Source organism: Streptomyces sp. NPDC046900 (assembly GCF_040644975.1).
Classification (GTDB): domain Bacteria; phylum Actinomycetota; class Actinomycetes; order Streptomycetales; family Streptomycetaceae; genus Streptomyces.
In genome coordinates this window covers 1-56,823 of record NZ_JBEYXD010000026.1, presented here as the reverse complement: position 1 = coordinate 56,823, position 56,823 = coordinate 1, and the positions used below count along the sequence as shown (strand labels likewise).

50 protein-coding genes and 1 pseudogene (1 of these 51 only partly in view) are annotated in these 56,823 nt (G+C 70.6%); 23 read left to right on the top strand and 28 right to left on the bottom strand.

Translation table 11 applies throughout. The features are described 5' to 3' along the window. The 4 genes from ABZ904_RS24565 to ABZ904_RS24550 all read right to left on the bottom strand — a co-directional run. A protein-coding gene (locus tag ABZ904_RS24565) for a multifunctional oxoglutarate decarboxylase/oxoglutarate dehydrogenase thiamine pyrophosphate-binding subunit/dihydrolipoyllysine-residue succinyltransferase subunit (protein WP_359400957.1) crosses the window boundary here: on the bottom strand, positions 1-812 show its 5' portion. The gene continues 2,998 nt to the left of window position 1, outside the view; the window shows 812 of its 3,810 coding nt (coding positions 1-812); its start codon is at positions 810-812; the stop codon falls past the left edge of the window. Positions 813-1,094: 282 nt separating this feature from the next. Beyond that, positions 1,095-2,201, bottom strand: coding sequence for a HAMP domain-containing sensor histidine kinase (locus tag ABZ904_RS24560; protein WP_359400960.1), 1,107 nt, complete (start codon positions 2,199-2,201; stop codon positions 1,095-1,097). Beyond that, positions 2,198-2,935 (bottom strand): response regulator transcription factor, encoded by a 738-nt coding sequence (locus ABZ904_RS24555; RefSeq protein WP_359400963.1) that lies wholly within the window; start codon positions 2,933-2,935, stop codon positions 2,198-2,200. The genes ABZ904_RS24560 and ABZ904_RS24555 overlap by 4 nt, the downstream gene beginning before the upstream one ends. A gap of 112 nt (positions 2,936-3,047) precedes the next feature. Next, entirely contained in the window at positions 3,048-3,734 is a 687-nt protein-coding gene (locus ABZ904_RS24550) for a spermidine synthase (protein WP_359400966.1), read from the bottom strand. A 270-nt stretch (positions 3,735-4,004) separates the two neighbouring features. Here ABZ904_RS24550 and ABZ904_RS24545 point away from each other — a divergent pair, with 270 nt between their 5' ends. Then, positions 4,005-4,778, top strand: a complete 774-nt coding sequence (locus ABZ904_RS24545; protein ID WP_359400969.1) for a rhomboid-like protein — start codon at positions 4,005-4,007, stop codon at positions 4,776-4,778. A gap of 26 nt (positions 4,779-4,804) precedes the next feature. Here ABZ904_RS24545 and ABZ904_RS24540 read toward each other — a convergent pair whose 3' ends face one another. Then, positions 4,805-5,599: a GNAT family N-acetyltransferase gene (locus ABZ904_RS24540; RefSeq protein WP_360995549.1), complete on the bottom strand. Its 795-nt coding sequence runs from the start codon at positions 5,597-5,599 to the stop codon at positions 4,805-4,807. A 263-nt stretch (positions 5,600-5,862) separates the two neighbouring features. On the opposite strand from ABZ904_RS24540, the gene lon reads away from it, so the two are divergent. Next, entirely contained in the window at positions 5,863-8,289 is a 2,427-nt protein-coding gene (gene lon / locus ABZ904_RS24535) for an endopeptidase La (protein ID WP_361825490.1), read from the top strand. Positions 8,290-8,460: 171 nt separating this feature from the next. On the opposite strand, the gene ABZ904_RS24530 is transcribed toward lon, so the two are convergent. Then, positions 8,461-9,288 carry a lysozyme gene (locus ABZ904_RS24530; RefSeq protein WP_361825488.1) on the bottom strand — a complete coding sequence of 276 codons (828 nt, stop codon included), beginning with the start codon at positions 9,286-9,288 and terminating at the stop codon, positions 8,461-8,463. Positions 9,289-9,583: 295 nt separating this feature from the next. On the opposite strand from ABZ904_RS24530, the gene ABZ904_RS24525 reads away from it, so the two are divergent. Further along, a complete protein-coding gene (locus ABZ904_RS24525; protein ID WP_359401102.1) occupies positions 9,584-10,045 on the top strand; it encodes a MarR family transcriptional regulator in 462 nt (153 codons plus the stop codon). A gap of 46 nt (positions 10,046-10,091) precedes the next feature. Here the strand turns inward: ABZ904_RS24525 and ABZ904_RS24520 are convergent, their stop codons facing one another. Beyond that, positions 10,092-10,880 (bottom strand): hypothetical protein, encoded by a 789-nt coding sequence (locus tag ABZ904_RS24520; RefSeq protein WP_359400984.1) that lies wholly within the window; start codon positions 10,878-10,880, stop codon positions 10,092-10,094. A gap of 359 nt (positions 10,881-11,239) precedes the next feature. Here ABZ904_RS24520 and ABZ904_RS24515 point away from each other — a divergent pair, with 359 nt between their 5' ends. The 6 genes from ABZ904_RS24515 to ABZ904_RS24490 all read left to right on the top strand — a co-directional run bounded on the left by ABZ904_RS24515 (position 11,240) and on the right by ABZ904_RS24490 (position 17,451). Continuing rightward, on the top strand, positions 11,240-14,125 hold the full coding sequence (locus ABZ904_RS24515; RefSeq protein ID WP_361825486.1) for a nitrate- and nitrite sensing domain-containing protein: 2,886 nt from the start codon (positions 11,240-11,242) through the stop codon (positions 14,123-14,125). After that, positions 14,122-14,625 (top strand): roadblock/LC7 domain-containing protein, encoded by a 504-nt coding sequence (locus tag ABZ904_RS24510; protein ID WP_359400990.1) that lies wholly within the window; start codon positions 14,122-14,124, stop codon positions 14,623-14,625. Before ABZ904_RS24515 ends, ABZ904_RS24510 begins: the two co-directional genes overlap by 4 nt. Further along, entirely contained in the window at positions 14,622-15,026 is a 405-nt protein-coding gene (locus tag ABZ904_RS24505; RefSeq protein ID WP_359400993.1) for a DUF742 domain-containing protein, read from the top strand. Before ABZ904_RS24510 ends, ABZ904_RS24505 begins: the two co-directional genes overlap by 4 nt. Next, positions 15,007-15,645: an ATP/GTP-binding protein gene (locus tag ABZ904_RS24500; RefSeq protein ID WP_359400996.1), complete on the top strand. Its 639-nt coding sequence runs from the start codon at positions 15,007-15,009 to the stop codon at positions 15,643-15,645. The genes ABZ904_RS24505 and ABZ904_RS24500 overlap by 20 nt, the downstream gene beginning before the upstream one ends. A gap of 22 nt (positions 15,646-15,667) precedes the next feature. Beyond that, positions 15,668-16,903 (top strand): styrene monooxygenase/indole monooxygenase family protein, encoded by a 1,236-nt coding sequence (locus ABZ904_RS24495; RefSeq protein WP_361825483.1) that lies wholly within the window; start codon positions 15,668-15,670, stop codon positions 16,901-16,903. 209 nt (positions 16,904-17,112) lie between these two features. Then, positions 17,113-17,451, top strand: coding sequence for a hypothetical protein (locus tag ABZ904_RS24490; protein WP_360995532.1), 339 nt, complete (start codon positions 17,113-17,115; stop codon positions 17,449-17,451). Between the two features lie 165 nt (positions 17,452-17,616). Here the strand turns inward: ABZ904_RS24490 and ABZ904_RS24485 are convergent, their stop codons facing one another. Continuing rightward, on the bottom strand, positions 17,617-18,690 hold the full coding sequence (locus ABZ904_RS24485) for an alkene reductase (RefSeq protein ID WP_361825481.1): 1,074 nt from the start codon (positions 18,688-18,690) through the stop codon (positions 17,617-17,619). Between the two features lie 115 nt (positions 18,691-18,805). Here ABZ904_RS24485 and ABZ904_RS24480 point away from each other — a divergent pair, with 115 nt between their 5' ends. Beyond that, complete coding sequence (locus ABZ904_RS24480) at positions 18,806-19,195, top strand: MerR family transcriptional regulator (RefSeq protein ID WP_359401005.1); 390 nt, start codon at positions 18,806-18,808, stop codon at positions 19,193-19,195. Between the two features lie 141 nt (positions 19,196-19,336). On the opposite strand, the gene ABZ904_RS24475 is transcribed toward ABZ904_RS24480, so the two are convergent. From ABZ904_RS24475 to ABZ904_RS24460, 4 genes are all read right to left on the bottom strand, one after another. Further along, positions 19,337-20,065 carry a hypothetical protein gene (locus ABZ904_RS24475; protein WP_360995527.1) on the bottom strand — a complete coding sequence of 243 codons (729 nt, stop codon included), beginning with the start codon at positions 20,063-20,065 and terminating at the stop codon, positions 19,337-19,339. A gap of 102 nt (positions 20,066-20,167) precedes the next feature. After that, the gene (locus tag ABZ904_RS24470) at positions 20,168-20,482 is read right to left on the bottom strand and encodes a hypothetical protein (protein WP_359401010.1); all 315 of its coding nucleotides are present in this window, start codon (positions 20,480-20,482) and stop codon (positions 20,168-20,170) included. 61 nt (positions 20,483-20,543) lie between these two features. Next, entirely contained in the window at positions 20,544-21,269 is a 726-nt protein-coding gene (locus ABZ904_RS24465; protein WP_359401013.1) for a TetR/AcrR family transcriptional regulator, read from the bottom strand. Between the two features lie 59 nt (positions 21,270-21,328). Beyond that, positions 21,329-22,258 (bottom strand): diiron oxygenase, encoded by a 930-nt coding sequence (locus ABZ904_RS24460; protein WP_360995523.1) that lies wholly within the window; start codon positions 22,256-22,258, stop codon positions 21,329-21,331. 135 nt (positions 22,259-22,393) lie between these two features. Here ABZ904_RS24460 and ABZ904_RS24455 point away from each other — a divergent pair, with 135 nt between their 5' ends. Continuing rightward, positions 22,394-23,500 (top strand): ferritin-like domain-containing protein, encoded by a 1,107-nt coding sequence (locus tag ABZ904_RS24455; RefSeq protein ID WP_359401019.1) that lies wholly within the window; start codon positions 22,394-22,396, stop codon positions 23,498-23,500. Between the two features lie 105 nt (positions 23,501-23,605). Next, positions 23,606-24,190: pseudogene (locus tag ABZ904_RS24450) on the top strand (Uma2 family endonuclease); the annotation flags it as partial. Here the strand turns inward: ABZ904_RS24450 and ABZ904_RS24445 are convergent. The 6 genes from ABZ904_RS24445 to ABZ904_RS24420 are packed head-to-tail and all read right to left on the bottom strand — an operon-like array spanning position 24,124 to position 30,273. Further along, positions 24,124-24,711, bottom strand: a complete 588-nt coding sequence (locus tag ABZ904_RS24445) for a DUF3291 domain-containing protein (RefSeq protein ID WP_361825477.1) — start codon at positions 24,709-24,711, stop codon at positions 24,124-24,126. The pseudogene ABZ904_RS24450 and the gene ABZ904_RS24445 sit on opposite strands and share 67 nt — an antisense overlap. Before the next feature lie 60 nt (positions 24,712-24,771). Continuing rightward, a complete protein-coding gene (locus ABZ904_RS24440; RefSeq protein WP_359401025.1) occupies positions 24,772-26,286 on the bottom strand; it encodes a penicillin-binding transpeptidase domain-containing protein in 1,515 nt (504 codons plus the stop codon). Next, entirely contained in the window at positions 26,283-27,659 is a 1,377-nt protein-coding gene (locus ABZ904_RS24435) for an FtsW/RodA/SpoVE family cell cycle protein (RefSeq protein WP_359401028.1), read from the bottom strand. The genes ABZ904_RS24440 and ABZ904_RS24435 overlap by 4 nt, the downstream gene beginning before the upstream one ends. A 50-nt stretch (positions 27,660-27,709) precedes the next feature. After that, positions 27,710-28,996 (bottom strand): ATP-binding protein, encoded by a 1,287-nt coding sequence (locus tag ABZ904_RS24430; RefSeq protein WP_361825475.1) that lies wholly within the window; start codon positions 28,994-28,996, stop codon positions 27,710-27,712. Continuing rightward, the gene (locus ABZ904_RS24425) at positions 28,993-29,706 is read right to left on the bottom strand and encodes a hypothetical protein (protein WP_360995512.1); all 714 of its coding nucleotides are present in this window, start codon (positions 29,704-29,706) and stop codon (positions 28,993-28,995) included. The genes ABZ904_RS24430 and ABZ904_RS24425 overlap by 4 nt, the downstream gene beginning before the upstream one ends. A 60-nt stretch (positions 29,707-29,766) precedes the next feature. Continuing rightward, complete coding sequence (locus ABZ904_RS24420; protein ID WP_360995508.1) at positions 29,767-30,273, bottom strand: dual specificity protein phosphatase family protein; 507 nt, start codon at positions 30,271-30,273, stop codon at positions 29,767-29,769. Between the two features lie 97 nt (positions 30,274-30,370). Between ABZ904_RS24420 and ABZ904_RS24415 the strand changes: the two genes are divergently transcribed. Beyond that, positions 30,371-31,174 carry a nuclease-related domain-containing protein gene (locus ABZ904_RS24415; RefSeq protein ID WP_361825472.1) on the top strand — a complete coding sequence of 268 codons (804 nt, stop codon included), beginning with the start codon at positions 30,371-30,373 and terminating at the stop codon, positions 31,172-31,174. A gap of 4 nt (positions 31,175-31,178) precedes the next feature. Here ABZ904_RS24415 and ligD read toward each other — a convergent pair whose 3' ends face one another. After that, positions 31,179-32,060 carry a non-homologous end-joining DNA ligase gene (ligD, locus tag ABZ904_RS24410; RefSeq protein ID WP_361825471.1) on the bottom strand — a complete coding sequence of 294 codons (882 nt, stop codon included), beginning with the start codon at positions 32,058-32,060 and terminating at the stop codon, positions 31,179-31,181. A 44-nt stretch (positions 32,061-32,104) separates the two neighbouring features. Here ligD and ABZ904_RS24405 point away from each other — a divergent pair, with 44 nt between their 5' ends. Beyond that, a complete protein-coding gene (locus ABZ904_RS24405; protein ID WP_361825469.1) occupies positions 32,105-33,274 on the top strand; it encodes a Ku protein in 1,170 nt (389 codons plus the stop codon). 163 nt (positions 33,275-33,437) lie between these two features. On the opposite strand, the gene ABZ904_RS24400 is transcribed toward ABZ904_RS24405, so the two are convergent. Next, positions 33,438-35,066: an esterase-like activity of phytase family protein gene (locus ABZ904_RS24400; RefSeq protein ID WP_361825467.1), complete on the bottom strand. Its 1,629-nt coding sequence runs from the start codon at positions 35,064-35,066 to the stop codon at positions 33,438-33,440. Positions 35,067-35,485: 419 nt separating this feature from the next. On the opposite strand from ABZ904_RS24400, the gene ABZ904_RS24395 reads away from it, so the two are divergent. Then, the gene (locus ABZ904_RS24395; RefSeq protein WP_361825465.1) at positions 35,486-36,925 is read left to right on the top strand and encodes a protein kinase; all 1,440 of its coding nucleotides are present in this window, start codon (positions 35,486-35,488) and stop codon (positions 36,923-36,925) included. Positions 36,926-37,034: 109 nt separating this feature from the next. On the opposite strand, the gene ABZ904_RS24390 is transcribed toward ABZ904_RS24395, so the two are convergent. The 3 genes from ABZ904_RS24390 to ABZ904_RS24380 form a co-directional block, all read right to left on the bottom strand. Beyond that, on the bottom strand, positions 37,035-37,814 hold the full coding sequence (locus tag ABZ904_RS24390) for a hypothetical protein (protein WP_359401055.1): 780 nt from the start codon (positions 37,812-37,814) through the stop codon (positions 37,035-37,037). A gap of 92 nt (positions 37,815-37,906) precedes the next feature. Beyond that, positions 37,907-38,539 (bottom strand): RNA polymerase sigma factor, encoded by a 633-nt coding sequence (locus tag ABZ904_RS24385; protein ID WP_361825463.1) that lies wholly within the window; start codon positions 38,537-38,539, stop codon positions 37,907-37,909. 601 nt (positions 38,540-39,140) lie between these two features. Then, entirely contained in the window at positions 39,141-39,551 is a 411-nt protein-coding gene (locus tag ABZ904_RS24380; RefSeq protein WP_359401061.1) for a hypothetical protein, read from the bottom strand. Positions 39,552-39,718: 167 nt separating this feature from the next. Between ABZ904_RS24380 and ABZ904_RS24375 the strand changes: the two genes are divergently transcribed. Next, positions 39,719-40,216: a DUF1877 family protein gene (locus ABZ904_RS24375; RefSeq protein WP_359401064.1), complete on the top strand. Its 498-nt coding sequence runs from the start codon at positions 39,719-39,721 to the stop codon at positions 40,214-40,216. 670 nt (positions 40,217-40,886) lie between these two features. After that, positions 40,887-42,989, top strand: coding sequence for a transglycosylase domain-containing protein (locus ABZ904_RS24370; protein WP_359401067.1), 2,103 nt, complete (start codon positions 40,887-40,889; stop codon positions 42,987-42,989). 442 nt (positions 42,990-43,431) lie between these two features. Here ABZ904_RS24370 and ABZ904_RS24365 read toward each other — a convergent pair whose 3' ends face one another. Beyond that, entirely contained in the window at positions 43,432-44,325 is an 894-nt protein-coding gene (locus ABZ904_RS24365; protein ID WP_360995486.1) for a DUF1963 domain-containing protein, read from the bottom strand. A gap of 264 nt (positions 44,326-44,589) precedes the next feature. Between ABZ904_RS24365 and ABZ904_RS24360 the strand changes: the two genes are divergently transcribed. Continuing rightward, complete coding sequence (locus tag ABZ904_RS24360) at positions 44,590-44,988, top strand: hypothetical protein (RefSeq protein ID WP_360995483.1); 399 nt, start codon at positions 44,590-44,592, stop codon at positions 44,986-44,988. Between the two features lie 208 nt (positions 44,989-45,196). Here the strand turns inward: ABZ904_RS24360 and ABZ904_RS24355 are convergent, their stop codons facing one another. Continuing rightward, positions 45,197-46,015, bottom strand: coding sequence for a DUF1028 domain-containing protein (locus ABZ904_RS24355; RefSeq protein ID WP_360995480.1), 819 nt, complete (start codon positions 46,013-46,015; stop codon positions 45,197-45,199). Between the two features lie 133 nt (positions 46,016-46,148). Here ABZ904_RS24355 and ABZ904_RS24350 point away from each other — a divergent pair, with 133 nt between their 5' ends. Beyond that, positions 46,149-48,692, top strand: coding sequence for a SpoIIE family protein phosphatase (locus tag ABZ904_RS24350; protein WP_361825459.1), 2,544 nt, complete (start codon positions 46,149-46,151; stop codon positions 48,690-48,692). A gap of 233 nt (positions 48,693-48,925) precedes the next feature. Here ABZ904_RS24350 and ABZ904_RS24345 read toward each other — a convergent pair whose 3' ends face one another. Continuing rightward, positions 48,926-49,612, bottom strand: coding sequence for a hypothetical protein (locus ABZ904_RS24345; RefSeq protein WP_361825457.1), 687 nt, complete (start codon positions 49,610-49,612; stop codon positions 48,926-48,928). 172 nt (positions 49,613-49,784) lie between these two features. On the opposite strand from ABZ904_RS24345, the gene ABZ904_RS24340 reads away from it, so the two are divergent. The 3 genes from ABZ904_RS24340 to ABZ904_RS24330 all read left to right on the top strand — a co-directional run bounded on the left by ABZ904_RS24340 (position 49,785) and on the right by ABZ904_RS24330 (position 54,243). Continuing rightward, on the top strand, positions 49,785-50,990 hold the full coding sequence (locus ABZ904_RS24340) for a HupE/UreJ family protein (RefSeq protein WP_359401084.1): 1,206 nt from the start codon (positions 49,785-49,787) through the stop codon (positions 50,988-50,990). Between the two features lie 126 nt (positions 50,991-51,116). Continuing rightward, positions 51,117-53,090, top strand: coding sequence for a metallophosphoesterase family protein (locus ABZ904_RS24335; protein ID WP_361825455.1), 1,974 nt, complete (start codon positions 51,117-51,119; stop codon positions 53,088-53,090). Positions 53,091-53,163: 73 nt separating this feature from the next. Next, positions 53,164-54,243, top strand: coding sequence for a DUF916 domain-containing protein (locus ABZ904_RS24330; protein ID WP_359401090.1), 1,080 nt, complete (start codon positions 53,164-53,166; stop codon positions 54,241-54,243). A gap of 139 nt (positions 54,244-54,382) precedes the next feature. Here the strand turns inward: ABZ904_RS24330 and ABZ904_RS24325 are convergent, their stop codons facing one another. After that, positions 54,383-54,853, bottom strand: a complete 471-nt coding sequence (locus ABZ904_RS24325; protein ID WP_359401093.1) for a GNAT family N-acetyltransferase — start codon at positions 54,851-54,853, stop codon at positions 54,383-54,385. Positions 54,854-55,235: 382 nt separating this feature from the next. Between ABZ904_RS24325 and ABZ904_RS24320 the strand changes: the two genes are divergently transcribed. Next, positions 55,236-55,901, top strand: a complete 666-nt coding sequence (locus tag ABZ904_RS24320; RefSeq protein ID WP_360995467.1) for a GntR family transcriptional regulator — start codon at positions 55,236-55,238, stop codon at positions 55,899-55,901. A 78-nt stretch (positions 55,902-55,979) separates the two neighbouring features. Here the strand turns inward: ABZ904_RS24320 and ABZ904_RS24315 are convergent. After that, a partial coding sequence (locus ABZ904_RS24315) for an ATP-binding SpoIIE family protein phosphatase (RefSeq protein WP_361825452.1) occupies positions 55,980-56,823 on the bottom strand: 844 nt, incomplete at its 5' end.

Sequence of the window (56,823 nt, the reverse complement as noted above, 5' to 3'; positions counted from 1 at the left end):
GTCTCGGCCTTCTTGATCGCCGCGACGACGAGCTGGCGGTCACCGTTCGGCTTCACCAGGTCGATGGCGAGGCCGAGGTTGACGTGCTCAGGCTTGACCAGGGTCGGCTTGCCGTCCTTCTCCGCGAAGGACCAGTTCATCGATGGCATGGCCTTGATGGCCTGGACCATCGCGTAGCCGATCAGGTGCGTGAAGGAGATCTTCCCGCCCCGGGCGCGCTTGAGGTGGTTGTTGATGACGATGCGGTTGTCGAAGAGCAGCTTCACCGGCACCGCGCGCACGGACGTGGCCGTGGGCAGCTCCAGCGAGGCGTTCATGTTCTTCACGACGGCGGCTGACGGGCCGCGCAGGGTCACCAGCTCAGGACCCTGGGGCGCCTCGGCCACAGCCTCGTCCTTCTTGGGCTGTGCGGGCGCCGCGGCGGGCTTGGCAGCCGCGGGTGCGGCGACGGGCTTCGCGGCGGGCGCGGCCTTCGCCGGGGCAGGGGCGGCGGCCGGCTGCGCAGGAGCGGCCGGGGCCGGCGGCGCGGCCGGAGCCGTGGGAACGGCAGCCTGGGCGGCGGGCGCGGCCTGGGCCGACACGGTGGTCTCCGCGGCCCCCGCGGCCGCGGTACCGGCCGCGGAGGCAGGGGCTCCCGGCTTGTAGTCGGCGAAGAAGTCCCACCAGGCACGGTCTACCGAATTCGGGTCCTGGAGGTACTGCTGATAGATCTCGTCGACGAGCCACTCGTTCGGACCGAACGCGGCCGCGGGGTTCTTCCCGGCTTGGTCGTCGGTGGAGATGCTCGAGTTACTGGGGGACTGTGGCGACACGGCGGCAACCGCCCTCTTCCGCTTCACAAGGTGATTGGACAGCGGGAATAAAGGCTACGCCTCCCCGACCGCGAAGGTCAGGTCAGGCCGGTTCATCGTCGTGTAAGTCACACCGGAAAGCGTGTTTCGGGGCTGGAAATGGCGGGAAACAAGGTGGGTTCCGGTTCTCGGCGGATACGGCGGACCCGGCCCGGCGCGGGGGATGCGCGGGCCTCTGCCTGATCACACGTGTCCGTCAGCGGGGACGTGTATGGATCTTGTGGCTCCGCTTTGAACTTTACGTCAACCGGACGCGGATGGCTCTCCCGGAAGGGTGACCTGGATCCGGCAGCCGCGGGGGGATTCGGCCACCCCGATCCGGCCGCCGTGCAGCTCGACCGCCCAGCGGGCGATCGCCAGGCCGAGGCCCGTGCCGCCGTCGCTGCCCGGCCCGTGCGGCCGGTTCACCGCTCCGCGGTTGAAGCGCTCGAAGACCCGGTGCCACTCCGACTTGGGGATGCCGGGACCCTCGTCCAGGACCTCGAGCTCCAGCGACTCCGGGTGCGTCCCGCGCCGCGCCTTCACGGTCACGCGCCCGTGCGGCGGGCTGTGCTTGACCGCGTTGTCGATCAGGTTGGCCACGACCTGGTGGATGCGCTCGGGGTCCGCGTGCGCGGTCAGCTCCGGCGGGGTCACGTCCAGATGCAGATGGACATCGGTACGGGTGTGGGTTCCGGAGCCCGAGGCGATGCCCGCGCGAGCGGAGGACACCATCTGGGCCTCCTTGAGGACGCCCGAGAGGTACGGCCACACCTCGAAGCGGCGCTTCTTCAGCGGAACCACGCCGTTGTCCAGGCGGGAGAGGTCCAGCAGGGTCTCCACCAGGCGCCCGAGCCGTTCCGTCTGCTTCAGCGCCGTGCGCATCGTCTCCGGGTCGGCGGCCGATATCCCGTCGACGATGTTCTCCAGCACCGCGCGCAGTCCCGCGATGGGCGTGCGCAGCTCGTGCGAGACATTCGCCACGAGTTCCTTGCGTTGTCGGTCCTGGGCCTCGAGCTCGTCGGCCATCAGGTTGATCGTGTGGGCCAGGTCGCCCAGCTCGTCCCGGCGTGTGTCACGCACCCGGCGGGTGTAGTCGCCGTGCGAGATGGACCGGGCCACCGTGTTCATCTCGTCGAGCGGAGCGGTGAGCGAGTGGGCCACGAACTGCGTGATCAGCAGGGTGGCGATCATCGAGAACACCGTGATGAAGCGGAGCTCGGTCTCGGTGCGCACCGCGATCAGCAGCAGACCTGTGGTGATCAGCACCGAGATGACGACCAGTGCGCCCAGCTTGGTCTTGACCGAGAACGGGCGAACGCCGCCCCAGGGCTCCCCGGGGCCTCTCCGTGGCGACGGCTCGCCGCTCATGGCGTCGGGGTCTCCAGCGCGTAGCCGACGCCGTGCACGGTACGGATGCGTTCCGCGCCGATCTTCCGCCGCAGGGCCTTGATGTGGCTGTCCACGGTGCGGGTGCCGGAGGCGTCGGCCCAGTCCCAGACCTCCGCGAGCAGCTGCTCGCGGGACAGGACCGCGCGCGGGGTGTTCGCCAGGCACACGAGCAGGTCGAACTCGGTGGGCGTGAGGTGGACGTCCTCACTGCGCACCCGGACCCGGCGCTGTGCGTGGTCGATCTCCAGTTCACCGAGGCGCAGGATGCCGGTGCGCGGGGTGGCGGCGGCCAGTGCGGCCCGCTCGACCCGGCGCAGCAGCACATGCACGCGCGCCGCCAGTTCCCGCATCGAGAACGGCTTGGTCATGTAGTCGTCGGCGCCGACGCCGAGCCCGACCAGCATGTCCGTCTCGTCGTCGCGCGCGGTGAGCATCAGCACCGGTACCGGGCGCTGTGCCTGCACGCGGCGGCAGACCTCCAGGCCGTCGAAGCCCGGCAGCATGATGTCGAGAATCAGCAGGTCGGGCTGCCAGGCCTCGGCCGTGTCGACCGCTGCCGGGCCGTCGCCGGCCGTTTGCACGAGGAATCCCTCGGCGCGCAGGCGGGCGGCGATGGCGTCGACGATCGTCTGGTCGTCCTCGACCACCAGAACCCGCCGCTGCGCGCCCGGGGTCGCCGTCGTGCCGTTGTGTGCGGTGTGTGTCTGCTCCATCGCCCGCCCCTGGGGTTGCTTTCCGGAATCCGTGGGGTGATCCCATGACTGCGTTTGACGCTTGAATGATCCGCGTCAGGGATGCAGCGTACGGGGAGTTACCGCCGGTCGGCTATCCAGGTCTGACAGCAAGATGCACGACGTCCGGAACGCCCCGGGCAACCGGGACCTCTTCGGTACGGACCTGCTGGAACCCGGCATTCCAGAGGGTTCCTTCAAATTCCGGAGAGGGTTGTGCCGACCATACAGCGAGTACTCCTCCGGGCCTCAACAGGCGTGCGCAGCTTGCCAGTCCTGCCGTCGAGTACAGGGTTTCGTTGTCGTCGGTGACGGTCCAGCCGGGCCCGTTGTCGATGTCGAGGCACAGTGCGTCGTACGTGTCCGATGTCTCATTGACGTATGCGACGAGATCCGTTGCGAGGAGGCGGGTGCGCGGGTCGGCCAGCGCGTCCGCGGTCAGGGCGGACAGCGGGCCGTCGCGGTGCCAGTCGATGACGGCCTGGTCCCGTTCGACGACCGTGATCCCTCCCCAGCGGGTGTCCGCCGCGGCGTGCGCGAGCGAGAAGCCGACGCCGAGTCCGCCGATCAGCACGTGGGGCCGGGGGCGGTGGTCCAGGGCGTCGCGGGCGGCGTCGACGAGCAGCCGCTCCGAGCGCCCGTCGGAGGTGTCCATCAGGAAGCAGCCGTTGGCGATGATCTGCAGCAGTCCGCCCTGGCGCCGCAGCACCACCTCGCCGTAGGGGCCCGAGCGGCGGTCGAGCACTTCTGGGGCGTCGTAGGTGTCGTACGGATGAGCCATGGGTCACATTCTGGTGACGCGATCTGCTGCTGACGACCGATTTTGGTCGGGAGGGTACGCCGTTCCCCGGCTCGGTGCGCCGAACCCGGCGCGCTCAGCGTCGTGACCTGGCCCGACCGCCGTTAGGGCGCGAACATCCGTTCGCGCGGTTGCGCCGGACGCGCGAGGCGTCTGAGAAGTTGCTTTGAAATCGGGACGGTGGTGGCGTCGGTCATAGACAGCGACCCCTGCGACGCCAAGGGTGGTGCGTGACGGAAGGAGCGCCGCGCCTTGGAACGCACGGTCTCGGCGGCTGACGCCACGTTCACGGCCCCGGGGACGGGCGCGCCATTCCTTGACGGCATGCCGCGCCAGCGCACGGCATCCCAGCCGGCCCTTCCGGCCCTCTGCCCGCCCGCGCCGAAGGCGGGGCCGCGTCCCTGGCTGCTCCTGCCCAACCCCGTGGCCACCCCCTTCACCTTCGGGTACGCCGCCGTCCTCGCCGTCACCTCGCTCTTCGCCGCGTACGCCGACCCGGCCCTGGTGCACACCCTGTACCAGCAGTCCAGCACCGACGTCGCCCATCTGGTGCGGACCCCGGTGCCGGTGCTCATCGCCAGCGCGCTGTGGATCGCGGGCGGGGTCACCTCGTCGTACACGCTGGTCTTCCTGCTCGTGCTGACCGCGCTCGAGCGGCGGATAGGAGGACGGCGCACGGTCGTCGTCTTCCTGCTCGGGCACGTGCTCGCGACCCTGGCCACCGAGCTCCCGGTCGGTCTGTGGGTACTGGTCGGCGAACTGCCCGACAGCTCCCTGCACCGCCTCGACTACGGCATCAGCTTCGGCGTGGCGGCGAGCCTCGGCGCACTGACCGGCCTGCTGCGGCCATGGCTGCGCTGGGCGGTGCTCATCGTGTTCGGCGGCATACTGCTCCAGGACCTCGTCGCGTTCACGGACCCCCTGAGCAACTGGGGCCATCTGATGTCCCTGGCCATCGGGATCGCCATGTGGCCGCTGGTGCGGCGGTGGCGGAAGAGGCCCCAGGAGGCCGCCCCCGCCCGGTAGCCGCTCCCGCCGGTCCGCCGGTTCGGTCAGCGCTCCGGCGGTGTCCACACGTAGGGCGTCGTCGTGGTCACCGCCCGGAAGCCCAGACGGCGCAGGATCGGGGCGCTGTCGTCGGAGGCGTCCACCTGGAGGTAGCGGCCGCCGCGTTCCGCCGCGAGGGCCGCACGCACCGCGACCAGCGCTCGATAGATCCCCTTGCCCCGCCACCGGACCAGCGTCGAGCCGCCCCACAGGCTCGCGAACTCGGTCCCCTCGCGGAACACCAGCCAGGCCGCCGAGACGACCTCCCCGTCCGCCTCGGCCACATGGACCGCGATCTCGTCCGGCGCGGCGGCCACCCGGCCGGTCAGGTCGTCCGCGAGCCAGCCGCAGTCCTCTCCCCAGACGGCCGATTCCATGGCGGCGATGCGGCGCATGTCCGCCTCAGCCGTGACGCGGCGCAGCGTGACGCCCTCCGGGAGGACCGGGTGCCGTACCGCCAGGTCCGCGGTTCGCCCGATGACCACCGTCTCCTGGTCCTCGGGCACGAAGCCGGCAGCGCGCAGCCGGTCCACGAGGTCGGCCGGGGTGTCGTGCCCGCGCGTCTTCCACTCCACCGCCTCGCCGCGGGCGGCGAAGTAGTCGCGCTGCCGGACGATCAGCCGGTCGAGCTCGGCCCCGTACACCCCGAGGTCGCGCGGCCCGCTGACGAGCCCACGGAACTGGCCGACGATCCGCAGCAGCGGACCGTCGTACTCGTGGGCGACTCCTGCGGGAGGGCTCGGCGGGGCACCGCGCATCTGGTCGTCGTAGGCGGCGAGAAGGATCTCCGATTCCGTCATGAGCAGACCGTACGGCGGGCGGCGGGGCGACTGCCGGACGGTTGAGCTGCCCGGCGGTGCGCGGGCACGAGGGCCGTTCGGCCGGGAAGCGTTGCGCTCCCGAGGGCGTTGGGACGACATCGGCATCGCTTCCCACCCGGCCTGACGTGCCGTCAACGGAGGTGGCAGGCCTGATCGCTCAGAGCGAACGTCTCCTGGGGAACAATCGAATCCTCCTGGACATTGAGTCCGTGTAGCTCAACTTGACTGCCGAAGGGGAGATCATGGCTGCTGAGTCCACGGCGTTCACACCGCTCGCTTTGCCCGTGCTGCCGCTCGACGGCGAGGTCGTGCTGCCCGGCATGGTGGTTCCGCTGGACCTGAGTGATTCCGAGGTGCGCGCTGCGGTCGAGGCCGCCCAGGCCGCCGCCCGGTCGGAGCCCGGAAAGCCCAGGGTTCTGCTGGTTCCTCGTGTTGACGGGACGTACGCGGGCACGGGTGTGCTCGGCACGGTCGAGCAGGTCGGCCGGCTGGCCGACGGCGACCCGGGCGCCCTGATCCGCGGCCGCGGCCGTGTGCAGATCGGCGCCGGGACCACCGGGCCGGGTGCGGCGCTGTGGGTCGAGGGCACGAGGATCGACGAGACCGTTCCCGACCCCCTGCCCGGCCAGGTCGCCGAACTGGTCAAGGAGTACAAGGCGCTCGCCACCAGCTGGCTGAAGAAGCGCGGTGCCTGGCAGGTCGTGGACCGTGTCCAGGCGATCGACGACGTCTCCGCGCTCGCCGACAACTCCGGCTACTCGCCGTTCCTGACCACCGAACAGAAGGTGGCCCTGCTGGAGACCGCCGACCCGGTGGCCCGGCTCAAGCTCGCCACTGAGCAACTGCGCGAGCACCTCGCCGAGCAGGACGTCGCCGAGTCCATCGCCAAGGACGTCCAGGAGGGCGTCGACAAGCAGCAGCGCGAGTTCCTGCTGCGCCGTCAGCTGGAGGCCGTCCGCAAGGAGCTGCGCGAGCTGAACGGCGACGCGAAGGAGGGCGAGGAGTCCGACGACTACCGGGCCCGGGTCGAGGCCGCCGACCTGCCGGAGAAGGTCCGCGAGGCCGCGCTCAAGGAGGTCGACAAGCTGGAGCGGTCCAGCGACCAGTCGCCCGAGGGGTCGTGGATCCGCACCTGGCTGGACACGGTGCTGGAGCTGCCGTGGAACGAGCGCACCGAGGACGCATACGACATCCTCGGCGCCAAGGCCGTCCTGGACGCCGAGCACTCGGGCCTCGAGGACGTGAAGGAGCGGATCACCGAGTACCTGGCGGTGCGCAAGCGGCGCGCCGACCGCGGCCTGGGGGTCGTGGGCGGGCGGCGCGGAGGTGCCGTTCTCGCCCTGGTCGGGCCGCCCGGTGTGGGCAAGACGAGCCTCGGCGAGTCGGTGGCGCACGCCATGGGCCGCAAGTTCGTGCGGGTCGCGCTCGGCGGCGTACGCGACGAGGCCGAGATCCGCGGTCACCGGCGTACCTATGTCGGCGCCCTGCCCGGCCGTATCGTCCGCGCCATCAAGGAGGCCGGCTCGATGAACCCGGTCGTCCTGCTCGACGAGATCGACAAGGTGGGCTCCGACTTCCGGGGCGACCCGGCGGCCGCCCTGCTGGAGGTTCTCGACCCGGCCCAGAACCACACCTTCCGCGACCACTACCTCGAGGTCGAACTCGACCTGTCCGACGTCGTGTTCCTCGCGACGGCGAACGTCCTCGAAGCCATCCCGGAGGCCCTGCTCGACCGTATGGAGCTGGTCCGCCTCGACGGCTACACCGAGGACGAGAAGGTCGTCATCGCCCGCGACCACCTGCTCCCGCGCCAGCTGGAGCGGGCAGGGCTGAACAAGGGCGAGGTCACGCTCGACGAGGGCGCGCTGCGCAAGCTCGCCGGCGAGTACACCCGGGAGGCGGGCGTACGGAACCTGGAGCGGTCGATCGCACGGCTGCTGCGCAAGGTCGCGGCCCAGCACGAACTGGGCGAGAAGGAGCTGCCCTTCACCGTCCGCGACGAGGATCTGCGCGGCCTGATCGGGCGTCCGCACCACGTGCCCGAGTCCGCCCAGGACCCGGCCGAGCGGCGCACGGCGGTCCCCGGCGTGGCGACCGGTCTCGCGGTCACCGGCGCCGGCGGTGACGTCCTCTACGTGGAGGCGTCGCTGGCCGATCCGGAGACGGGCGCGGCAGGCCTGACGCTGACCGGCCAGCTCGGCGACGTGATGAAGGAGTCGGCGCAGATCGCGCTGAGCTTCCTGCGCTCACACGGCGCCGAACTGGAGCTGCCCGTCGGCGACCTGAAGGACCGGGGTGTGCACATCCACTTCCCGGCGGGCGCGGTCCCCAAGGACGGACCGAGCGCGGGCGTCACGATGACGACCGCACTCGCCTCGCTGCTGTCCGGCCGCCTGGTGCGTACGGACGTGGCGATGACGGGCGAGGTCTCGCTCACCGGCCGTGTCCTGCCCATCGGAGGGGTGAAGCAGAAGCTGCTCGCCGCTCACCGGGCGGGTGTGAAGACCGTCGTCATCCCGAAGCGCAACGAGCCCGACCTGGACGACGTGCCGGCGGAGGTGCTGGACAAGCTCGACGTCCACGCCGTCAACGACGTCCGCCAGGTCCTCGAACTGGCGCTCGCGTCGGCCACGAACGACGCGGCGCCCGAGGTTCCCGCGGCGGCGTGACGGACGTCGCGGGATGAAAGAAGGCCCGGGCTCCGTGAGGGAGGCCCGGGCCTTCCCGTGCGACCGCTCAGGGGACGTCGGCCGTCGGCGGGGGCCTGCACTCTGTCGGGTGCGCTGGTGCGTTGTGGGTCCGGGGATCGCTCCCCGGGCCCCGGCCGGGGGTCTGTGGCGCTAGCCGTTGGCGAGTGCCTGGACCCTGTCGAGGGCGCCGTTGAACTTGTCGTGGTCCCCGACCGTCGGTCCGGACGACGTGTACTGCCACATCGTGTAGTACGCCCAGCCGGCCGGCAGCGTGCCCGGGTCGGCGGCGTAGCGGGCGATCCACAGCGGGTCGGACGAGGCGAAGCCGCCGTAGTTGCCGGTGCACTGGGTCCACCAGCTGGTGGCCGTGTAGATCACGGCGTTCCGGCCGGTACGGGCCCGGTAGGTGTTCAGGAAGTCGGTGATCCAGCTGACCATCGCGCTCGCCGACTTGCCGTAGCAGGCCGCCCCGTACGGGTTCCACTCGATGTCGAGCGTGCCCGGCAGCGTCTTTCCGTCCCTGGACCAGCCGCCGCCGTGGTCGACGAAGTAGTTGGCCTGGGCGGCGCCGCTCGTGGTGTCCGGGGTGGCGAAGTGGTACGCGCCGCGGATCATGCCGATGGTGTACGAGCCGTTGTACTGCTGGGCGAAGTAGGGGTTCGTGTAGTAAGTCCCCTCCGTCGCCTTTGAGTACGCCCAACGCACGCCGCTGTTCCACAGCGTGGACCAGGCGACGTTGCCCTGGTAGCCGGAGACGTCGACGCCTTCCGTCTGGGCGACGAGACCGGGTGCGGGCGCGCCGCCTCGGCCGTCGTGGCCCAGGACGCCCATGCCCATGTACGCGGTGCCACGGGCGGGTGTGCCCGCGGCGTGGGCCGGGAGGGCGGTCAGCAGGGACAGCAGGGCGAGCAGGGCGAGCAGGATTCCGGCCGCGAGCAGGCCGGGCTGCCGGAACGATCCGGGTCTGTGCACGGGCATACGAGCCTCCGGGTGGCTCGGTGGGGGGAGACGCCCGGGCGGGCCGGGCGCGTGGGGAGTGCCGGTCCCGGGCTACACAATGGCGTGAGCATGCCAGAGACGTCAACGAAGCTAGGCACGTGGACCCGGGCTGGGAAGAGGGGTCGGAGAACGCCGTTGGTCTAAGCCTGCGAAATACTGGCAGAGCTGCGGCAATGGCGATGCTCGGCGGAAACTTTCAGGAACGGGAAACCGGGGCAGGGGTACTGACGTGCACGAGCATGGAAACGGCGAGGAGCGCGGGAGCGAGTCCGGCGTGCCGGAAAGCGGTCTGGAATGCGGCGGCGCGGACCGGGAATTCCTCTCCCTGGAGCGTGAGCTGACGGTGTTCCTGCGACGGGCGAGGGCCAATCAGGGCGAGATGGCCCGAGAGGTCCACCCGGACCTGGAGCCCGCGGCGTACGGTCTGCTCGTGCGCCTGGACGAGTACGGCCGGCAGCGTGCGACGGAGCTCGCGGCCTACATCGGCGTCGGCAAGGCCACCATGTCCCGCCAGTTGCGCGCCCTGGAGGACCTGGGCCTGGTGGCCCGGGAGCCGGACCCGGCGGACGGCCGGGCGTGGCTGGTCCACCTCACCGAGGAGGGCCGTACCCGGGTGGGAAACGTGCGTGAGGCGCGCCGTGCGCTGTACGTGCGGGAACTGTCCCACTGGGACCGGCGCGAGGTGGCCGAACTGGCCCGCCTGCTGAACCAGTTGAACCAGAGCATGGAGAAATAGCCTGCTCGGGGGCTGCGCGGACCCCGCACGGCTCCCCGCGAGCCGCTCACAGCTCCACGTACACCACCGTCGCGTCGTCGTGCGTCTTGCTGCGGCCCAAGTACGCCCGCTCCTCGCGGTCGGCGGTCTCCAGGGTCCGTACGCGCTCCACCAGTGCCGCCGCCCCCTCCTTGCGCACGAGCGAGAACAGATCCGTCCAGTCGCCCTCGTGGAACTTCTCCGTCCAGCGGGTCGCGCCGTCCGTCAGGGCCGTGAGCGTGCGTACCGCCGCACGCGGCAGCTCTCCCGTCACCGCGCGGGCGGCGACCGACGGGTCCGCGGCCGCCGTGAAGAAACCGCCCTCCTTGTTGCGGACCGTCGCGTCCGCGATCGCGTCCGTCGCCAGACTGGCGCGCGGTATGCGGGCGAGGCGGTCGTCCAGGAGAGCGGTGACCGTGCCGTCGGGGGCCTCGATCAGCAGGGCCGAGTCCGACAGGACCAGATACTCCACCGCGGCGTGCGACCAGCGGGCGAGGACCACGGTCGCCTGGGGTGTGCGCGGGTGAGAAAGGTCACAGGTGGAGGTGTGGGTGTCGGCGGTGCGTCGGACGGCGGCCGAGAGGATCTCCGCCAGGGTCAGATCCCGGCGGGAAACGGACAGTTCGGTCAGTGCCCCGCCGAGTCGTGTGCTGAACCAGTGGACGGAATGAAGACAGCCGTAGTCGGCCGGTGGTGGAGTCACGCCGTCCAGGACGACCAGCGCCCCACCCTGTCCTGAAGCCGGAAGCGCGAGTGCGGCGAAGTCCTCGTCGGGGCGGGCCGGGTCGCCGGGCTCGGAAATCAGTTCAGTACGCATTCGGCCAGTCTGCACGAGCCCTTCACAAGGTCCACCAGAGGTTGGCGACGGTCGCCGAAAGGGTGCGACCGGCCTGGTCAGGCGCCTGGTTTGGTACGGAATGATCGGCTCCGGTGGAGCGTGGTGGCGAATACTGCCAAAGTGCGTCGCCGACGTCCAACCGGCCCGCCGTACGGGGCCCCCGGGCGGGCTCGGGGAACTTGCCCGCCAACTCCCCGCCGATGTTCACTCCTTCGGGTGGCGGGTCAGGCGAAGCGAGACCTCTGCCCACCGGCACTGGGAGGGTCGAAAACCGTCGTACCGGGTCGACGCCCCAGTAGACGGACCGTCACCCGGGCCCATGGGTTAACGAGTCAGGAATGCGAGCACCGGTGCAGATGAAGCGGCCTCGGCGCACAGGCAAGCAGACGACCCCCGAACGGAACGCCTCGTCCGGGTCCGCGGGCAGTGGCCGTCCCGCCCATGTGCGCAACCGGCTGATTGTCGCCGTCGCCGTGGTCGCCGCGGCGATCGCCGGCGCCGGGGCGCCGAGCGTCATCGCCGCCTCGGGACAGCTGAGCGACTCCCAGAGCCTCGTGACGCTCACCGAGCAGACACAGGACGCGCTCGTCCTCGCCCACTCGCTGGCCGACGAGCGCGACGCGGTCACCTCGTGGATGGCCGCCGGGCGCCCCAAGTCCGCGACGCCCGCCGAGCAGCGCAGCGCCGGCGTCGACCGCGAGATCGAGGACCTGCGCGCCGATCCGGACCTCCCGGCGGCGCTGCGCAAGGACCTCGACGACGTGGGCTCCGTACGCAGGGCGGCGCTCGTCGGCAAGAGCAGCGCCCTCGAGGCGCACCAGGCGTACTCCGCCGCCATCACCGAGCTGCACGCCCTCGCCGACCAGCTGGCCGGGAAGATCCCGCCGCGTGCGGGCTCCGGCGCCTATGCGCTCGCCGAGCTCGACAGCGCGGTGCAGCAGGCGGCCGCCGCCCGAGGACTGCTCCTCGCGGCCCTGAACATCCCGCGCACCACCCAGACCACGATCGACCCGATCACCGGCCTGCCGACGACCACCACCAGTTCCTCGCACGCCGACACCAAACAGCGCGACGCGCTCACCGCCGCCGCACAGCAGGCCGCCGTGCGCTCCGACGCGGCCGTCGCCGACTTCCACGACACGGCGCCCGCCGCGGCCCGGAACTCGTACGACTCCACGGTCAACGGCCCCGAGGTCACCTCCGCCGAGCAGTACCTCAAGGCCCTCACCGACCAGCCCACCCTCTCCGACAGCGACCTCGGTCTCAGCTCCAAGAAGGTCGAGGCGGCGCTCTCCGCCCGCGTCGACCTCATGCGGGGCGTCGAGTCCTCGCTCTACGAGAGCCGCAGCAAGGACCTCGCCCATCTGCGCGACGACGATGTCACCGCGCTGGAGATCCGCATCGCCGCCCTCGGCGCGCTCATGCTCGTCGCCGTCGGCATCGCCACGGGCATGGCGCGCAGCCTCACCCGCCCGCTCGCCGTCCTCCGTATCGGCTCGGCCCGCGTCGCCGCCGACCCGGCCGTCGAGGAACCGGTGAAGTTCACGGGGCGCAACGACGAGTTCGCCCAGGTCGTCCGCTCCGTCAACGCCCTGCACGCGCACGCCGTCGCCCTGCAGGAGCGCCTGAACACGCTGGAGGCCGACCGCAAGCACCTGGTCGGCCAGCGCCAGACCATGGCCGACGAACGCTCCCGGCTGCGCAACGAACTCACCGAGGCCTCCGCCCACCTGGAGCAGGTCCGGCACAGCATCCACTCCACCTTCGTCAACCTCGCCCTGCGCACCCTCGGCCTGGTCGAGCGGCAGCTCGGCGTCATCGAGAGCATGGAGGAGCGCGAGCAGGACCCGGATCGGCTCTCCACGCTCTTCAAGCTCGACCACTTCGCGACGGTCATGCGCCGGCACAGCGAGAACCTCTTGGTCCTGGCCGGCACCGAGCACGTCCAGCAGCACGCCGGACCCGTGCCGCTCGTGGACGTGGTCCGCGCGGCGGTCAGCGAGATCGAGCGGTACGAGCGCGTCCGGATCGCCGCGCTGCCGCCGCACGCGAACCTCGCGGGCTTCGCCGCCGACGACCTCTCGCACCTGGTGGCCGAGCTCCTGGAGAACGCCACCTCGTTCTCGCCGCCGGACGTCGCCGTCGAAATCTCCGGCTGGCTGCTGGAGAGCGGCGAGGTGATGCTCTCCGTGCAGGACGAGGGCATCGGCATGAGCGGCGAGCGGATGAGCCGGCTCAACACCCGCCTCGCCGAATTCGACCCGGACGACCCCTACGACCAGGAGAGCGGCGAGGGGCTCGGACTCGGACTCTATGTGGTGGCCCGCCTCGCCCACCGGCACGGCGTCCGCGTCCAGCTCCGCGAGCAGAAGCAGGGCGGTGTCGCGGCGGTCGTCGTCCTGCCCAAGCCGCTGCTCGCCGCCGCCCCGGCCGCCGCCGTGCCCGCCTCGGGACCCGCGGCGGGCGGCCCGCACACCATGTCCCTGCCGGGCGCGGACGCGGAGGTCAACTCCAACGTCCTCAGCAGCCGTTCGCGGATGACCGTCCTGGAGCCCGAGGGCGACGAGGACCCGCTGATCGCGGCGGCGGCGCAGGCCGTACGGGAGCGCACGGAGACCGAGGGGCCGCAGGAGCCCGTACGGGACGAGGACGCCCTGCTCGGGGAACGGACGGCGTGGAACGGCGGGCCGGCACGGGAGCCGGTGGCCTTCGTGCCCGAGTCCGGTCCCGAGACCACGATGGAGCTGCTGCTTCCCTCGCCGCGGACGGACGCACCGGCCCCCACTCCCGTCGCCGACATCCCCGCCCAGGCGCCCGCCGACCCGTACGCCATAGGGCCCGACACCCACGAACGCATCGCCGACGGGGGCGAGTCGCGGCCCGCCCCCGCGCCGCAGGAGTCCCGGGAAGAGCCGGACGAGTCCGAGGTCCCCCGCCTCACGGCCAAGGGCCTTCCCAAGCGCACCCCGAAGATCTCCGCGCCCGCCCCGGCCCCCCGGCAGCGCTCCGGTGGTGTGGACGCCGAGGCGCTGCGCCGCAGGCTCGGCGGCTTCCACCGCGGCGCCGCGGAGGGCTACCGCCACGTCGAGGCGGAGAACGCCGAGAAGACGGCGGAGACCCAGGCCCCCGCACACCGGTCCACGGCACCACAGCACACGGCTACACCCGGCACGGCACAGGACGTAGAAGCATCGGGGGGCACAGTCGAGGAGGCAAGCAGTTGACCGCGCCCAGTACCTTCGGTCTGAGCAGTGAGGCCCGCAACCTGCACTGGCTGCTGACGAACCTCGTCGAGGAGGTGCCGGGACTGCTGTCGGTCGCGGTGGTCTCCTCCGACGGCCTGCTGCTCCTGTCCTCCGACCCCGGCCGCAACCTGGGGGCCCGCGCCGGGCAGGAGGGCAAGACCAGCGGCCCCAAGGGGTCCTCCGCGGACCTCGCCACCATCATCTCGGGCATCGGCAGCCTCACCATCGGTGCCGCCAAGCTGATGGACTCCGGCAAGGTCAAACACACCATGGTCGCGATGGACGAGGGCAGCCTCTTCGTGATGTCCATCAGCGACGGCTCGCTGCTCGGCGTGCACGGTTCGGCGGACTGCGACATGAGCGTGGTGGCCTACCACATGGCGCTCTTCGTCGGCCGCGCAGGACATGTGCTGACGCCCGAACTCCGCAGCGAGCTACGCAAGTCCCTCGAGGCCCAGTCGGCGGGGAGCGTCCGATGAGCAGCACACCGAAGAAACTTCCCGTGCGGGGCGGCGACCGCAAGCCCGCCCGGGTGCGCCCCTACTCGCTCACCGGCGGACGGACCCGCTTCGGCCACGTCCTGCTGGTCGAGACCTTTGTGGCCGCGCTGGACGCCCCGGAGGAAAGGCGTGAACTGACCAATGGTTCACTGTCCACCCGGGTGATGCCCGAGATGCGGGCCATCGTCGAACTCTGCCGCCGTATGCGCACGGTGGCCGAGATCGCCGCGCTGCTGAGGATGCCGCTCGGAGTGGTCCGTGTGCTCCTGAGCGACCTCGCGGACCAGGGAAAGATCCGTGTGTACGGAACCGGTCACGGCCCTGGACAGCCGGACCGCGCTCTGCTGGAAAGGGTGCTGAGTGGACTCCGTCGTCTCTGACGCCTCCCCGGGCGTCTCCCCCCTCCTCGACGGCGAGGAGCAGCTGAAGTCCTGGCAGACGGACCGTACGCGGGCACCGATCGCCACGAAGATCGTGGTCGCGGGCGGCTTCGGCGCCGGCAAGACCACCCTCGTGACCGCCGTATCGGAGATCACGCCTCTCCAGACGGAGGCGCTGATGACCGAGGCCAGCGAGGAGACCGACGACCTCACCGGGACGCCCCAGAAGCTGACCACCACGGTGGCCATGGACTTCGGCCGCATCACGCTCGACGACGACCTGGTGCTCTACCTGTTCGGTACGCCGGGCCAGCAGCGGTTCTGGTTCATGTGGGACGACCTGGTGCGCGGCGCGATCGGCGCGGTGGTGCTCGCCGACACCCGGCGGCTCGCGGACTGCTTCCCGGCACTCGACTACTTCGAGAGCAGCGGCCTGCCGTACATGGTCGCGGTCAACCACTTCGACGGCAGCGACCGGTTCGAGCCCGACGATGTGCGCGAGGCCCTCACGATCCCCGCACACATACCTGTCATGATCATGGACGCGCGGCGCCGGATCTCGGTGATCGAGACCCTCCTGGCCCTCGTCGGCCACGCGCTCGACGTCACCCCCGAGTAGCCCCGATAGGAGCACCACCCGCATGCGGAAGATACTCGTCGTCGGAGCCGGCCAGTCCGGACTCCAGCTCGCCCTCGGCCTCCAGTCGCACGGGTACGAGGTCACCCTGATGTCCAACCGGACCGCGGACGAGATCCGCACCGGCCGGGTCATGTCGACGCAGTGCATGTTCCACACGGCGCTGCAGCACGAGCGTGATCTGAAGCTGAACTTCTGGGAGTCCCAGGCCCCGAAGATCGAGGGACTCGGTGTGTCCGTGGCCGGTCCGGAGTCGCAGCGCGCGATCGACTGGGTGGGCAAGCTCGACGGATACGCGCAGTCGGTCGACCAGCGCGTGAAGATGGCCGGTTGGATGGAGACGTTCGCGCAGCGCGGCGGCCAGCTGGTCATCCACGGTGCGGCGGTCTCGGACCTCGACTACTTCTCCCGTACCTACGACCTCGTGCTGGTCTCGGCGGGCAAGGGCGAGCTGGTGTCGATGTTCGGCCGTGACGCCTCGCGCTCGCCCTACAGCGAGCCGCAGCGCGCCCTGGCGGTCGCCTACGTCCACGGGCTCGGCCCGCGCCCGGAGCATCCGGAGTACGACGCGGTCCGCTGCAACCTCGTGCCGGGCGTCGGCGAACTCTTCGTCATGCCGACCTTCACGAACACCGGTCGCGCGGACATCCTCTTCTGGGAAGGCATCCCGGGCGGCCCGCTCGACGTCTTCAACGGTGTCAAGGACCCGGCGGAGCACCTCTCCCTGACCCTGGAGCTCATGGAGCGGTTCACGCCCTGGGAGTACGCCCGGGCCACCAAGGTGGAGCTGACCGACGCGAACGGCACGCTCTCGGGACGCTACGCGCCCACGGTCCGCAACCCGATCGGCCGACTGCCCGGCGGCGGGCTGGTCCTGGGTGTGGCCGACGTGGTCGTGGCGAACGACCCGATCACCGGACAGGGTTCCAACTCGGCGTCCAAGTGCGCCGCCTCCTACCTCGCTTCCATCCTGGAGCACGGGGAGAAGGAGTTCGACGAGGCCTGGATGGAGCAGACCTTCGACCGCTACTGGGACGTGGCCCAGTACGTCACCAAGTGGACGAACGCCATGCTCGGTGTGCCGCCGGAGCACGTCCTGAACCTGATCGGCGCGGCAGGCGCGATGCAGCCGGTCGCGGACCGCTTCGCCAACGGCTTCAACGACCCGGCCGACTTCGAGAACTTCTTCTACGACCCGGCGAAGACGGAGGCGTACCTGGCCTCGGTCGCAGGAGCCTGACGGGCTTCTGGCCAGCGATTCGACCGTCGTCACCGGTCGTCATTGGTCGCCTTGGACGACCCAGAGACGGCCCCGGTTGTGTTGCCGGGGCCGTCGGCGATTCACCGGATGTGAGCCCTCGATGGGACCTGTGGGCGGGGGTGGTCGCTCAACCGCAAGACGTCCGGATAAATCGCCAAGGTCAAGCAGCACCACTAGGACACCCGGACATGAGACAAGCAAGCAGTGCCATGCCGAACCGGCCCGGCGTCAGGACGGCCCTGCTGTGGGAAGCCGGCTTCGTTCTCGCAGCCATGTGCTGCTGGACTGTGCTGGCCGCGATCTACGACAACGCCGCCTGGGCCGCCCTGCTGGACGGTCCCAAGCTGCCGCTCGCGGCAAGCTTCCTGGTCGCCGTGTCACTGGTGGCCAGCCGGCTCCTGTGGATGAGCGGCCGCACGGCACTGAGGGCTCTCGGTTACGCCATCACCGCGCTGCGTCTGACCGGTGTGCTGATGGTCTGCCTGCCGGTCGCGCTGGAACTGTACGACTACGCCACCACCTGGTGACGAGCGCAGAGAGCCTGCGCCCGAGGCGGCGGGGCCGGCCGACGGCTCGTCCCCGGTCCGCCGCCACCCGGTTCGTCCCTGAACCGCCGGACGGGCCCTGGTGGCTGCGTCAGGCGACGTCACTCTGCCGGCCACCTCGCGGAGGCGTCAGCCGCCATGCGGACGTCAGACCGTGTGCTGATAGGCCGGATAGGTGAGGTAGCCGGCGTCGCCGCCTTGGTAGTACGTGGTCTCGTCGACGGGAGCGATCGGCAGGCCGACGCGGAGGCGTTCGACGAGGTCGGGATTGGCCAGGAAGCCGCGGCCGAAGCTGATCAGGTCGGCGCCCAGGCCCAGCCAGTGGTCGGCTTCCCCGCGGCCGGTCTGCTTGGGGCCCATCGGGAGGACCGGATTGACGATCAAGGTCCCGGGCCAGGCGCGGCGCAGACCCATGAGCACCTCCTCGTCCGTGGTCGCCTCCAGGTGGACGTAGGCGAGTCCGAGACGGGACAGCTCGGTCAGCAACGCGGTGTTGAGGGCGAGCGCATCGGTCTCCTCGACGCCCCAGAAGCCACCCCCGGGGGAGAGACGGATGCCCGTCCGGGCCGCCCCGATCGCGTCGACCGTCGCGGCCACGGCCTCCACGGCGAACCGGATCCGGCCCGCGATCGTGCCGCCGTAGCGGTCCGTGCGCCGGTTGGCGTTGGAGGAGAGGAACTGGGAGATCAAGTAGCCGTTGGCGCCGTGGAGCTCGGCACCGTCGAAGCCCGCCTCGATCGCGCGGCGGCCCGCCTCGGCGTACGCGTGGGCGTGCTCGGGTACCTCGGCGGTGTCCAGTGGACGCGGGACCGGTGCGGGCTGCGGGCCGGTCGGGGTGAAGACGTCGCCCACCGCGGCGATCGCCGAGGGGCCCACGGGCTGATGGCCGGTCGTGTCGGGGTGCGAGACCCGGCCGCCGTGCATGAGCTGGGCGAAGATCCGTCCGCCGCTGGTGTGCACGGCGTCGGTCACGGCACGCCATGAGACGACCTGCTCCTCGGTGTGCAGTCCGGGCGTGCCCGGGTTGGACTGCCCGACGAGGCTGGGCTGCACGCCCTCGGACACGATCAGTCCGGCCGTCGCGCGCTGCGCGTAGTACGTCGCCATGGACGGTGTGGCAAGGCCGGCGGTCGCGGCCCTGACACGGGTCATCGGGGCCATCACCATCCGGTTGGGCAGGGTCAGGTCGCCGAGTCGGTAGCTGCTGAACAACGTCGTCACGTCGGGCTCTCCGTCCGTACATCGTGTGCCCGGACGTCGGGCACGGCGCTACGCTAAAACCTGACATGGATGTCAGAGGCAAGTGGTGTGGCGTGGTTCACCACAGGAGGCAGTCGTGCGGATCGGCGAGCTCGCGGCGCGTACCGACGTCAGCGTCAGGTCGCTGCGGTACTACGAGGAGCAGGGGCTGCTGACCAGCAGCCGGAGCACCAGTGGGCAGCGGCACTACACGGAGGCCGAGGTGGAGCGGGTGCGATTCATCCAGCGCCTGTACGCGGCGGGCCTGTCCAGCCGGACGATCTCCGAGCTGCTGCCGTGCGTCGACACGCCCAGCGAGCGCAACTCCGATGCCGCTCTCGAGCGGATGGCGCAGGAGCGCAACCGGCTCTCCGAGTACATCGACGAACTCGTGCGGACCCGGGACGCCTTGGACGGCCTGATGGTCACGGCCCGGGCCCACCGCGAGAGCCTGCTCACTGCGGCCGGTACGGGACCGAGGCGCTGAACGCGCACAGTGGTTCCCCCGAGGCCCGGCTGTGCGTCATCGCCGGGCCTTCGGACGACCCGGCGTCGGGGGACGGGGCGTGCGCCGCCGGTTCCTCCGCGCCCTGCTGATACGGCCCACCGATCTGATCGGCGGCGTATTTCAGGGCCCGCCGCCCGCCACGGAGGGCGGTCGGTCGTCGCCCGCGGTGCCCGAGGCTGTCGCACTCGGCTGTTCGGTGACGGTCCCGGCCTCCTCGAACGCGGCCAGTGCCGCCAGTTCTTCGGGGCTGAGCGAGGCGAGCAGTTCCTCGGTGTCCTTCAGCTGCCGCTCGACGGCGTCCCGCGCCGTCTTCTGCCGGTCGGCGAGGGTGAGCTGTTCGTCGAGGGCCTTGCGCGCCTGGCGGGCCTGCTCGTCGGCCTGCCGTTCGAGCCTGGCCAGCCGCTGCACGCTCTCGGCCCGCTCGCGCGCCAGCCGGACGATCACACGGCCCACGTCGATCGCGTACTGAGGATCGCGGGCGAGCAACAGGCGTACGTACAGGGAGAATTCCGTGCTGCTCTGGTACTGCTGGCGGGCGAGCCGGCCGACCGCGGCCCGGCTGCTCTGCAGGGCGAGCCGGGTCCTGGCGAGGGACACGTCCAGCCGGGCGACCTCGGCCTGCTGCTTCTTCAGTCGCTCCGTAGTGGCGTTGTAGGTCTTGTCGGCCTGCTCGGACTGCAGGTAGCGGAGCTGAAGATCCATCAGGAGGCGCGAGATGGACCGGGTCCCCGGCTGCCCCGCCGGGTTGGTGCCGGGGTCCGGGATGAGGGCCTGCGCAGGGGTGGTGACGAGCAGGGGCGAGGCGGCCAGCGCCACCGTACACACCAGGTGGAGCAGCCTTACCGGCATGTCATCACCTCCGAGTCGCGGGTGGCCCCTCCACCCCGCACCGGCAGGATGAGACGCGTGCCACCGGGGCGCCTGCCCGGTGGTCGGTTCGGCGCAGGAAGGTCACCCGTCGGCGGTGCCCGCGTTGCCGCCCGGCGTGGCGTCTGGCGTGCGGCGCGGCTTGGACCACGGCCACCGGAGCCGGCCGCCGCGGTCGCCCTCGGGGTCGTACTCGTACTTCCAGCCCGGGTGGAGGCCGAGCTTCCGCGGCGGGCCCGCCTGGACACGCCGGTAGACGAGGACGGTCGGCGGGCCGCCGGCCGCGTCCGGTACCGGGACGCGGTAGGTCTTCGGCGGGTGGCCGGTCGGGCCGAGCAGGATCGGAAGGACGCGGCCGTCCAGGGGGCCGCCCACGAACGGGGTGTCTTGGCTCTTCACGGCACCAGTGTCCTCCGCGCCGGGACGGCGCCTTCGGCACGGTCCTTCGCGCGGCCCCGTGTCACAGCAGATGAGACGCGTCGCCGACCACCGACAGAACGCTCCGGACCAGTCTGCCGACCAGTCCCTCGGTGCTCTCCAGTGCCAGCGCGGCGCGCACCACGGCGGCGGTCTGCGGGTCGCGTCCCGCGCCGGCCACCAGACACGCCACGAACTGCTCCACGAGCCAGTCCCGCAGTTCCTCGACCGGCGGCTGCTTGTCCTCGTCGAGCCAGATGAGGGAGGCGGCCTCCACAGCGGTGATCCACGTCCGTACGGTCATCCGCAGCCGGGTCCCGGGTTCCTCGACGCCGAGGTGGCTGAGGATGTGCTCCGCGGCGGCCCTGCGTACCCCGTCCACGATGGCCGTGGTGCGGGACGTCTCGACCACGCTGCCGCCCTGGAGCAGCGCGCTGAACCCGGCGTCGTGCTGGTCGACGAAGGCCAGATAGCGGTCGAGGGCACGGTTCAGGCGCCGCGTGAGCGGCCCCTCCGGGGGCTCGGCGAAGCACTGCTCGAGCTCCTCGGCGGCCGAGCGCAGGGCGGCCTCGTACAGCTGCTGCTTGCCGCCGGGGAAGTACCGGTAGACGAGGGGCCGCGAGACCCCGGCGGCCTCCGCCACGTCGTCCAGCGAGACATCCTCCGGTGCGCGGTGCGCGAACAGGGACAGCGCGGCGTCGAGCAGCTGGCTGCGCCGCTCCTCGACGCTGAGCCGACGGTACGCGCGGAGTGGGGCCTCGGAGGTCATATTCCGCAGCGTAACCGTGTAGCCGTACGAGACGGTGGCGCAAGCGCGCCGAAGGGCTCTCAGGCCAGCAGCCCCGACGACTTCCACATCCGCCGCCCGGTGCCCTGGAGCACCCCGATGTCGTCGAGGAACGTCGTCAGCTTCTTCGCGCCCGTCTGCATGACCTCGCGGCGGTGGCCGCTCGCCCTCACCTGGGCCACGGCCTCCCGTTTGTCGAGGCCGACGTTCGTGTAGACCTCGGGGTTGACGAAGGCGACCGAGAAGACCCTCGCGAACTCACCGGAGGTGATCCGGGTGAACTCCTTCGACCACCGCGGAGCCGTCAGCATCTGGCGGCGCAGTTCCTCGCGCGCGTACCGGACGTGCCGGGCCTCCTCGACCACGTGGATACGGGTGACACCGCGGATCAGCGGCTGCACGCGCTCGTCGGGAAACGTCAGCCGCTGCATCCAGTCGAGGACCTCCTCGCCGAGCAGCGTGGCCGTGAAGGAACCGGGCGTCGTCGAGATCGTCTTGAAGACGCGGCCCAGATTGCGGTGCGCCCGGCTCACGGGGTACCAGGGGGTCCCGCCGTGCGCGATCAGCCGGGCGAACATCTTGGAGTGCCGGCACTCGTCCTCGATCTCGGTGAGTGCGTAGCGGACGTGCGCGCTCGTCGCCGGCTTGTCGTAGATGTGCCGTACCAGCAGCTGCATCAGAATGATCTCGAACCAGATGCCGAGCGAGGCGAGTGCCGCCGCCTCGTGCTGGGAGAGCAGGATCCGCTGCTCCTCGCTCATCTTCTTCCACAGCGGCGTGTCGTACAGGGACACCAGCTCCGGAGGCCAGAACCACTTCCCGTCCTCGAAGGGCGCGTCCCAGTCCAGTTCACGGTCCGGGTCGAAGGAGTGCTTGGCGGAGGAGTCGAGCAGCCGCTCGGCCACCTGCTCCCGGTCCTTGAGCAGGCCGAGCGCGTCGCGCAGCACTTCGGCTTCGGTCACGGTCGTCATCGCTGTCCCCACCACTCGTCGCACGGGCCGCCGTTACCGGCGGTCACGTCTTATGAGACTGCCTGTCAGCAAGCGCGTCAATCCCTTGTGCGCCACTTGTTGACGCCGCGTCTACCGCGTGTGAGCGTGGGCTGTATGCCGACGCATGAGCTGTACGCCATGGATCCTGGAGACTCCCTCTGGCAGGTGCCCGCCGGCGGTGCCGCGCGGTTCAGCTGGGAGTACGACGACGGACGTGACCGCTTGCTCGCCCTGTACCAGAAGGGCAAGGACAAGCAGTGGGACGGGCAGAAGCGGATCGACTGGGACCTCGAGGTCGATCCGTACGATCCACTCGGCGCGCCGGACGAGGCGCTGAATCTGTACGGGACGCCCTACTGGGCGAAGATGACGGCCAAGGACAAGGGTGAGCTGCGCAAGCACTACGCCTCCTGGCAGTTCAGCCAGTTCCTGCACGGCGAGCAGGGCGCGATGGTGTGCGCGGCGCGGATCGTGGAGTCCGTGCCCGACCTGGACGCCAAGTTCTACTCGGCGACCCAGACGATGGACGAGGCGCGCCACGCGGAGATCTACGCCCGCTTCCTGCACGAGAAGGTCGGGATGGTCTACCCGATCAACGACAACCTCCAGTCGCTGCTCGGCGACACGCTCCGGGACAGCCGCTGGGACATGCCGTACCTGGGCATGCAGGTGCTCATCGAGGGCCTGGCGCTGGCGGCCTTCGGCATGATCCGCGACACCACCGACAAGCCGCTGCCCAAGCAGATCCTGGCGTACATCATGCAGGACGAGGCCCGGCACGTGGCGTTCGGCCGCATGGCCTTGCGCGACTACTACAAGCAGCTCACGGACGCGGAACTGCGCGAACGCGAGGAGTTCGTCATCGAGGGCTGCTATCTGATGCGCGACCGGCTGCGCGGGGTGGAGGTGCTGGAGAACTTCGGAATCCCGAAGGCGGAGGCGGAGGAATACAGCGAGAACTCCGAATTCCTGCGTCTGTTCCGCCAGTTGCTCTTCAGCCGTATCGTCCCCTGCGTCAAGGACATCGGCCTGTGGGGCAAGCGCCTCCAGCAGGCCTACGTCGACATGGGCGTCTTCGAGATGGGCGATTCCAATCTGGACCTGCTGATGGCCCAGGACGAGGAGATCGCCGAGCAACTGGACGCGGAACGCTTCGCGGCGGAGGAGCAGGAGCGGGTCGCGGAGGTGGGGGAGGCCATCGAGGCGGGGGCGGAGGGCTGAGCCGGGTCAACGCCACGTGGACCGATCACTCGGTCGACGGGCGAATCGGCATATTCCTCTGGGTGCGCTGATCGTGCCAGGCAGACTCCGCTGCATGGAGCAATCATGACCGCCGCACGTCAGTACGGGCTGGACGACGGCTATCAGTGGCCGCGTCCGCCCGTAGGCGGCTGGACGGCGGACGACCTCGACGAGCTTCCCAACCTTCCTCCGCACACGGAACTGCTCGACGGGAGTCTCGTCCTCGCGAGTCCGCAGACGCGTTTCCACTCACTGGCCATGCGCTTGCTGGAGAACGTCTTGCTGGATCAGGTGCCCGACCGACTGGACGTCATCCCGGAAATAACCGTCAAGCGCAACCGGCCGGAACCCGATGTCCTGGTGGTCCGTGCGGATGCCGATACAGGTCCGAAGCGGACCTGGTTCCGGCCGGAGGACGTCGTCGTCGCCGTGGAGGTCGTCTCGGAGGACTCGGAGGACCGGGACCGGGAGGTGAAGCTCCGGAAGTACGCGCAGGCGGGCATCCCGCACTACTGGCGCGTCGAGGAGAACCAGGGGCTTCCGGTGGTTTACGCCTACGAAATCGACCCCGCCACCCAGGCTTACGGCCTGACCGGAATCTTTCACGACAAGCTCGAGTTGACCGTCCCGTTCCCGGTCGACATCGACCTCACCGCCCTCGGCCGCCGTCGTTGGACCGAGCAGCCCAGCCCGGCCGGTATCTCGCCGGGCACCGGCTGCGACGATCCCGGTGGGAACGACGTCCGCAGGTTGAACGCATACGGCGTGGGGCCGTGGGCCCGCAGGTGGAGCAGGCGGTCTTCCGCCTCCACGACCGTGGGGCGGTGTCTCGCAGGGACCCACCACAGGACCGTGACCGCCTCCTGTACGCGCTCGAAGAACTCGCGGCGCCGTGCGAGCAGTTCGCGGTGCTGTCCCTGGTACATGAACGCCGTCAGCGCGTTCGCGTCCCGCCATGTCGTCATGTTGACGATCAGCTGGTCGTCGCCGAGGACCGGGACGTCCGTCGCGTTCCCGGAAGGGCTCTGCAGCCGCCAGACGAAACCGTCCGATGCGTCGGCCACCGCGTTCACGGGGTCCAGCGCGTCCACGAAGTCCTTCAACTGCGGTGAGTCCAGCGGAGCCTTGAGGCGTGCGATGTTGACCTGGGCGAGTTCGTAGCAGGCTTCGGGGCGCTCGGTGTCCGTCATGGACCGAACGTAGGTCGGTACGCGGCGGCGCACCAGCCCGCGTCTCGGCAGGCGGACCGGTCAATGCCCCTTGTTCTGCTCGGAGTTCAGCACCGCCAACATCACCGCCCGGGCGATCGGCGCGGCGTCCGAGCCCCCGCTGATCTCCCCCCGCGCACCCGCCGAGTCCTCCACCACCACGGCGACCGCCACCGCCGGCTCCATCGCGTCGTACGCCTGCGCCCAGGAGATGAACCAGGCGTACGGCCGCCCCGCGTTGCCGACGCCGTGCTGCGCCGTGCCCGTCTTGCCGCCCACGGTGGCGCCGGGGATCGCCGCGTTGCGGCCCGTGCCCTCCTCCACGGCGTCCGTCATCATCTCCCGCAACTGCGCCGCCGTCGCCGGGCTCATCGCCTGGTGCAGGGCGCGCGGTTTCGTGCTCGAGACCTGCTCTCCCGCCCTCGTCGTCGTCCTCTCCACCACGTACGGGGCGTTCACCGAGCCCCCGCCCGCCACCGCCGCCGCGACCATCGCCATCTGCAGGGGCGTCGCCCGTGTGTCGAACTGCCCGATCGAGGACAGCGCCAGCTGCGGTCCGTCCAGCTTCCGGTCGAAGGTGCTCGGTGCCACCGCGAACGGGATCCTCAGCTTCTGGTCGTTGAAACCGAACCGCTCCGCCGTGTCCGCCATGTTCCGCAGCCCGGCCTCCACACCCAGCTTCGCGAACACCGTGTTGCACGACCACTCGAGGGCATAGCGCAAGGACGCGTCCACGCAGCCCTCGGCCTCGTTCGTGAGCGTCGTCGTCGTACCGGGCAGCACATAGGGGTCCGGGGAGTCGGTCGGCGCGTCGAGGTCCCGCACCACCCCGGCGTCCAGCGCCGCCGCCGCCGTGACCACCTTGAACGTCGAACCGGGCGGATACGTCTGCCGGATCGCCCGGTTGAGCATCGGTGTGGCCGCGTCCCCGTTCAGCCGCTTCCAGGCCCGGACCGCGGACGTCCCCGACCCGGAGAGCTCTCCCGGGTCGTACGACGGGACCGAGACCAGCGCCAGGATCCGCCCGGTGGACGGCTCGATCGCGGCCACCGCACCGGTGCGCCCGGCCAGACTCTGGTACGCCGCACGCTGTGCCGTCCCGTTGAGGGTGGTGACGACGTTGCCGCCCGGGCTGCGGGTCCGGGTGACGTCGTTCCACAGGGGAATCGGGGCCAGCAGCGGATCGGTGCCCGAGAGCACCGCGTCCTGGGTGTTCTCCAGCAGCGTCGTCCCGTACACCTGCGAGGCGAAGCCGGTGACGGGCGCGTACAGCGGTCCGTCCGTGTAGGTGCGCTCGTAACGGAACATCCCGCCGCTGTCCCGCGAGCCGGTCACCGGGCGCCCGTCGACCACGATGTCGCCGCGCGGCTCGCCGTACCGGGCGATCGACTGCCGGCGGTTGGCGGGGTTGTCCGTGTAGCGGGAGGCCTCGAAGATCTGCACCCGGGTGGCGTTCACCAGCAGGGCGACCAGGAGCAGCACGCACAGTGCCGCGGCCCGGCGGATGGTGGGGCTGCTCCCTGGGCGGGCCAGGTCGACGTCCTGGGGGAGGCTCATCGCGTCCCCGTCCCGTCGTACTGACCGCGTGCCGAGTGGCTGATCCGGATGAGCAGCGCCACGATGATCCAGTTGGTGACGACCGACGAGCCGCCCTGGGCGAGGAACGGCATCGCCATACCGGTCAGCGGGATCAGGCCGGTCACCCCGCCCGCGATCACGAACACCTGGAGCGCGACGATCGACGCGAGGCCGATGGCGAGCAGACGCCCGAACGGATCCCGCAGCGCCAGGCCCGCCCGGTAGCCGCGCTCCACCAGCAGGGCGTAGAGCAGGAACAGCGCGGACAGGCCCGCGAGGCCCAGCTCCTCGCCCGCCGTGGCCAGGATGAAGTCCGACTTGGCGGCGAAGCCGATGAGGATCGAGTGGCCGCGCCCGAGGCCGGTGCCGAGCGCCCCCCCGGCGGCGAACGCGAAGAGGGACTGCGCGAGTTGGTTGGGACCGATCCCGGCCTCGATGGAGCCGAAGGGATGCAGCCAGTCCGTGACCCTGGCGTGGACGTGCGGTTCCAGCCGGCCGACAGCGAGCGCGCCGAGGGCGGCGAGCAGCACACCGACGGCGATCCAGCCGGTGCGGCCCGTGGCCACGTACAGCAGCACCACGAACAGCCCGAAGAACAGCAGCGAGGTGCCGAGGTCCCGCTCCAGGACCAGCACTCCGACACTCAGCAGCCAGATGGCCACCACCGGGCCGAGGACCCTTCCGGTGGGCAGCTGCAACCCCCACACCCGGCGGCCCGCGAAGGCCAGCGCATGGCGGTTGGCGGCCAGGTATCCGGCGAAGAAGATCGCGAGCAGGACCTTCGCGAACTCGCCCGGCTGGATGGAGAAGCCCGCGACCCTGAGCCAGAGCCGGGCGCCGTTCACCGCCGGGAAGAAGATCGGCAGGGTGAGCAGGACCAGGGCGGCGACCACGCAGACATAGCTGTAGCGTTGGAGCACCCGGTGGTGCGGCAGCAGCAGCACCACGACGATGAAGAGGGCCACGCCGAGCGTCGACCAGTACAGCTGGGTCGGGGCGGCCCGGTCGCCCGGGGTCTCCAGGTCGAGGCGGTAGATCAGCACCAGACCCACGCCGTTGAGCAGGACGGCGATGGGCAGCAGCAGCGGGTCGGCGTACGGGGCGCGCAGCCGCACCGCGCAGTGGGCGAGCAGCGCGAGCACGCCGAGACCGGCGCCGTAGTGGGTGGCGCCGGGCGGGACAGTGCCGTTCTTCGCGAGACCGACGGCGCAGTAGCCGTACATGGAGATCAGGACCGCGAGCAGGATCAGGCCGAACTCGGTGCCACGGCGCCGGGGCGGGCGCAGGGCGGGAGCGGGGGTGTCCGCCACCGTCCCCGTGCCGGGCAGTCCTGGCGTTCCGGGCTCGATCATGTGCGGAACGTAGCAAGCGGCGACCGTGATGTCCTGTTATATCGGCCCAATCAGCTCGTTCCGGTACATCTTTGTGTTTCCGGTCCGGGCAGCGTCAGCGTGGCCACCGCCCCGCCGTCCGGCGCGTCGGCGAACTCGAGTGTGGCGCCCAGCACCTCCGCCTGTCCCAGCGCGATCGTGAGCCCGAGGCCGTGCCCCTTGCTGCCGCGCTCGGTGCGGAAGCGCTGCGGTCCGTGCGCCAGGAGATAGTCGGGGTATCCGCTTCCGTGGTCCCGTACGGTGACCCGCGGGCCGTCGACGGTCAGCACCACCGGTGCCCGCCCGTGCCGGTGCGCGTTCGCCACCAGATTGCCGAGTACGCGTTCCAGCCGGCGCCGGTCGGTCTCCACACGGGCGTCGCGCACCACCCGTACCTCGGTCCTCGTGCCGGAGGCCCGCACCACCCGTTCGGCCAGCGGCGCGAGCCGCTCGGTGTCCAGTTCCAGACGCTCGCTCCCCGCCTCCAGGCGGGAGATCTCCAGCAGGTCCTCGGTGAGCGTGCGCAGCGCGGCCACCCGGTCGCGCACCAGCTCGGTCGGCCGTCCGGGCGGCAGCAGCTCCGCGGCCGCGTGCAGCCCGGTCAGCGGGGTGCGCAGCTCGTGCGCCACGTCCGCGGTGAACCGCTGCTCGCTCAGCAGCTTGCCCTGCAGCGTGGCCGCCATCGTGTCGAGGGCCCCGGCGACCGCGGCCACCTCGTCCTTGGGGCGCGTCGGGTCCTTCGCACGGGGGTCGTCCACGCGCGCGTCCAGATCGCCGGCGCTGATCCGCCGGGCCACCTGCGCCGTCGTCTGCAGCCGCCGGGTCACCCGGGTCACCGCGAACATCCCGACGAGCAGCGTGGCGCCGATCGCCAGGCCCGAGGACCACAGGATCGCCCGGTCGAGGGCGGCGATGATGCGGGCTCCCTGCGCGTAGTCGCGCCGCACCGCGATCACCCGGCCGCCGTCGGCCGGGCCCGCCGCCCACATCGTGGGCCGGGCGCCGCCGGTGCCGACCATCGTGCCGCGCCGCCCGCCCGCCGCCAGCTTCCGCAGCTGCTCAGGCAGTCCCGGCAGATCGAGGCCCGCACTCTGCGGCAGCCGGTCGCCCGCCTCGTACGCCCGTGCCGCATCGGTGAGCCGGGCCAGCGCCCGGCCCCGGGCCTCGCCGACGGTCCGGTCGGTGACCTGGGCGTGGACCAGGACACCGAGCAGCGCGGCGAGCCCACAGCACATCACGGCGATGAAGGCAGCCGCCCTCCAGGTGAGGGTGGCCGTCCAGCGGGTCAGCCGCCCCACGGGCCGTCTCACGGAGATCATCGGGCGCTCTTCGGTGGGCCGGCCGCAATGGGCCGCCGCGGTGGTGCGGTGCCCACTCGCAGGATCTCGTCCCTGGTCGCCAGCATGGCGCGCTGCGCCGGGTCCCAGGCCCACACCGTGCGGAACGCGTATCCCGGCAAGGTCGACGGCGAACGGATGATCACGTCTCGGCCCGCCAGCTCCACACTGATCACACTGTCCGAGGTGCCCATGACCTGCACCAGCCGGTGGTTCTCCACGGTGTCCACACGCACCGCCAGCTGCTCACCCGGAAAGCGGATGCCGAGCACCAAGTCGTCCCTTCCGTCCCCGGTGAGATCGCGGTAGTAGGCCCGGAGCAGCGGACACCGTCCCTGTCCGTCCTTGGTGCCGCACTCCTGGAGCCGCTCGCGCGTCGTGGCGTACACCGCGTGCGGTCCCGCGTACGCCTCCGGGTGCGCGGCCACCTCGGCGCGGACGACGGCCAGCGGGTCGACCCGGTGGACGTCGTCACCCGGAACGGTGACGCCTTTGACGGGCTGGGTGTGTGCGACGCCGTAGTCGAGGGCCGGCGCGGAGGCGGGCGGCAGCCGGGGCCACAGCCGCTCCGGGCCCACGGCGGTGGCGGTGGGGCCCGCCCCGCGCAGGGCACCGGAGTCGCCGCACCCCGCCAGGAGCAGAGCACCGGCGGCGAGACACAGGACTGCGCACACACGACGGCTGGAGAACACGGAGTACGTCCTTTTGGTCGCCTGATGGCCGATTGCTCACTCTATGGCCGGGTGGCGACTTCACTCCGCGAGTTCCTCCAGGAGACGGGCCGTGTCCAGACCGGCCCGCAGGTACTCCACGAACAGCTCGTTGTGCAGCGCCCAGGGTCCTCGGCGGGCGCGGATCATCCCGATCGCCTCGTCGGCGCTGTGACCAGCGCGGACCAGCGCCTGCGCGACGACCAGGCCCGAGCGGTTGTACCCGTGGTAGCAGCGGACGAGGACCCGCCGGCCGTCCTCCAGCGCATCGTCGGCCGTCTGTGCGAGTCGTATCACTCCCGCGATCTGGGTCCCGTCGAGCGGACCGTCCGGAATCGGCCACACATGGTGCTCGACCCCCTCGTCCGGCCCGTGCCCGGGCAGCCGCAACAAGGTCAGCACCAGATCGAATTCATCGCGTACGACCGCGAATTCCAGCTGCCCGGACCGTCCCGCGTACTCGTGGCCGCCCATCCACAGGCCGGGCACGATCTCGCTCCACGGGCTGTCCGGAGCGGGAACATCGGGTTGCTTCCTGCGGGTCCGCAACAGTGCCTCCCACCGACTCCCCAACTGCTCACAAAGGTAGCCGGGTTCTTGCCCCTGGAGCACCCCGCCTGTTCCCATGGTCGAGGGGTGATGGTGCATGAGTGGACTGCGCGTCGTACCGACCTGGCGCCACGGACAGGAACGTATGTACGTGTGCGGCGCCGACGGGCGGAACGTCGCCTGGTACGACCGGGACGCGGGCCGTGTGAACCTGCTCAGCGAGGATCTGCGACAGGACGTGCTCGACGCGCTGGGCCCGTTCCTGACCGGACCTGTGACGGTGGGACCACCCCCTGTCCCCACCCCCGCGGAGCTGGCAAGGCTCACCCTCCACCCGGACGACGACCTCGCACCCAACCGTCCGGGCGAGGCCCTGCTGGTCGCCCTGGACCGCGACCCGGGGCCCGCGCACCGGCTGCGCCCCGACCCGAGGCGCCGGGCCCTCGCCGCGGAGCAGACGGTCGGCGAGACCCTCGACGCGCTGGAGGGCGCGGGCTGGCACACCCTGCACTCGGTGCCGCTGCCGGGCGGGGACCGCATCCACCACCTGGCGATCGGGCCCGGCGGCCTCTTCGCGGTGCGCGCGCTGCACGCCCGCAGACAGCGCGTCCACGTCGCCGATCCGCTGGTGACGGTCGGCCGCCACGAGCCGCTGCCGCTGCTGCGGCGGGTGCGTGCCGACGCGGATCGTGCGTCCTACGCGCTGACCGCCGAGGTCCATCCGGTCCTGGTCCTGGTGGAGCCCGCCCGCCTGGAGGTCGCCGAGCTGCTGCGCGAGGTCCGCGTCCTGAACGTCACGGACCTCACCGGCCTCGCCCGTCTGGGCGGCATGCTGAAGCCCGCGGACGTCGAGGCCCTGCACGCGATGGCCCGGGACCGGCGCATCTGGTCGAGGGTGTGACGGATCAGGGCACCGGCGCGGCACGGGCGGGGTCGAGGAGCGGGGCCAGGAGGTCGCCGTACGCCTGGAGGCGCGGGGCGAGGTCCTGCGCGCGGTAGACGAGGCTGCCGGGGGACCCGCAGTCCGCCACCTCCTCCCATGTCACCGGGGCCGACACGGTGGGTTCCGCACGGGCGCGCAGCGTGTAGGGCGCCGCCGTCGTCTTGCGCGCCGCGTTCTGGCTCCAGTCCACGAAGACCTTCCCCGGCCGCAGGCTGCGGGTCATCCGGTGGACGACCAGCCGGGACATCGCCTTCTCCGCCTCCACGGCGAGCCGCTTGGCGTACTCCGTCGTCTGCCGCGACGGCGTCGGCTCCATCGCCGCCAGCAGGTGCAGTCCCTTCGAACCCGAGGTCTTCGCGTACGCCTCGATCCCGTCCGCCGCGAGCCGCTCGCGCAGCCACAGGGCGACCTCGCAGCACTCGACGACGGTGGCGGGTGCCCCCGGGTCGAGGTCGAAGACCAGCCGGTCCGCCTCGTCGGGCGCCTGGACACGCCACTGCGGGGTGTGGAGTTCGGCGACGAGGTTGGCCGCCCACATCAGGCTGGGCAGGTCCTGGATCACCACCATGCGGGCCGGGCCCTCCGAGCGCGGCACCTCGGCCCTGGTGACCCAGTCGGGCGTACCCGGCGGCACGTTCTTGGTGAAGAACACCTGGCCTTCCGGCCCGTCCGGATAGCGCAGGAAGGAGACCGCACGATCGTGGAGGTGGGGCAGCAGCGCGTCCGCGGTGGTCGCGTAGTAGTGCAGCAGTTCGCCCTTGGTGAAGCCGGTCGCCGGATGGACCACCTTCTCCAGATTGCTCACGGCCAGCCGTCGCCCCTCCACCTCCGCGATCGGCGTCATACGATGAGAATCCCATGAAATCGGCTGATATCCATGGAGAAGGGGTGCGGTACGTGCGATCCATCTGGAACGGCACCATCTCGTTCGGCCTGGTCAGCATCCCCGTCAAGCTGATGAACGCCACCGAGAACCGTTCGATCTCCTTCCGCCAGATCCATCTGGCGGACGACGGCCGGATCCGCTACCGCAAGTTCTGCGAGCTGGAGGACCGCGAGGTCCCGTCGTCGGAGATCGCCAAGGGGTACGAGGACGCGGACGGCACGGTCATCCCGATCACGGACGAGGACCTGGCGAAGCTCCCCCTCCTGACCGCCAGGACGATCGAGATCATGGCCTTCGTACCGGAGGACCGGATCGATCCGCTCCAACTGGGCACGGCGTACTACCTCTCCGCGAACGGCGCTCCGGCCACCAAGCCGTATGCGCTGCTGCGGGAGGCGCTGCGGCGCAGCGGGAAGGTGGCCGTCGCCAAGTACGCGCTGCGGGGACGGGAACGCCTGGGCATGGTGCGCGCGGTCGACGACGTGCTCGGCATGCACGGGCTGCTGTGGCCGGACGAGATCCGGGCGCCGGAAGAGGTGGCTCCGGACAGCGGCGTCACTGTCCGGGGCACGGAGCTGGACCTGGCGGACGCGTTGATGGACACGCTGGGCGAGGTCGACGTGGACGAACTGCACGACCAGTACCGCGCGGCGCTCGAGGAGCTGATCACCGCGAAGGCGGAGGGCAAGGAGCTCCCGTCGGCGCCCGAACCGGAGGGCGGCAAGGTACTGGACCTGATGGCGGCCCTGGAGAAGAGCGTGCACGCGGCGCGGCGGTCACGGGGCGCGGGGGCGGGCGAGGGGGCGGGGGAGGCCGAGGAAGCCGAGGTCAGACGCCTGCCGACCCGGAAGGCGGCGCGTACGGCGCCGAAGGAGGTCGGCGGCAAGAGGTCGACGGCGACGACGAAGAAGGCCGCGGCGGGGAAGACGGAGCAGAAGAAGAGCACGACCGGGAGGACCACGGCGAAGTCGGCGTCCGCGCGGAAGAAGACGGCTCCGGCGAAGGCGACGGCAGCGTCGAAGGCCACGGCGTCGAAGGAGACGACGTCCGCCAAGTCGACGGCGAAGAAGACCGCGGAGAAGAAGACGGCGGCGAAGAAGACCGCGGAGAAGAAGACGGCGGCGAAGAAGGCGCCTGCGAAGAAGACAGCGGCACGCAAGCGCACCGCCTGATGCGCTGCCTGCATCTGCGCGCGCCGGCGGTGACCGCCCGTGGCCCGGAGTCGCACGGCCGCCCGGCGCCCGTGTGCGACGGGCGCGGACGGTCGTGCGGCTCCGGTGGCGATGCCGGGGCGCGACCGGGGCTGTAGCCCTCAGCCGCTGTTACGGGGTGCCGTCACCGAACGGTGAAGGTGACCGTGGCCGTGCTGGTCCCGGCGGGCAGCTTGGTGGTGTCGACGGCCAGGTACTCGCCGTCGTCCTGCTGTCCGTCAGGGAGGATCTTGGAGTGCAGGGTGTACGGCGCGGCGGTGTTGGAGACGCCGTCGACGCCGAAGTCGCTGTCGTTGCTGATGACGAGCGTGCGGCCGCCGTCGGTGGTGGCGACGCCCTCGACCTTGTCGTGACCGAAGAAGCCGCCGGTCGGGTCGAGCTGGGTGACCAGGGCCCCCAGGTCCAGGTACGAGCTCTTGGCGACCGGAGTGACACCGGCCGCCTTCAGCGCGGCCTGGGCCGTGGCGGTGTTGCCGTCGCCGACGTACGCGTCGATGGTCTGGTGGTTCGGGCCGACGAGCAGCCCGCCCTTGGCCGCGTCGTACGTGGCGCCCGGCACCTTGGCGGAGGGACCGACGTCGGTCGCACCGCTGATGTCAATCTTGAAGAGCTTCTTGAACGCGCCGGGCTCCATGTTGCCGTCCCGCTCGTCCACGGCGAAGGTGGTGTTGCTGAGCGCGGTGATCTCACTGACCGCGCCGCTGTTCACCTTCGGGTCGTCGAGCAGGTAGACGTACTCGTGCGTCGCGTGGGTGCGCAGGTTGTACGTCACGATGCGCAGCGCGGTGACGTTCTTGGTCTTGACGCCGGCCGGCAGGTCGGGCTGCTGGAGCGCGGACTGCATCATGCCGACGAGCGTGCTGCCGTCGGGCGTGATGGTCAGTCCCTCCATGCCCTTGTTCGGCACCCGGGCCGCCAGTTCGGCGGGGAGCGAGCCGTCGAAGGGGGAGAGGCGCTCGATCGCCCGGCCGTCGCGGGAGAAGTGCGTGATGAACGGCCCGTACTCGTCGGACACCCAGAAGGTGCCGTCCCGCATGACGACCAGGCCCTCGGGGTCGTAGCCGTACGGCGAGGCGGGCAGCGCGTTGCCGGCCAGGTCGATCAGCGACTCACCGGTGTTCGCCTGGGTGTTCACATGCCCGTTGTACGGGGTGCCGTCGGCGGCACGCAGCGGGATCGTCTTGAGGACCTCGGCCTTGGTGCCGACGAGACGGATCTTGGCGAGCGTCGGGACGAAGTCCGGGAGCGGGAGCGCCTTGCGGCCGTCGGGGGTGTCCACGTTCGGGCCGCGGTCGGTGATCCCGTAGAACTCGTTCTTCGAGCCGGGCACCTGGTAGAGCGACGAGCCGTAGGCGCCGCCCGAGATCTTCACCCCGCCGACGGTGGCGAGCGCCGGCAGGTGGGTCCGGTACAGCCGGACGGCGTCGCTGACCGTGTAGTCGAAGCTGTCGGTGCCCGTGAATCCGGGGTCCGGGGTGTAGCTGAACGAACCGCCCTGATCGACCGTCAGGGTGCCGTGAGCGGTCCTGGTGTGCGAGACGAGGGTCGCCGGCTTGCCGTTGTCGTTGGCCAGAAAGCCGCGCCCGTGCACGGTCAACGTCCGGCCCGCGTGGGCCGTGTAACGGTCGGAGCGTGCCTTGAGCACCGGACCCCGGCCGCCGTGAGCCGTCTGTGCGGCGCTCGCCAGGCTGCTGCCGGCCAGCGACAGCACCAGAGCGGTCGCCGCGGCGGTCGCCATCCTCAGACGAGACATCTGTTCCTCCTAGTCCGTGCCTCTCCTTGCGGGATGCACGAATGGCGAGCTTCGTAAGGGCACATGTCCGGCGCAACAAGGAAGACTTGCGGGGAGACAGTGATCGAGTGACGGGAAGGCGTCCGGCCACAGCCGTTCTCGGTTGTGGCCGGACGCCGTCCGCTGTGGTCCTTTTCCGTGCCGCCGACGAGCGCAGGGACGATCCCGTGCTGCGGCGTCAGGATCGTGGCGACCGCCTTCACGCCGCCCCGGTGCCCCGCGGATGGCCCGGATTCGGCCGTCGATACCGATCTGGGTGGATGCACGAAGCCGCAGCGGGTACACGGCGAAAAGCCTTTCGATGCTCGGACCCTGCTCGCAGCGACAGTAACGGAGACCAGATGAGGGCCTGCCGATCACCTGTGCCGTCTCCACTTCGCGTGTCCGCCGATGTCGTGGGCGGCCGGTACCGGTTGGACGCGAAAATCGGTACCGGAGGCGTCGCCGACGTCTATGAGGGGATGGATCTCCGCCTCATGCGGCCGGTGGCCGTCAAGGTCTTCCGGTCCGGCGCCGACCAGGAGATGGAGGAGCGCTGCGCCGACGAGGCCGTCCTGCTGGCACGCATGCAGCACCCGGGGCTGGTCACCGTCTACGACGCGGGACGGCACAAGGACCTCGGCTATCTGGTCATGGAACTGGTCAAGGGCCCCACCTTGAGCCGGCGTATATCGAGCGGGCTCCTGACACCCGGACACGTCGCCGAACTGGGCGCCGCCCTCGCGGGCGCACTCGCGCATGTGCACGCCGCCGGCATCGTGCACCGTGACGTCAAACCGTCGAATGTGCTGCTGGATGACGCAGGAAACCCGCATCTGGCCGATTTCGGCATCTCCCGGATGATGAACGCCACACGGCACACGGCCTCCGGCGCGCTGATCGGCACCGCGGCGTATCTGGCCCCCGAGCAGGTCCTCGGCAAAGGCATCGGGCCCGCCGCCGACATCTACGCGCTCGGCCTGGTGCTGCTGGAATGCCTCAAGGGAGAACTGGAGTACGACGGCACCCCGTTGGAGGCCGCCATCGCCCGACTCCACCGACGGCCCGACATCCCCTGCTCGGTGCCCCCGGACCTGGCTCACCTCCTGAGTGCCATGACGGCACTGGACCCGGAGGCACGTCCCACCGCCGGCGAGTGTGCCGAGGCGCTGTCCGCCCTCTCCCACGGCCCGGTCCCGGTGCCATCCGCGGAACACCTCTCCGACGCGGCCACCACCCAGGCCGCCGGGATCAGGAGCGGAGAAGGGGCCGGAGGGCCGGCCGCGCGGCAAGCGGCTCGAGGCGGCCGCCGTGTCCGGGCCGTACGGATCATCCAGGGGTCGTCACCAGAGCCCGTCACCCACCGACGACCGGGCCGAGTACGGGGCGGCTCCCGTCGCCTGGCGCAGGTCACCGGCACCGCGGTCCTCACGGCGGTCCTGGGGGCGACCCTGTCCGCCTCCGCCGACCGGGGTGACTACGGCGCCGACCGGGCCGCCTCGGGGGCACCCGGTTCCACACAGCATCCGTCCACCACGTTGGCCGAGAACACGCCGAAGCGGGGCGTCCCACCGGCGCAAGCGCCTTCCGGCTCTCCCGCGGAGACCCACGGCCCTGCGACCGTCACGGACCCGTCCCGTGACGCCTGGCACTCCCCGAGCTCCCTGGACGGCAGCACCGTCACCCGGACTTGGGCACTCCATGAGTCCGACTGGCAGGAAGAGGCCCGTCACGGCGCCCAGCAGACCCAAGACCCCGCCACCCGGCGGGCCGAGCGCCCTACGCAGCCGAAGGACGGCCCCGGGCACAAACACCACCCGGGGAAAGAGGAGGCGAGCTGAGGTCCTCGGGGGAGTGGATGGGAGCGCAGCTCACCCCGAACGGCGAACGGCGATAAGCGCAGGGCCAGAGGCGTAGGGCGGTCGGCGAAGTGCGGCCGCGGGCGTAGGGCTACTTGTGTTTCCCGTTGCCCTTGCCGCCGCCGGTCTGCCCGTTCCCGGTCGCGCTGTTCGCGCCCCCGGAGCCGTTGCCGGAGGCGCCCGTGTTCCCCGTGCCCTTGCCGGGGTTCGGGGTATGTCCGGCTGACTTGCCCGTGCTGCCCGACCCGGTCGTGGCCTCCGCGAGTTCCCGTGCGCAGTACGCGGCGACGTTGTCCTTCCCGCCCGCAGCCGCGATCAGCCGCTGCCAGGCCGTGGCGTCGAGCGCCTTGCCGCGGTCCTTGACGTGCTCGTAGGCGCGGCAATGGGCCGCGGTCTCCTTGCCGGTGACCGAGCCGTGCTGCGGTCCGAGGCCGCCGGGGGAGGCCGACGAGGCCGCACCGCCCGTCCGGTGCGGGGCGACCGCCGACGGGTGAGCGGTCCCTCGGCCGGCACCGTCCGCGGACGAACCGGCCGACCCGATCGCCGCGACCGCCACACCGCCCAGGGCAAGGCTCGCGAACACCACGCCGAAGGTCGTCTTCAGGGACCGCCCGGCATGCCGCTCCCCGGGCACCCGCCAGTCGTCCCGGCGCCGGGTACGTGCCCGGTGTGCGCCCGCGGCCTGGGCGGTCCGGAAGGCGGCCAGAGCCCGCTGCTCGGCGTCGGGGTCGAGATCGCCTTCGCGCATCGCGGCGGCGAGCACCGTCTCCAGCGCGGCGTCGTCCCACGCGTCCCATGATCCGGACACGGCGTCACCAGGGTGCGTACGTCGGCGGCCCGGAGGTCCGTCGCCGCTCAGCCGTTCACCCATGTCGCGCTTCCGTTCCCTGTCCGGTGTATCCGATTCATCCGGTACTGCCGGGTTCTGATAGTCGTCCGCCGGCTCACTGCCGCCGCCGTCGTTCATTCCGACTCCCCCAGCGTCCGGGAAGTCTCATCCGTCACACCCTCTCCCGCCTCGCTGCCGACGCCCAACTGGCGGGCGAGGCGTTTCAGGCCCCGGTGGGCGGCCGTGCGCACCGCTCCCGGGCGCTTGCCGAGGACGCGTGCGGCGGCGGTACCGTCCAGGCCGACCACGACCCGAAGGAGCACGGCCTCGGCCTGGTCCCGGGGGAGCCCGCGGAGCAGTTCCAGGGCCCGTTCGGTGGAGAGGGACTCCAGTGCCTGATCGTGGGTGCTGTGCGGGCCGGGCAGGTCCAGTACGTCCTGCTCGATCGCTCCCGGCCGGGGCCGCACGCGCTGGCGGCGCAGATGGTCCAGTGCCCGGTGCCGGGCGATCGTGGCCGTCCAGCCGCGGAAACCGGCCCCGTCCCCCTTGAACCGTCCGAGGTCACGGGCGATCTCCAGCCAGGCGTCGGACGCCACGTCCTCCGCCTCGTCGCCGACCAGTCCCCGCAGGTAGCCGAGCAGGCCCGGCTGCACGATCCGGTAGGCGACCGCGAAAGCGGCCTCGTCCCCGTCCTGGGCCCGCGCGACCGCCGCGCCCAATTCCCCGTCGTGCGGCTGCACGCGCCGGGGTTGTCGTCCCTGGCCCAAGACTGTCCTCGTTCGCACCGGTTCATAGCGAGTCCGTACCGTCCGACGCACTCCGGTCGCATCGGCGGCCCCCATGGTGACCAGCGCCAGTTCTCACAGAAGTGTCACAACGCCTCAGGGCATACCAGGTCGTCGCTGTGCCGCTGCGGCCCGCCGAACGGCGCCACTACGGGCCTCCGGTACGGCAGTTCGAGGAATCCGGCCCTCTCGGGGCGACGTGTCCGCGCGGGGTCCGGGGCGAGTGACCGTTCGCCGGCGCCCCGCGAGCCCGGTGCTCGTAGGGGGGGTGCGCGGCCGGCGCGGTCCCGGCAGTGATGTTTCGTGTCGGTCGTGCGCTGTGTGAGTGGTGCCGGGCTCGCGCCCGACCAGCCGGAGGCAGTCGTCCGGCGGGACGCCGGCACCGCAAGCGACCCGTCCCGGGTCCTGCTCCGTGCCGCCGTTGACTCCCCCCGAGGGCGGCACGGGGTGGGACGGGGTGGCCGGGACCCCGTCCACTGCACGAGGTTCCGGCCGCCCCCTGCACGGCGCACCGTCGGTGGACACCGGGCGGGACGTCGGCGGGGATCGGGGGATCGACGTCAGGCGAGGATCGCGGTCCTCATCAGGGCCGCCGGTCCTTGGGTTCGGGTGAGCCCGCGGTCGCGTCCCGGCACAGCAGCCGCAGCGAGCCGAGTCCGTCGAAGCAGCGGGTGGCCTCGGCTATGGGATCCCACAGCCGTCCGTCGGCGGTGCGGATCCAGTGGTCGTCGCCCGCCGCCCACCACTCGGCGTCCGCCTGGCGGATGATCACCTCACCCGCGTACGCCCCGAAGCCGCGCAGCACGCTCTCCACGGCGGCCAAAGGCGTCTCCTCCCGCCGGAGGTCGTCGATCATGCGGTCGACGCGCCACAGGCTCGGTGCCGAGTAGTCGAGATGCAGCCGCGCCCCCTCCCGCATCGTCGCCACCGTGTCCGCCGCCCACCGCACGGGCTTGGCGGCGGCATGAGGTCTGGTTTCCTGCTCTGTCGTCACACACGGAGAAGCGAGGTCAGCGGCCGATCCGTCACTCCGCGCCCGGGATTCCGGCAACACGCGCAGAATGCCCCCGGCCGCGTCGGCGCCAAGATCGACGGCTCTTCCCGGAACGGTCGTCCGCCGGGCGGAGTGATGTTCGGGCGCCTCCGTGCGCTCCTTCTGTGATGAGCACGTACTTCCATCTGCGAGCGGTACCGCCCCCGGCGCTGCGCAACAGTGCGGCCTGGCTTGAACGACTGTTCGAGGGTGATCGGGAGAACGCCCGGCACCTGTTCGTCCAGCACCACGATGAGGTGCTGGACAGCTGCCACCTGGATCAGGAACTCCTCTACGCGGCCGGCGCCTCCCCGCATCACGCGGACGACCGGCCCCGGTCCCAGGTGGTGCTCGGCGGCCGGCCGGTGTTCCATCCCGACCGGGACAAACCGCCGTTCCTGGTGCTGACGGCGGCCCAGGCGCACCGGGTGGCCTCATTCCTGACGATGGCCGACTTCGACGCGCTGTGGATCTTCGCCCGCGACGAACTGCTGCCGCGCTACGGCGGTGCGACCGCGGAGCCTGAGACGCGAGGCGCTTTCGCGGCGGCGCACCAGCGGCTGACGGCGTTCTACGCGCAGACCTCCGAGCACGGGGAGGCGGTGGTGAAGTGGCTGCCGGCCTGAGACGCGCCGGCCGGGCCTTCGGGGTGGAGTGAGCGCCGGGGCGGCAGCGTAACCGGTACCGCGGTGTGGTGGACGCGGCGGATCCCGTCCGCGTCACCTCGGAGAGAGCGGCACCGTGACGTGCCTGCCTGCCCATCTGCCGGCTCGCCTCCCGGCCGACCCACTAGGGCGGCCTTGTTACCGCCCGGTCGATGACCCCATTCATGGGATTCGTCCCGTTCTGCGAGGCCGAGGTGTAACACATTCGGCCGAGTTGGCTCTTTCCAAGCGGGCGACCGAATCGGTCCGCCGGGGGAGGGGGCCACTCCTGAAGTGGCTCGTGCAGCGGCTGGACGAAGGCGGCGGAGCGGACGCGAGTCCGTACGGCGCGCCGGATGCAACCAGGACGGTTCCCGGTGGTCCGCGCCCCCACGGCCCCCATGAGACATCGCAGTTCGTACCGAGAGGACAGTGATCCCAGCCCATGAGCGGACACCGGCGCCGACCACCGCAGCGCTCCATTCGCGGCACGGGTGCCGGCAGTCACCCCGCCACGGGTCGCCGGGCCTCTCGTCATCAGGCGCCCGGACGGGCCACGTCACGCCCGGCCCGGAGAGCGGCGCCGGGGGGCAGACGATGGATCGACTATCCGCGCGGGGGAAGAACGGGACCGCGCCGCTGGCTGCCGTCGGTGCGTCAGCTGCTGGGAGTCTTCCTGGTCTGTTTCGGTGCCACGACGGCGGCCGTCGGGTACGCCTACGCCACGGTCACCATCCCTGACCCCAACCCCAGGACCCTGCTCCAGAACAACGTCTACTACTGGTCCGACGGCACCGTCCTGGCGACCGACGGCAGCGTCAACCGGCAGAACGTCACGCTCTCGCAGGTGCCCACCGACGTGCAGTGGGACTTCATCGCCGCGGAGAACGCGTCCTTCTACACCGACCCGGGCATCGACCCGCAGGGAATCCTCCGTGCCGCCGTCCACATGGCGGAAGGCGGCTCCGTCCAGTCCGGGTCGACGATCACCCAGCAGTTCGTCAAGAACACGTACCTCGATCAGTCGCAGACGGTCTCGCGCAAGTTCAAGGAGCTGCTGATCTCCACCAAGATCGGCGCCGCCATGAGCAAGCAGCAGATCCTTCAGGGATACCTGAACACCTGCTTCTTCGGCCGTCAGGCCAACGGCATCCAGGCCGCGGCCCGCATGTATTACGACCTCCCGGTGGAAAAGCTCAACGCGAGCCAGGGGGCCTTCCTGGCCGCGGCGGTCAACGAGCCGAGCCTCTTCCAGTACGCCGACTCCGACCCCGCGGCCAAGGCGCACGCGAAAGCGCGCTGGTCCTGGGTGCTCGACCGGATGGTCACGACCGGCAAGCTGACCCCGCAACAGCGGGCGAAGTACGCGGCGGCCGGATTCCCGGCGCCCACGAAGTGGAACCGCGGTTCGGCGTTCACGGGCCAGGTCGGCTACCTGGTCCAACTGGCCAAGTCGTACATCCAGGGACACGACCGGAACATCACGGACGGCAGCCTGAGCCGGGGCGGCTACCAGATCCACACCACCTTCGACAGAAAGAAGACGACGGAGCTGGCCCGGGCCGTCGCCACGGTTCGCAAGCGACGCCTCGACCCCGCCCACCGATCGGTCGACCGGGACGTCCAGGCCGGGGCCGCCTCGGTGGATCCCACGACCGGCAGGATCGTGGCGGTCTACGGCGGTGCCGGCTTCGACCAGGCCCACTACTCGGACAACGCCGACACCTCCGGAGTCCCGGTCGGCTCCACCTTCAAGCCGGTCGTCCTGGCCGCCGCGCTCCAGCACGGAGCCGTACTGCGGCCCGGCAAGTCCCCGGAGCCGATCACCCCGGACAGCAAGTTCAACGGCGACGACGGCATCCAGATCAAGGACCAGCAGGGCAACTACGTCGCCGACCCCAAGGACCCCACCGGGCTCCTCCACCAGCACAACGACACGCCTGACCATTGGGGCTACATCGATCTGCGCAAGGCGATGGAGCAGTCGGTCAACACTCCGTACGTGCAACTGGGCGAGGACGTCGGCTACCAGAACGTGGCCGGTACCGCGGAGGCCCTCGGGCTGCGCACCAACAGCCTGGCGGCCCCGAGCGCCGGCTTCTACATCGGCACCTCCACACCGAGCGCCATTCGGATGGCCGGTGTCTACGCGACCTTCGCCGCGAGCGGTATGCAGACCACGCCGTACTCGGTGACCAAGGTGACCCACAACGGCTCGCCGCTGACCGGCTTCACCGCCCCCGCCCCCGTCCGGGCCCTGCCCGCGGCGGTCGCCGACAATGTGACCGATGTGCTCCGGGGCGTCATCGCCCGGGGCACCGGCACCAAGGCCCAGGCCGTCGGCAGGACCGCGGCGGGCAAGACCGGAACGACCGACGACTACCGGTCGGCCTGGTTCATCGGCTACACCCCGCAGCTCGCCACCTCCGTCCTCCTGTTCCGGGAGGACCCGAACCACCCGCGGCTGGAATCCCTGGTAGGTGTCGGTGGCCTGCAGAAGGTGTTCGGTGGCGACATCCCCACCGAGATCTGGACCGAGTACATGCGCGGCGCCCTCGCCGGCCTGCCAGACGCCCCCTTCCCGGCGCCCGCCTCCCTCGGTCACGGCACCAACGAATACGGCGCTCCTTCCCCCTCGCCCTCCAAGCCCCGCAAACATGCGGACGGGCAGGACGGGCAAGGGGGCGACCACCACCGCCGCACCGGGAGCACCCGGACGGCCGTCCCTGGGTGCCACCGCCACAAGTGCCATTGATCGCGTCGGCACAAGACCTCGCGGAGGGCATCAGCCACTCACCCGCTTCCTCGGACGGACCTCGAGGGCCCTGGTCGCCGCGGGCCGCCGGACCGGGGGGAGGGGGAGAGCGTCGGCCACCGGCCGGGGCTCTTGCCCTCCCTTACGGCGACTCGACTATGTGGGCATAAACGGACAAAGGCGTGCCGACGAGGGCGCTTTCCCGTGCTTCCCCGCGTCCTCCCACCCCGCGGCCAGGCCGCTGCCGATGCACATTCGGCAGCCGCTCTGCCGGCGTATCGGCCGGTTCCCGTCCCAAGGAGAGGGACAACTCCGCAAGGGTCTTCCGTTTTGACTGGCGGAGGCGTACGTTCCGTTTACCCCGCGACGGCGCCTTCCGAGGCGCTGGCCCGTCGGTACCGGGACGACGGGCCGCGCGGGGGCCAACTTGTGGCGGCCGGAGTCAGGAGCAGTCGGAGCGACAGGCGAAGGGCCTGTCGGCGCAGCTTGGGCATTCGAACAGGTAAATGCCGCCCATGTCGCCGAGCATGAGGCCGGGCGAGCACTGGACCTGCATGCGTTCTTCGAAGGCAAGGTCCCAGATCGTGCCCTCCGCCGGGGTGTCCTCGACGGGCAGCCAGGTGCGCCAGCTTTCGCCGTCGAACTCAGAGCTGTTGATGGTCAGGAGATGGTCCATGCGCCGGCTGCACGTCGGGCACGTGGGCCAGTTCGGCTCCTGTGTCCAGGTCGGGTAGCCGCCGACCTTGATCCCGTCGGAGACGGAGAGGTGGTACCAGTACGACCGACCCGTTTCCTCCTCCAGTTGCTCGAACCTGGCTTCGAGCGCGTCGGCGATGTCCTCCGGCAGGTCCCAGTTCGGGTAGTCGGTGACGCGTTCCGGGTGCAGGACGCACGGGTCCGGCAGGTAGTCGCTGTCGGCACCGCTCGGGCGGGGCGGGGCCGCCGGTGCGAGGTCGCTCCCGGAGATGTCGCGCCAGAAGATCTCGGGGCGGGGTACGTAGCCGTCCTCGTGATCGAAGGGGCACCACAGCACCTGCAGCAGATCGGTGCCGGTCGGGAAGTCCAGGTCAGGCACGTCGGCGGCGAAGAGCTGGAGCACCGGAACGAGGGGGACCGGTTCGTCGGCGGGCGCGGAGTACGCCGTGTGAGGGTGGTCGTCCCCGCAGTGCGGCCATTGCTGCGACGGCGGCCAGAGCGCGGGCCCACCGAGCGAGCTGTCCCGTGCGCCCGGCTCGCCGATACGCGGATGCAGCCGGACGGCCACCTTCCGAAAGGCGGCCACCTCGGGAAACAGTGTCTCGACAGCGACCGGACGCGGCGGGGTGGTGCGGGCCATCGGACGTGCTCCTCGGGCGGGATCGTGTGTTCACAACGGCCGTGGCCGCAGCGGACTGCAGAGTAACGTCACGATTTCTGTCCACGGACAGGGGGACATCCGGGCGGGCGGACCGGCTCACGTCTCCGTCGACGGGCGGTCGATCTCCCTGCCCGGTACGGCTGTTCGTCTTCTGTGGGGCGGCTCGTCTGTGTTCCGGTCGGCCCGGCCCGAGGCGGCCGCTGTGCCATGTCCGGTGTCAGTGGTGGCTGCGATGCTGGCGGCATGACCCCTTGGAACCTGATCGATCTCGACAGGGCCCTGCGAGCCGGCTGGGCCGTTGACACCTGTTCGCCCGACGACCAGGCCAACTGGCAGCAGAGCAACCCGGCTTGGGGGCACTGCGACATCACGGCCCTGATCGTCAACGATGTCTTCGGCGGTGATCTCATGGTCGGCGAGGTGCACCTCGAGGGCACCCAGCACGGCTTCCACTGGTGGAACCGGTTGCCGAGCGGTGTTGAACTCGACCTGACCCGCGAGCAGTTCCAGCGCGGGCAGACCATCACGGCTGTTCGGGTCGTCGAGCGTCCGCCGGGTCCGTTGCCGCGTCGTTGGGAGGAGTACCTCCTGCTGCGCGAGCGTGTCATCGAGCACCTCGGCTCGCTGCCGGAGCCCGTCTGAGGGTGCCGGGGTTGCGTCGTCCGGTTCAGCGGAACGGCACATCGCGTGGGAAGGGGCCGCCGGCCGACGTCACCGCCGGCCAGGGCCCCTTCTGTCACGGCGGTGACATGAGGCTTCTGTCACCGCGACGGCATGCGACTCGAAGTTCGTCGTCTCCCTTACGGGTTGCCTCGCGACATCCCTTGTGCGCTACCGCCGTTGTCATCCCCTACGCGTCGCCGCCGAGGTCGCCGTCCCGGAGTCGGGCCAGCACCACCGGGTCGATCTTGCCGGGAACCAGGCGGTTCTCCAGGTTCTCCACTCCGGCCCACATGTCCAGCGAGGCGTAACCGCGCGCGGTGACCAGGCTCTGCACCTCCTCCTTCAGCTCACCCGACAGGTCCAGCAGGGCGTCCGGGTCGGGCTTGCCGAACAGCAGCTCGTGCACGTCCAGCAGGCGCCTCAGCTCCGTAACGGGGTCGGGATGGTCGTCCACCCGCAGATCGCAGGCGACATCGCTGCCGCCGCCGTACCCGGCGCCCGGGGACACCACATGCAGGGCCGCGCTCTGGCGGCCCCTGCGGTCACCGCCCGCGGCGTCGCCCGCCGCCAGCACCGCGACCAGCCGCTGGTCGAGGGGCACCTCCGGCGAGGACAGCCAGGCCGACTCCATGGCTTCGATCACCTCGGGGCCGGTGAGGATGTTGCCCTGGATCGCATAACCGTCGCCTGCGGTCCCACCGGCCCAGTCCAGACACTCTTCGCCTGTGTACGTCGCTCCGGGGCCTTCGGGACCGACGATCCCCATCTGCCGGTGCGCGCGCTCCCGGTCCGTGGCCGCAAGACCGGCCACCACGTCCGCCGGCTGCACGCCCGTACGCAGCAGTGCCAGTCCCTGGGGGCGATAGCGGAGGTTGGCCGCCGCCTGGGTGGCCACCGCCCCGGCTCCCGCCTCCGCCGCCGGCACCACGGCGCCGACCGCCAGAAACTTGCTCGCCACTGCTACGCCGAAGGCCGGTCCGGACCGGGCCACGATCGAAAATGTCATGAGAGTGGACAGTAGAGCGGCCCGGACAGCAGCACCAGGAGATCAGCGGCGTCCAAGGACCAGCAGCGGCCGCGGATCCGACGAGGAGCTGATGCAGGTCCACCGTCACTCTATTCAGGCGTATTGTGCGCATATGGGTGATGTTGGGTGCGGCTGGTGTGGTGCCCCACTACCGCACCAGGCCGGCCGCAACCGGCGGTACTGCAGCCCGGCGCACCGGCAGGCGGCCTGGCGAGCCCGGAAGCGATGGGAGGCGGCGGCAACGGCGCGGCAGGCGCTCGTCCTCGCCGGCGCGGAGCTGCTGGCCCGGGCTCAGACCGTGGCCCAGCAGATGGGCGGTGCGTCCCCTGCGCCGGCACCGGGGGCCGGCTGCCACAGCGCCGCGGTGGCGGAGGTTCTCGAGCTGGCCGAGCGGTTGGTGCGGCACGCGGTACTGGCCGACCGGCAGGCCGGGGCGAGCTGGGCGCGGATCGGTGCCGGCTTGGGGATCAGCGGAGGAGCGGCCAGGAACCGCTTCCGGCGGACGCAGGCTGTCACGGACGAGGGGTGGGGCGGGCACGACGGTGCGCAGCCCGACCACACCGGCCCGGACCTGCTGGATCCGCTGCTGCTCCCGGCGGTGCGGGAGACGGGCGCGTCCGGAGGCGGTCTCTACCTGTGGGCCCCGGGCGAGCGACTGCTGCAGCTGGCGGTGGTGACCGGGGGAAGGACCGCCGAAGCGTGGGATCGGGTGGTGCCGTCGGTCGGGAGCCCCGTTGCCGACGCGGTGCGCAAGCGGTGCCTGGTGCGGGTCGCAAGCCACGCGGAACTCGCCCGCCGCTACCCGAGGATGGCGCTCGCGCTGCCCTACCCCTTGTCGATGGCTGCCGCACCGGTCACCACCGGCACCACTCTGTGGGGCGCGCTGGTGCTGTTGTGGCCCGGATCGCACAAGCCGCTGCAGAGTGCCCACGAGCGCGACCTGGTGGTCAGCACGTGTGATGGCATAGGTGCGCTCCTGCAGCATGCCGCCGCCTGCGGTCATCCGGTTCTTCCCGGGCGGACCCCGCATGTGCTCGCCCCGCCGCGAGCCCGTACGCCGAGCCCCCTGGAGGCGCTGGCCGCCGTGGATCTCATCGACCGCCTCTCGGAGGGCTGCCTAGCGCTGGACTTGGACTGCCGGATCACCTTCGTCAGCGCCGGCGCGTGCGACCTGGTGGGCGGCCACGCCACGGACCTGCTCGGGACCCTGCTGTGGGAAGCGCTGCCATGGCTCGATGAGCCCGTCTTCCAGGACCACTACCGGGCCGCGGTGATCAGCTGCCGGCCCACCTCCTTCACCGCCCTGCGGCCACCGGGCCGATGGCTGGACTTCCAGCTCTACCCGGACGCCTCCGGCACCGGCGTCCGCATCACCCCCACCGACAGCAGCGGCCCGGCGGTCCGGGCGGGGCCGGGCCACAGGGACAGCGCGCCGACGCCGACCCGTGCCCGGGCGCTGTACGACTTGATGCACCTGGCCGCCACGCTCACCGAGGCCGTCAGCGTGCGCAACGTGGTCGAGATGTCCGCCGACCAGGTCATGCCGGCCTTCGACGCCCAGGGCTTCGTCCTGTCCGTCGCCGAGGCCGGGCGACTGCGCATCGTGGGCTCCCGCGGATACCGGCCCGAGGTCCTCAAGCCCTTCGACGGCCCTCCGCTCACCGACTCATCGGCCCCCACCGTGCATGCCCTGACCACCGGAGTTCCCCTGTTCTTCGCCTCCCCGGCCGAGATGGAACAGTCCCATCCCGACATCCCACGGCGGACCGAACGAGCCGCGTGGGCCTTCCTGCCACTGATCGCCTCGGGCCGCCCGGTGGGCTGCTGGGTGCTGTCCTTCGACCGGCCCCACCTCTTCACCCCCGACGAGCGCGCCATTCTGACGTCTCTCGCCGGACTGATCGCCCAAGCCCTCGAACGCGCCCGCCTGTACGACGCCAAACACCAGCTCGCCCACAATCTGCAGACCGGCCTGCTGCCGGCCACCCTCCCCGCGGTGCCCGGTCTGGAAGTGACCGCGCGCTACCTGCCCGCGGCCGAGGGCATGGACATCGGCGGTGACTTCTACGACGTCATCCGACTGGGCGACACCACCGTCGCCGCCGCCATCGGCGACGTGCAGGGCCACAACGTGAACGCCGCCGCCGTCATGGGGCAGGTACGCACCGCCGTCCACGCCACCGCCGGCGCACCTCCCGGCGAAGTCCTCGCCCGCACCAACCGCCTGCTCACGGACTTCGACCCCGGACTCTTCGCCAGCTGCCTGTACGTCCACCTCGACCTGGCCCACCACGGCGCCCAGCTGGCCACCGCCGGTCACCCGCCTCCGCTGCTGCGCCATCCGGACGGGCACACCGAGGTCCTCACCCTGCCGTGCGGGCTCCTGCTCGGCATCGACCCCGCCGTCGACTACCAGGCCACCGAGATCCCGCTGCCGCCCGGCGCCCTGCTCGCCATGTACACCGACGGCCTCATCGAATCGCCCGGCACAGACCTCGACGACGCCACCGCCGAGCTCGCCGACCACCTCGTACGAGCGGTGGACCAGCCCCTGGACACTCTCGCCGACACCCTCATCCGCCACACTCCGCAAACCGACCCGCGCAGCGACGACATCGCCCTGCTCCTGCTGCACCGGCAACGCGGCGACGGATGACACCGGCTTGCCGGCTTGCTCAGCGAGAGATTCCGGTGGTCCCTTCCTCAACTGACCACCGCGTGCGGCAGGAAGCACGGCTCCTCGCGTCACAGCCGGCCACGGCGGTTTCACGATCGGCCAGCCGGTCGTACGGCCTCAACCCGCCGGGGTACTCGTCACTCGATTCCATATCGTGCCGCGATGCCGGACGGCCAGCCAGGCAATCTCACCGCCTGATCAATGCCCGCCCGTCACGCGCTCGGTGTGTCGAAGTCGTCCAGCCAGATCACGATTCCGGTCACGTCGTGCAGGACGGCCGCGGCACCCGCTCTGATGGCGGCCGCGCAGCGCCGGGTGGTGAACGAGGCGGGGTCGTACGTTGAGGACATGCCGAGGCCTTCGCCGCGGAACGAGGCGCCCGACCAGTCGACTGCCGTCACGTTGTAGGTGGGTTCGGCGAGTTCCGCGCCGACGACGAGGAACCGTTGGGACAGATGGTTCGGGGTGACCGTCGCCAGCGGGTCGATGAGGTCGTTGCCCGCGCTGACGACGAGGTCCGGGCTCATTTCGAGGGCCTTGGTGAGGGTGGGAAGGAGGTCGGACGTGCCGTCGGCCCGCACCGTCCTGAGGTCGACGTGTTCGGCTTCGGCCCAGTCCTCGACGGCCGTCACGAGCGCCTTGGTCGGCCGGTCGTCACCCGCACTGACAAGGACCACCCGGTAGCCCTTCGGGGGGTGGACGCCGGTCCACGACCCCGGCCGGGGTGTGGTCGTCGACTCGGGAGCGGGCGAGGAGGAGGCGTCGACGAACCCGGCGCCGAGGGCACCCACGGCGGTGGGCTTGGGATGCGGCCCTGACCAGTCGTCGGCGGAACTGCATCCGGTGACCAGGGCGGCGGACGCGACGAGCACGGCAAGGGTCCGAAGCGGGGGGCGCAAGGCGTTCGTCCTCCGAGTGGTGTGAGTGGTGCGTCCCCATCCTGCGGTGCCCGCTCCCGCAAGTCGCCCCCGGAAGGGCGTTTCCTCGAACCTGTTTTCGTACGGTTCGTCGACGAGCCGAGCCGCGTTCACCCGTGACATGGACGGTGCCCTGGCAACTCTAAGGAGCCACATGTCACGACACGTCCGTCGCGCCGTCATCGGGATCACCGTCGCGGTGATCACCTTCCTGAGCCTGGTCCAGCCCGCGTCCGCCCACGGGTTCACGTCGACGGTGTACGTCCACGCCACCGCGAGCGGGGAGAACCGCATACGCACGACGCTGGAGCTCGAGTACGACCTCTTCATCGTCTCCGCCGCCGACTACGAGAAGGACGACCCTCTCTTCCGGGCCGGAGACGCCGCGTTCGACGCCGGCGACACCGCCGGCCAGGCCGCGGCGCTCAACTCCCACGCGCAGTCGGCCGTCTCGTACGTGACCCAGCGATTCTCGGTCACCTCGGCCGCCAACCACTGCACACCGACACGGGTGGACGGCTTCACGATGGGTCGCCGGGAAGGCGTACCGTACGCCGTTCTGCATCTCGACTGGGCCTGCCCCCAGGGAGGCGGGGAACGCCAGGTGCGCAGCGCGCTGTTCCCCGACTCCGAGGGCTATGTCAAAGGCGCCAAGACGATCGTCACCTACGACGTCGACGGCCGTTCAGGGAGTGCCGCGCTCGACGCAGCCCATCCCGCCTTCTCCCTCGAACAGCCGTGGTACCAGCGGTTCTGGGAGTTCTTCCGCCTGGGCGCTGAGCACCTGCTGACCGGTATCGACCACATCCTGTTCCTGCTCGCGCTCATCGCGGGGTCGCGCCGCCTGCGGGAGATCGTGCTCGCGGCCACGAGTTTCACCCTTGCCCACTCGGTGACATTCCTGCTCGCCGCGCTCGGCCTGGTCGATGAGCCGGGCAGAGTCGTGGAGCCCGTCATCGCGCTGTCGATCGCCGTGGTCGCAGGCTGGCACCTGTGGCGGATCCGGCAGCGTGGCGGTCATGCCACCGACCTCGACACCGGTGGCGGTCATTTCAGCCTCGACCGCGCGGGCTGGACACGCCTCGGTGTCGTGTTCTGCTTCGGTCTGGTCCACGGCCTCGGTTTCGCGGGCGCGTTGGGGATCGAGACGGCCTGGTCGTGGACCCTGCTGTGGTCGCTGCTGGTGTTCAACGTCGGCATCGAGGTCGTACAACTGGCCATCATCGCCCTTGTGTTCCCGCTGCTGGCCGTGCTGCGCCATCGTGCGCCGACGGCCGGCCTCCGGGTGACCGGCGCACTGTCGGCGGGAGTGGCGGTCATGGGGCTCGTGTGGTTCACGCAACGGGTGTTCGCCATCTGAGACGGGGCTCATCTCTCGTTCGAAGTTCAATAAGCACCAAGACCACATTTGCGTCCGGTTTACCAATCCCAGAGACCTTTTTGACCTCCAATCACGCACTTCTGTGCCTCAAAAGGAACGAAAGTGATGAGATTCAGACCCAACGCGCAGGTCTCCGGGCCTGCGCGGCACCGCGCGGCCACAGGAGCCGCAGCGGCATTCCTGGGCTTGTCCATGGCCCTCGGTGGCACCCTGGCGTCTCCCGCCGGCGCCGCCGACACCGCCACTCTCAGCGGCATCGTCCTCGGCGTGGGTGCCAACGAGTCCCAGCGCACCGTGACGTGGTACTCCTCGGCGGACACCACGCAGGTCGTCCAGGTCGCGCCGACCGCCCAGGTGGTCAACGGTGAATTCCCCGCCGACGCAGTCACCTTCAACGCCCTCGGCGGGGCGAACATCGCCACCAGCGGCGGATTCAACCGCCACGCGACGATCACCGGCCTGAAGGAGCACACCGCGTACTCCTACCGCGTCGGCACCGAGGGCAACTGGTCCGGGGCGTACGCTTTCAAGACGCAGGACTACGAAGGCGACTACGACTTCCTGTTCTACGGCGACCCGCAGATCGGCTCGTCCGGCGACGTGGCGAAGGACCAGGCCGGCTGGCAGGACACGCTGGACGTCTCGCTGAAGGCCAACCCGGACGCGGAGCTCCTGGTGTCGGGCGGTGACCAGGTCGAGACGGCCAACACCGAGACCCAGTGGAACGCCTTCCTCGCTCCGGACCAGCTGCGCCAGTACCCGTGGGCCGCCACCATCGGCAACCACGACGTCGGCGGCAAGGCCTACGAGCAGCACTTCACCACCCCGAACACCGACCGCTCGGCCCCGTACTACGACAACGGGAACCCGGCGGGCACCAAGTCCGGTGGTGACTACTGGTACATCTACAAGGATGTCCTGTTCATCGACCTGAACAGCAACAGCTACAACTCCGCCAACGGCGGCGGCGACGCGGCGCACATCAACTACGTCACCGATGTCATCAACAAGCACGGCAACGAGGCCAAGTGGAAGGTCCTCGTCTACCACCACGCGATCTACTCGCCGGCCGACCACGCCAAGGACGCCGACAACAAGATTCGCCGCGTCGACTTCCCGACAACGTTTTCCAAGCTCGGCGTCGACCTGGTGCTGCAGGGCCACGACCACAGCTACTCCCGTAGCTACCTGATCAAGAACGGCGAGAAGGCGAACCCGGTCGAGCAGCCCGGTGCCGCCGATGTCTACCCCGGTCCCGGCGGTGTCCTCTACGTGACGGGCAACTCGGCCTCGGGCTCGAAGTACTACGACATCACCGCACCGGACAACAGCGGCACGAGCGGCGCCGGCAACGGTGCGGACCCGCTCAACCCGAAGAACTACTGGTACAACTCGGTCCAGAACCAGGAGCACGTCCGCTCCTACGTGAAGGTCCAGGTGCGGAACGACAAGCTCGTCGTCGAGAACCTCCGCAGCGGCACCTGCGCGGCCCCGAACGCGGCCGTGGAGAAGGGCAACTGGTGCAACAACACCCCCGCCGACCAGCCCGTGGGCTCGGTCGTCGACAAGGTGACGGTGCACCCGTACCACGGCGACAAGCAGGACCTCGCCGTCAACGTTCCCAACCCGGCTCCCGGTGAGTTCGGTTGGACGATCGACGGCTACAACGGCCTGGTGGACCTCGGCACCGCCGAGGAGCGGAACGGCGACCACTTCGTCGCGGTCGGCAAGATCAACCCGCTCCTCGTGTCGGACAGCCGCCGGTCCCTCGCCCCGTGGTCCGTCTCGGCCAATGTGAGCGACTTCCGTGACGGCGACAAGACGTTCTCCGGCTCCTACCTCGGTTGGACGCCGTACGTCCTCAACGGCGGCGCGGGCGCCAAGGCCGGCGACCCGGTGGCCTCCGGCTACGACGACCAGGGCCTGGGCCTGTCCGTCTCGCGCGGCATCGGCTCGGCGGACCAGGGTCACCCCCGTGGCACTGCCAAGCTCGGCGCCGACCTGGATCTGAAGATCCCGGACACCGTCACCAAGGGTGGCTACCGGGCCACTCTGACGATCACCGCACTGAGCAGCTGATCCAGTCCGTTCCACCGGCGGGGTAGGCACCTTCGGGCCGGCCTACCCCGCCTCCCGTGCCAGGAGAACCCAGATGTACGCGCTCGCAATGCGCCGGAAGACCGCCGTCGTCTCCCTCGTCCGCACCGCCGTCCTCGCCCTGCTCACCGCCTGTGCGATCACCGGCCTGAGTGTCGGATCCGCACGCGCCGCGGACGGCGACGTCACCTGGACGGTCAGGACGGCCGCGAACGGGTACGGCGACGACCGGTCCAGCTTCGCCTACGACCTCAACCCCGGCGGCCAGATCAAGGACGCCATGGTCGTCGCCAATCGCAGCAAGGCTCCGCTCACCCTGGCGGTCTACGCCGCCGACGGCTTCACCACGGGCACGGGCCAACTCGACCTGCTCACCAAGGACAAGAAGTCCATCGGCATCGGCGCATGGGTCCATGCCGGCCGTGAGCGCGTCGTGATCCCGCCGGGCAAGTCCGCTCAAGTTCCCTTCACGGTCACCGTCCCGGACCGGGCCGTGCCCGGCGACTACGTGGGCGGCATCCTCACCTCCCTCAGGCAGTCCGACGACGCCGAGGGTGTCAACGTGGACCGGCGCCTCGGCATCCGTATCAAGCTGCGGGTCAGCGGCAAGCTCGCGCCGAACCTCGCGATCGAGAACCTCCGCGTGACGTACGCGGGTTCGTTCGACCCGTTCGCCAAGGGCGACGCCACCGTCACCTACTCGATCCACAACACCGGCAACGCGGTCCTGTCCGCGCAACAGCAGGTGACGGTCGCGGGCGCCTTCGGCCGGCTGCGGACCGAGGCCGGACGCATAGCCCCGTCACCGGAGTTGCTGCCCGGCGAGAGCTGGAAGGTGACGGTGCCCGTCCACGGCGTGGCACCCGGAGTGAGCCTGACCGCCACGGCCACCCTCACGCCCCGGCTGACCGACGCCTCGGGTTCCACCACCTCGTTGAAGCCCGTCGAGGCCACGGCACATGGATGGGCCGTGCCATGGACGCTGCTGCTGATCCTGATCGTGCTGATCGCGCTCATCGCCGGAGCCCTCGTCCTCATCCGCCGCAACCGCACGCGCCGCAAGCTGCGAGAGGACGAGCGCGTCCGAGCAGCCGTCGAGGAGGCACTCAGCAGCCGGCCCGCACAGAAGAGCTGAACGCATCGACAACGCAACCGACGGAGGCTGGCGCCGTCCGGGCGGACAGGCAGCTGATGGGCATCGACTCCCAGGTGCCCACCAGCTCTTTCGTCGTGTGACCACCGAAGGTCACAACCGTCCACGTTTCCCGATGAGCTCACTGAGCGGGGAACGTGAGTCGCAGAACGATCTCGTCGTCGTCGATCTCCCCGGTGGGCTCGAACCCGAACTTCCGATAGAAGGGCCACGGCTCGCCCTCACCGGGCTCGTAGCTGGTCAGCAGCTCGGTGGCGCCGTCCTCCCGAACCAGGGCGACGACCTGCTGGAGCGCCTCTCGGCCGATTCCGCGCCCCTGATGCCGCTTGTCGACAAGCAGGCGCCAGAGGAAGTGCCGCCCTTTGTAAGGACCACTCGGCGGTTTCCACGACAGCATCACGAAGCCGACCGGCTCGTCGCCGCTGTACACGGCGCGGTACCAGGGGTTGGCCTTCGGTTTCTTTGCCGCCTCCTTGAGCGACTTGGACACGGAGGCGACGAACTGCTTCTGGTCATGCCGGACGTGGAGGGCGCAAACGGCATCCCGGTTGTCGTCGGTGATCTCCCGAAGGTGCACACCTGGGGATCTCATGCCACACCCCTTCCGCATCCGGCAGTTGCGCCATCCGGGCCTATGTGAAGTGCCACCACCGGGCGGCATCCCACGCGTAAGCGTCACCGAGGACGCCAGGTCGGACGTCTTCGCAGCGTATGCGACGCAGGCGATCCGGAGCGGAACTGGCACGCCGGGCTGTGGCCGCGCCCGAGGCGGCTTCACGATGCAGTGCGCTGTTCCGCCCGGCCGTGCCGGCAACCGTGTTCCAGGTGGCCGAGGGATCACGCAGACGGTCCAGCCGCAGGGTGTCATGCTCGACGGCCTACGACCCTGGGTACGAACCGTTCTCACGTTCGCTACTCTCCCTCACGCCGGGTGAGGTACATAGAGCAGCGAAAAGAGCTCTGGGGAGGCCGAGATGCTGTTCAACGGGCTGCCGCAAGGATCGATGCCCAAGCTTGAACGCCCGGAACCGCTGCGCGAGCGTGTGTACGGGGCTCTGCTGGAGCTGATCAGCTCAGGGTCGTTGCGCCCTGGCCGGCACCTGGTGGAGAGCGAGCTCGCGGGCCACCTCGGAGTCTCCCGGCAGCCCGTACGCGAGGCGTTGCAGCGACTGAACACCGAAGGGTGGGTGGACCTTCGCCCGGCCCACGGTGCCTTTGTCCACGAGCCGACCGGTGACGAGACCGACCAGCTCTTCGTCGTCCGCGCTCTGCTGGAGACCGAGGCGGCGCGCCTGGCAGCGGTCGGCCCCTCGGGCGAGGGACTTGAGCGGCTGGACGAGCTGTGCGCGACGGGTGAGGCCGCGGTCGCCGCCGACGACGTGGACGCGGTGGTGATGGCGAACGCCATATTCCACGCTTGCGTCGTGGAACTGGCCGGGAACGCGGTGCTCGCGGAGCTGGCCGCCCATGTCGAGCGCAGGGTCCGCCGGTACTACACACCCATCGCCCACCAGGCTTGGGTGGAGCACCGCGAGCTGATCGCGGCCATCGCCGCACGCGACGACGCACGCGCCCAGAAGGTCATGCGCGCCCACACCGAGAACGCCAGGACACGCTTCCCCCCGAGGCAGCGTGGTTGACGCCGACGGGGCCGAACTCCGGGGCGGACCCGACCGAGGTCGCCGAGTTCGACCTGCCTGACGTGCGGGTCGAGTGGCTCAGAGAGCCTGCTCGGCCCAGACGGTCTTGCCGTCGAGGGAGTAGCGGGCACCCCAGTTCTGTGCGAGCTGGGTGACGATGAACAAGCCGCGGCCGCCTTCGTCGATGGTCTTCGCGTGGCGCATCCGCGGCGCGAGGGGATTGCCGTCGTGGACCTCGCAGGTGAGTGTGCAGTCCTTGATGAGCTGCAACCGCAGGGGCGGGGTGCCGTAGCGGACGGCGTTGGTGACCAGTTCGCTGACGATCATCTCGGTCGTGTAGGCGGTTTCCTCGTCCACTCCCCAGAGGGCGAGCTGGCGTTGGGCGTGGGTGCGCGCCGTGGCGACGGCTTTGGGGTGGTGGTCGAGATGCCACGCGGCGACCTGGTCGGCGGGGAACGGGTGGGTGCGGGCGAGGAGCAGGAAGACGTCCCCGTGGCGGGTGTCGTCCCGTAGCCGGTAGAGCACGTCGTCGCACAGATCCTGCAGTGGCCGGTCGGGGTGGGCCAGCGCCTGTTGGAGGGTGTCCGGGGACCGGGAGGCGTGCAGGAGGGATGCGGTGTAAAACGCGAGGACGCTGCCGTCGGCGACGGAGATCGTGGTGGCGGCGAAGGGGGGTCCCTCGGCGGTGCCCAGGGGCGGTCCGCTGGGCAGGTCGAGGATCTCGGTCTTCCCGTCGGGGTGGGCGATGACGGGTGGGGGGTGGCCGGCCAGCGCGATGGTGCAGGTCTGGGCGAGCGGGTCGTAGACCGCGTACACGCAGCTTCCTACGACCGGCGGGGGGTCGCCGGGCGGCAGAGCTGCGCATTCCTGGACCAGGCTTATGGCGGTGTCGTTGAGGCGTGCGAGGAGTTCGTCGGGCTCC

What these genes read in the sequence shown, in the direction of transcription:
- ABZ904_RS24560 (WP_359400960.1), bottom strand. Translation starts at nt 2,201, where the DNA reads ATGAGCGGCGAGCCGTCGCCACGGAGAGGCCCCGGGGAGCCCTGGGGC.
- ABZ904_RS24555 (WP_359400963.1), bottom strand. Translation starts at nt 2,935, where the DNA reads ATGGAGCAGACACACACCGCACACAACGGCACGACGGCGACCCCGGGC.
- ABZ904_RS24550 (WP_359400966.1), bottom strand. Translation starts at nt 3,734, where the DNA reads ATGGCTCATCCGTACGACACCTACGACGCCCCAGAAGTGCTCGACCGC.
- ABZ904_RS24540 (WP_360995549.1), bottom strand. Translation starts at nt 5,599, where the DNA reads ATGACGGAATCGGAGATCCTTCTCGCCGCCTACGACGACCAGATGCGC.
- lon (WP_361825490.1), top strand. Translation starts at nt 5,863, where the DNA reads ATGGCTGCTGAGTCCACGGCGTTCACACCGCTCGCTTTGCCCGTGCTG.
- ABZ904_RS24530 (WP_361825488.1), bottom strand. Translation starts at nt 9,288, where the DNA reads ATGCCCGTGCACAGACCCGGATCGTTCCGGCAGCCCGGCCTGCTCGCG.
- ABZ904_RS24520 (WP_359400984.1), bottom strand. Translation starts at nt 10,880, where the DNA reads ATGCGTACTGAACTGATTTCCGAGCCCGGCGACCCGGCCCGCCCCGAC.
- ABZ904_RS24515 (WP_361825486.1), top strand. Translation starts at nt 11,240, where the DNA reads ATGCGAGCACCGGTGCAGATGAAGCGGCCTCGGCGCACAGGCAAGCAG.
- ABZ904_RS24505 (WP_359400993.1), top strand. Translation starts at nt 14,622, where the DNA reads ATGAGCAGCACACCGAAGAAACTTCCCGTGCGGGGCGGCGACCGCAAG.
- ABZ904_RS24495 (WP_361825483.1), top strand. Translation starts at nt 15,668, where the DNA reads ATGCGGAAGATACTCGTCGTCGGAGCCGGCCAGTCCGGACTCCAGCTC.
- ABZ904_RS24490 (WP_360995532.1), top strand. Translation starts at nt 17,113, where the DNA reads ATGAGACAAGCAAGCAGTGCCATGCCGAACCGGCCCGGCGTCAGGACG.
- ABZ904_RS24475 (WP_360995527.1), bottom strand. Translation starts at nt 20,065, where the DNA reads ATGCCGGTAAGGCTGCTCCACCTGGTGTGTACGGTGGCGCTGGCCGCC.
- ABZ904_RS24465 (WP_359401013.1), bottom strand. Translation starts at nt 21,269, where the DNA reads ATGACCTCCGAGGCCCCACTCCGCGCGTACCGTCGGCTCAGCGTCGAG.
- ABZ904_RS24460 (WP_360995523.1), bottom strand. Translation starts at nt 22,258, where the DNA reads ATGACGACCGTGACCGAAGCCGAAGTGCTGCGCGACGCGCTCGGCCTG.
- ABZ904_RS24455 (WP_359401019.1), top strand. Translation starts at nt 22,394, where the DNA reads ATGCCGACGCATGAGCTGTACGCCATGGATCCTGGAGACTCCCTCTGG.
- ABZ904_RS24445 (WP_361825477.1), bottom strand. Translation starts at nt 24,711, where the DNA reads ATGACGGACACCGAGCGCCCCGAAGCCTGCTACGAACTCGCCCAGGTC.
- ABZ904_RS24440 (WP_359401025.1), bottom strand. Translation starts at nt 26,286, where the DNA reads ATGAGCCTCCCCCAGGACGTCGACCTGGCCCGCCCAGGGAGCAGCCCC.
- ABZ904_RS24435 (WP_359401028.1), bottom strand. Translation starts at nt 27,659, where the DNA reads ATGATCGAGCCCGGAACGCCAGGACTGCCCGGCACGGGGACGGTGGCG.
- ABZ904_RS24430 (WP_361825475.1), bottom strand. Translation starts at nt 28,996, where the DNA reads ATGATCTCCGTGAGACGGCCCGTGGGGCGGCTGACCCGCTGGACGGCC.
- ABZ904_RS24415 (WP_361825472.1), top strand. Translation starts at nt 30,371, where the DNA reads ATGAGTGGACTGCGCGTCGTACCGACCTGGCGCCACGGACAGGAACGT.
- ligD (WP_361825471.1), bottom strand. Translation starts at nt 32,060, where the DNA reads ATGACGCCGATCGCGGAGGTGGAGGGGCGACGGCTGGCCGTGAGCAAT.
- ABZ904_RS24400 (WP_361825467.1), bottom strand. Translation starts at nt 35,066, where the DNA reads ATGTCTCGTCTGAGGATGGCGACCGCCGCGGCGACCGCTCTGGTGCTG.
- ABZ904_RS24390 (WP_359401055.1), bottom strand. Translation starts at nt 37,814, where the DNA reads ATGGGTGAACGGCTGAGCGGCGACGGACCTCCGGGCCGCCGACGTACG.
- ABZ904_RS24375 (WP_359401064.1), top strand. Translation starts at nt 39,719, where the DNA reads ATGAGCACGTACTTCCATCTGCGAGCGGTACCGCCCCCGGCGCTGCGC.
- ABZ904_RS24365 (WP_360995486.1), bottom strand. Translation starts at nt 44,325, where the DNA reads ATGGCCCGCACCACCCCGCCGCGTCCGGTCGCTGTCGAGACACTGTTT.
- ABZ904_RS24360 (WP_360995483.1), top strand. Translation starts at nt 44,590, where the DNA reads ATGACCCCTTGGAACCTGATCGATCTCGACAGGGCCCTGCGAGCCGGC.
- ABZ904_RS24355 (WP_360995480.1), bottom strand. Translation starts at nt 46,015, where the DNA reads ATGACATTTTCGATCGTGGCCCGGTCCGGACCGGCCTTCGGCGTAGCA.
- ABZ904_RS24350 (WP_361825459.1), top strand. Translation starts at nt 46,149, where the DNA reads ATGGGTGATGTTGGGTGCGGCTGGTGTGGTGCCCCACTACCGCACCAG.
- ABZ904_RS24340 (WP_359401084.1), top strand. Translation starts at nt 49,785, where the DNA reads ATGTCACGACACGTCCGTCGCGCCGTCATCGGGATCACCGTCGCGGTG.
- ABZ904_RS24335 (WP_361825455.1), top strand. Translation starts at nt 51,117, where the DNA reads ATGAGATTCAGACCCAACGCGCAGGTCTCCGGGCCTGCGCGGCACCGC.
- ABZ904_RS24330 (WP_359401090.1), top strand. Translation starts at nt 53,164, where the DNA reads ATGTACGCGCTCGCAATGCGCCGGAAGACCGCCGTCGTCTCCCTCGTC.
- ABZ904_RS24325 (WP_359401093.1), bottom strand. Translation starts at nt 54,853, where the DNA reads ATGAGATCCCCAGGTGTGCACCTTCGGGAGATCACCGACGACAACCGG.
- ABZ904_RS24320 (WP_360995467.1), top strand. Translation starts at nt 55,236, where the DNA reads ATGCTGTTCAACGGGCTGCCGCAAGGATCGATGCCCAAGCTTGAACGC.